At 39.4% G+C, this 57,671-nt stretch carries 57 protein-coding genes and 1 pseudogene (2 of these 58 only partly in view); 41 read left to right on the top strand and 17 right to left on the bottom strand.

Features of this window, described 5'->3' with window-relative positions:
- Nucleotides 1–350, bottom strand: the 5' end (the start) of a protein-coding gene (locus tag MED121_RS16390; RefSeq protein ID WP_009834850.1) for a methyl-accepting chemotaxis protein. It extends 892 nt beyond the left edge of the window; 350 of the gene's 1,242 nt are visible here — the first part of the coding sequence; the start codon lies at nt 348–350; the stop codon falls past the left edge of the window.
- 214 nt (nt 351–564) lie between these two features.
- On the bottom strand, nt 565–1,530 hold the full coding sequence (locus MED121_RS16385; protein ID WP_036180949.1) for a 2-dehydropantoate 2-reductase: 966 nt from the start codon (nt 1,528–1,530) through the stop codon (nt 565–567).
- A 91-nt stretch (nt 1,531–1,621) separates the two neighbouring features.
- Here MED121_RS16385 and MED121_RS16380 point away from each other — a divergent pair, with 91 nt between their 5' ends.
- Nucleotides 1,622–2,104 carry a YajQ family cyclic di-GMP-binding protein gene (locus MED121_RS16380; RefSeq protein WP_009834848.1) on the top strand — a complete coding sequence of 161 codons (483 nt, stop codon included), beginning with the start codon at nt 1,622–1,624 and terminating at the stop codon, nt 2,102–2,104.
- A 141-nt stretch (nt 2,105–2,245) separates the two neighbouring features.
- Here the strand turns inward: MED121_RS16380 and MED121_RS16375 are convergent, their stop codons facing one another.
- Complete coding sequence (locus tag MED121_RS16375; RefSeq protein WP_009834847.1) at nt 2,246–2,548, bottom strand: MGMT family protein; 303 nt, start codon at nt 2,546–2,548, stop codon at nt 2,246–2,248.
- A gap of 46 nt (nt 2,549–2,594) precedes the next feature.
- Between MED121_RS16375 and MED121_RS16370 the strand changes: the two genes are divergently transcribed.
- The 3 genes from MED121_RS16370 (at nt 2,595) to groL (ending at nt 5,182) form a co-directional block, all read left to right on the top strand.
- Nucleotides 2,595–3,062: an FxsA family protein gene (locus tag MED121_RS16370; protein ID WP_009834846.1), complete on the top strand. Its 468-nt coding sequence runs from the start codon at nt 2,595–2,597 to the stop codon at nt 3,060–3,062.
- Between the two features lie 132 nt (nt 3,063–3,194).
- Nucleotides 3,195–3,482: a co-chaperone GroES gene (locus MED121_RS16365; RefSeq protein WP_009834845.1), complete on the top strand. Its 288-nt coding sequence runs from the start codon at nt 3,195–3,197 to the stop codon at nt 3,480–3,482.
- Nucleotides 3,483–3,535: 53 nt separating this feature from the next.
- On the top strand, nt 3,536–5,182 hold the full coding sequence (gene groL / locus MED121_RS16360) for a chaperonin GroEL (protein ID WP_009834844.1): 1,647 nt from the start codon (nt 3,536–3,538) through the stop codon (nt 5,180–5,182).
- Nucleotides 5,183–6,419: 1,237 nt separating this feature from the next.
- Here groL and MED121_RS16350 read toward each other — a convergent pair.
- The 3 genes from MED121_RS16350 to MED121_RS24535 all read right to left on the bottom strand — a co-directional run bounded on the left by MED121_RS16350 (nt 6,420) and on the right by MED121_RS24535 (nt 7,864).
- A complete protein-coding gene (locus MED121_RS16350; RefSeq protein ID WP_009834842.1) occupies nt 6,420–6,791 on the bottom strand; it encodes a DUF6463 family protein in 372 nt (123 codons plus the stop codon).
- Between the two features lie 160 nt (nt 6,792–6,951).
- Nucleotides 6,952–7,446: a helix-turn-helix domain-containing protein gene (locus tag MED121_RS16345; RefSeq protein ID WP_009834841.1), complete on the bottom strand. Its 495-nt coding sequence runs from the start codon at nt 7,444–7,446 to the stop codon at nt 6,952–6,954.
- A gap of 271 nt (nt 7,447–7,717) precedes the next feature.
- Nucleotides 7,718–7,864: a hypothetical protein gene (locus MED121_RS24535; RefSeq protein ID WP_009834839.1), complete on the bottom strand. Its 147-nt coding sequence runs from the start codon at nt 7,862–7,864 to the stop codon at nt 7,718–7,720.
- A gap of 393 nt (nt 7,865–8,257) precedes the next feature.
- Here MED121_RS24535 and MED121_RS24755 point away from each other — a divergent pair, with 393 nt between their 5' ends.
- The 8 genes and pseudogenes from MED121_RS24755 to MED121_RS16320 all read left to right on the top strand — a co-directional run bounded on the left by MED121_RS24755 (nt 8,258) and on the right by MED121_RS16320 (nt 14,617).
- Nucleotides 8,258–8,380 carry a hypothetical protein gene (locus MED121_RS24755; RefSeq protein ID WP_278043831.1) on the top strand — a complete coding sequence of 41 codons (123 nt, stop codon included), beginning with the start codon at nt 8,258–8,260 and terminating at the stop codon, nt 8,378–8,380.
- A 199-nt stretch (nt 8,381–8,579) separates the two neighbouring features.
- Nucleotides 8,580–9,578: an MBL fold metallo-hydrolase gene (locus MED121_RS16340; protein WP_009834838.1), complete on the top strand. Its 999-nt coding sequence runs from the start codon at nt 8,580–8,582 to the stop codon at nt 9,576–9,578.
- A 267-nt stretch (nt 9,579–9,845) separates the two neighbouring features.
- Nucleotides 9,846–10,778, top strand: a pseudogene (locus MED121_RS24100) (IS30 family transposase).
- Nucleotides 10,779–11,583: 805 nt separating this feature from the next.
- The gene (locus MED121_RS24450; protein WP_009834834.1) at nt 11,584–11,736 is read left to right on the top strand and encodes a hypothetical protein; all 153 of its coding nucleotides are present in this window, start codon (nt 11,584–11,586) and stop codon (nt 11,734–11,736) included.
- A gap of 205 nt (nt 11,737–11,941) precedes the next feature.
- A complete protein-coding gene (locus tag MED121_RS16335; RefSeq protein WP_009834832.1) occupies nt 11,942–12,484 on the top strand; it encodes an acyl-CoA thioesterase in 543 nt (180 codons plus the stop codon).
- A 103-nt stretch (nt 12,485–12,587) separates the two neighbouring features.
- Complete coding sequence (locus MED121_RS16330; protein ID WP_009834831.1) at nt 12,588–12,926, top strand: DUF4442 domain-containing protein; 339 nt, start codon at nt 12,588–12,590, stop codon at nt 12,924–12,926.
- A gap of 394 nt (nt 12,927–13,320) precedes the next feature.
- Complete coding sequence (locus MED121_RS23805; protein ID WP_083789407.1) at nt 13,321–13,806, top strand: NAD(P)H-dependent oxidoreductase; 486 nt, start codon at nt 13,321–13,323, stop codon at nt 13,804–13,806.
- A 370-nt stretch (nt 13,807–14,176) separates the two neighbouring features.
- Nucleotides 14,177–14,617 (top strand): helix-turn-helix domain-containing protein, encoded by a 441-nt coding sequence (locus MED121_RS16320; RefSeq protein ID WP_009834828.1) that lies wholly within the window; start codon nt 14,177–14,179, stop codon nt 14,615–14,617.
- Nucleotides 14,618–14,744: 127 nt separating this feature from the next.
- Here the strand turns inward: MED121_RS16320 and MED121_RS16315 are convergent, their stop codons facing one another.
- The 4 genes from MED121_RS16315 to MED121_RS16300 all read right to left on the bottom strand — a co-directional run bounded on the left by MED121_RS16315 (nt 14,745) and on the right by MED121_RS16300 (nt 19,908).
- A complete protein-coding gene (locus tag MED121_RS16315) occupies nt 14,745–16,034 on the bottom strand; it encodes an alkylhydroperoxidase-related (seleno)protein (protein WP_009834827.1) in 1,290 nt (429 codons plus the stop codon).
- Nucleotides 16,035–16,705: 671 nt separating this feature from the next.
- Nucleotides 16,706–17,590 carry a LysR family transcriptional regulator gene (locus MED121_RS16310; RefSeq protein ID WP_036180945.1) on the bottom strand — a complete coding sequence of 295 codons (885 nt, stop codon included), beginning with the start codon at nt 17,588–17,590 and terminating at the stop codon, nt 16,706–16,708.
- 259 nt (nt 17,591–17,849) lie between these two features.
- The gene (locus tag MED121_RS16305) at nt 17,850–18,896 is read right to left on the bottom strand and encodes a methionine synthase (RefSeq protein WP_009834825.1); all 1,047 of its coding nucleotides are present in this window, start codon (nt 18,894–18,896) and stop codon (nt 17,850–17,852) included.
- 28 nt (nt 18,897–18,924) lie between these two features.
- Nucleotides 18,925–19,908 (bottom strand): DUF1852 domain-containing protein, encoded by a 984-nt coding sequence (locus MED121_RS16300; RefSeq protein ID WP_009834824.1) that lies wholly within the window; start codon nt 19,906–19,908, stop codon nt 18,925–18,927.
- A gap of 403 nt (nt 19,909–20,311) precedes the next feature.
- Here MED121_RS16300 and MED121_RS16295 point away from each other — a divergent pair, with 403 nt between their 5' ends.
- From MED121_RS16295 to MED121_RS16240, 12 genes are all read left to right on the top strand, one after another.
- The gene (locus MED121_RS16295) at nt 20,312–21,037 is read left to right on the top strand and encodes an EAL domain-containing protein (protein ID WP_009834823.1); all 726 of its coding nucleotides are present in this window, start codon (nt 20,312–20,314) and stop codon (nt 21,035–21,037) included.
- Between the two features lie 165 nt (nt 21,038–21,202).
- Nucleotides 21,203–23,485: a FimV/HubP family polar landmark protein gene (locus MED121_RS16290; protein WP_009834822.1), complete on the top strand. Its 2,283-nt coding sequence runs from the start codon at nt 21,203–21,205 to the stop codon at nt 23,483–23,485.
- Nucleotides 23,478–24,305, top strand: a complete 828-nt coding sequence (gene truA, locus MED121_RS16285; RefSeq protein ID WP_009834821.1) for a tRNA pseudouridine(38-40) synthase TruA — start codon at nt 23,478–23,480, stop codon at nt 24,303–24,305. The genes MED121_RS16290 and truA overlap by 8 nt, the downstream gene beginning before the upstream one ends.
- Entirely contained in the window at nt 24,289–24,909 is a 621-nt protein-coding gene (locus MED121_RS16280) for a phosphoribosylanthranilate isomerase (RefSeq protein ID WP_009834820.1), read from the top strand. The genes truA and MED121_RS16280 overlap by 17 nt, the downstream gene beginning before the upstream one ends.
- The gene (gene trpB / locus MED121_RS16275; protein ID WP_009834819.1) at nt 24,899–26,107 is read left to right on the top strand and encodes a tryptophan synthase subunit beta; all 1,209 of its coding nucleotides are present in this window, start codon (nt 24,899–24,901) and stop codon (nt 26,105–26,107) included. The genes MED121_RS16280 and trpB overlap by 11 nt, the downstream gene beginning before the upstream one ends.
- 1 nt (nt 26,108) lies before the next feature.
- Nucleotides 26,109–26,918, top strand: coding sequence for a tryptophan synthase subunit alpha (trpA, locus tag MED121_RS16270; protein ID WP_009834818.1), 810 nt, complete (start codon nt 26,109–26,111; stop codon nt 26,916–26,918).
- 31 nt (nt 26,919–26,949) lie between these two features.
- Complete coding sequence (accD, locus tag MED121_RS16265; RefSeq protein WP_009834817.1) at nt 26,950–27,810, top strand: acetyl-CoA carboxylase, carboxyltransferase subunit beta; 861 nt, start codon at nt 26,950–26,952, stop codon at nt 27,808–27,810.
- Between the two features lie 4 nt (nt 27,811–27,814).
- Nucleotides 27,815–29,047, top strand: a complete 1,233-nt coding sequence (folC, locus tag MED121_RS16260) for a bifunctional tetrahydrofolate synthase/dihydrofolate synthase (RefSeq protein WP_009834816.1) — start codon at nt 27,815–27,817, stop codon at nt 29,045–29,047.
- Nucleotides 29,048–29,081: 34 nt separating this feature from the next.
- Nucleotides 29,082–29,672, top strand: a complete 591-nt coding sequence (locus MED121_RS16255; RefSeq protein WP_009834815.1) for an SPOR domain-containing protein — start codon at nt 29,082–29,084, stop codon at nt 29,670–29,672.
- 74 nt (nt 29,673–29,746) lie between these two features.
- The gene (locus tag MED121_RS16250) at nt 29,747–30,280 is read left to right on the top strand and encodes a CvpA family protein (protein ID WP_009834814.1); all 534 of its coding nucleotides are present in this window, start codon (nt 29,747–29,749) and stop codon (nt 30,278–30,280) included.
- A gap of 120 nt (nt 30,281–30,400) precedes the next feature.
- A complete protein-coding gene (purF, locus tag MED121_RS16245) occupies nt 30,401–31,909 on the top strand; it encodes an amidophosphoribosyltransferase (protein WP_009834813.1) in 1,509 nt (502 codons plus the stop codon).
- 102 nt (nt 31,910–32,011) lie between these two features.
- Entirely contained in the window at nt 32,012–33,184 is a 1,173-nt protein-coding gene (locus MED121_RS16240) for an O-succinylhomoserine sulfhydrylase (protein WP_009834812.1), read from the top strand.
- Nucleotides 33,185–33,262: 78 nt separating this feature from the next.
- Here MED121_RS16240 and MED121_RS16235 read toward each other — a convergent pair whose 3' ends face one another.
- The 5 genes from MED121_RS16235 to MED121_RS16215 all read right to left on the bottom strand — a co-directional run bounded on the left by MED121_RS16235 (nt 33,263) and on the right by MED121_RS16215 (nt 37,112).
- Entirely contained in the window at nt 33,263–33,691 is a 429-nt protein-coding gene (locus MED121_RS16235) for a PilZ domain-containing protein (RefSeq protein WP_009834811.1), read from the bottom strand.
- A 12-nt stretch (nt 33,692–33,703) separates the two neighbouring features.
- Nucleotides 33,704–34,480: an OmpA family protein gene (locus tag MED121_RS16230; RefSeq protein ID WP_009834810.1), complete on the bottom strand. Its 777-nt coding sequence runs from the start codon at nt 34,478–34,480 to the stop codon at nt 33,704–33,706.
- Entirely contained in the window at nt 34,480–35,277 is a 798-nt protein-coding gene (locus MED121_RS16225; RefSeq protein ID WP_009834809.1) for a MotA/TolQ/ExbB proton channel family protein, read from the bottom strand. Before MED121_RS16225 ends, MED121_RS16230 begins: the two co-directional genes overlap by 1 nt.
- 198 nt (nt 35,278–35,475) lie before the next feature.
- The gene (paaX, locus tag MED121_RS16220) at nt 35,476–36,405 is read right to left on the bottom strand and encodes a phenylacetic acid degradation operon negative regulatory protein PaaX (RefSeq protein ID WP_009834808.1); all 930 of its coding nucleotides are present in this window, start codon (nt 36,403–36,405) and stop codon (nt 35,476–35,478) included.
- A 101-nt stretch (nt 36,406–36,506) separates the two neighbouring features.
- On the bottom strand, nt 36,507–37,112 hold the full coding sequence (locus MED121_RS16215; protein ID WP_009834807.1) for a phenylacetic acid degradation protein PaaY: 606 nt from the start codon (nt 37,110–37,112) through the stop codon (nt 36,507–36,509).
- A 158-nt stretch (nt 37,113–37,270) separates the two neighbouring features.
- Between MED121_RS16215 and MED121_RS16210 the strand changes: the two genes are divergently transcribed.
- From MED121_RS16210 to pcaF, 4 genes are all read left to right on the top strand, one after another.
- Nucleotides 37,271–38,059 carry an enoyl-CoA hydratase-related protein gene (locus MED121_RS16210; protein ID WP_009834806.1) on the top strand — a complete coding sequence of 263 codons (789 nt, stop codon included), beginning with the start codon at nt 37,271–37,273 and terminating at the stop codon, nt 38,057–38,059.
- Between the two features lie 50 nt (nt 38,060–38,109).
- Nucleotides 38,110–38,916 carry a 2-(1,2-epoxy-1,2-dihydrophenyl)acetyl-CoA isomerase PaaG gene (paaG, locus tag MED121_RS16205; protein ID WP_009834805.1) on the top strand — a complete coding sequence of 269 codons (807 nt, stop codon included), beginning with the start codon at nt 38,110–38,112 and terminating at the stop codon, nt 38,914–38,916.
- Between the two features lie 11 nt (nt 38,917–38,927).
- Nucleotides 38,928–40,565: a 3-hydroxyacyl-CoA dehydrogenase gene (locus MED121_RS16200; RefSeq protein ID WP_009834804.1), complete on the top strand. Its 1,638-nt coding sequence runs from the start codon at nt 38,928–38,930 to the stop codon at nt 40,563–40,565.
- Between the two features lie 91 nt (nt 40,566–40,656).
- A complete protein-coding gene (gene pcaF, locus MED121_RS16195; protein ID WP_009834803.1) occupies nt 40,657–41,883 on the top strand; it encodes a 3-oxoadipyl-CoA thiolase in 1,227 nt (408 codons plus the stop codon).
- Between the two features lie 375 nt (nt 41,884–42,258).
- Here the strand turns inward: pcaF and MED121_RS16190 are convergent, their stop codons facing one another.
- A complete protein-coding gene (locus MED121_RS16190) occupies nt 42,259–42,738 on the bottom strand; it encodes a carboxymuconolactone decarboxylase family protein (RefSeq protein WP_009834802.1) in 480 nt (159 codons plus the stop codon).
- A gap of 80 nt (nt 42,739–42,818) precedes the next feature.
- Here MED121_RS16190 and MED121_RS16185 point away from each other — a divergent pair, with 80 nt between their 5' ends.
- The 13 genes from MED121_RS16185 to modC all read left to right on the top strand — a co-directional run bounded on the left by MED121_RS16185 (nt 42,819) and on the right by modC (nt 56,091).
- Nucleotides 42,819–43,649, top strand: a complete 831-nt coding sequence (locus MED121_RS16185; protein ID WP_009834801.1) for a helix-turn-helix domain-containing protein — start codon at nt 42,819–42,821, stop codon at nt 43,647–43,649.
- Nucleotides 43,650–43,716: 67 nt separating this feature from the next.
- Complete coding sequence (locus tag MED121_RS16180; protein ID WP_009834800.1) at nt 43,717–44,898, top strand: AAA family ATPase; 1,182 nt, start codon at nt 43,717–43,719, stop codon at nt 44,896–44,898.
- 643 nt (nt 44,899–45,541) lie between these two features.
- The gene (paaA, locus tag MED121_RS16175; protein ID WP_009834799.1) at nt 45,542–46,528 is read left to right on the top strand and encodes a 1,2-phenylacetyl-CoA epoxidase subunit PaaA; all 987 of its coding nucleotides are present in this window, start codon (nt 45,542–45,544) and stop codon (nt 46,526–46,528) included.
- Between the two features lie 12 nt (nt 46,529–46,540).
- Nucleotides 46,541–46,822 (top strand): 1,2-phenylacetyl-CoA epoxidase subunit PaaB, encoded by a 282-nt coding sequence (gene paaB, locus MED121_RS16170; protein WP_009834798.1) that lies wholly within the window; start codon nt 46,541–46,543, stop codon nt 46,820–46,822.
- Nucleotides 46,823–46,832: 10 nt separating this feature from the next.
- Nucleotides 46,833–47,609, top strand: a complete 777-nt coding sequence (gene paaC, locus MED121_RS16165; RefSeq protein ID WP_009834797.1) for a 1,2-phenylacetyl-CoA epoxidase subunit PaaC — start codon at nt 46,833–46,835, stop codon at nt 47,607–47,609.
- Nucleotides 47,593–48,186: a 1,2-phenylacetyl-CoA epoxidase subunit PaaD gene (gene paaD, locus MED121_RS16160; protein ID WP_009834796.1), complete on the top strand. Its 594-nt coding sequence runs from the start codon at nt 47,593–47,595 to the stop codon at nt 48,184–48,186. Before paaC ends, paaD begins: the two co-directional genes overlap by 17 nt.
- A gap of 22 nt (nt 48,187–48,208) precedes the next feature.
- Entirely contained in the window at nt 48,209–49,306 is a 1,098-nt protein-coding gene (paaE, locus tag MED121_RS16155) for a 1,2-phenylacetyl-CoA epoxidase subunit PaaE (protein ID WP_009834795.1), read from the top strand.
- Between the two features lie 101 nt (nt 49,307–49,407).
- The gene (gene paaZ, locus MED121_RS16150) at nt 49,408–51,456 is read left to right on the top strand and encodes a phenylacetic acid degradation bifunctional protein PaaZ (RefSeq protein WP_036180939.1); all 2,049 of its coding nucleotides are present in this window, start codon (nt 49,408–49,410) and stop codon (nt 51,454–51,456) included.
- Between the two features lie 484 nt (nt 51,457–51,940).
- Entirely contained in the window at nt 51,941–52,528 is a 588-nt protein-coding gene (locus tag MED121_RS16145) for a phospholipid scramblase-related protein (RefSeq protein WP_009834793.1), read from the top strand.
- Between the two features lie 173 nt (nt 52,529–52,701).
- A complete protein-coding gene (locus MED121_RS16140; RefSeq protein ID WP_009834792.1) occupies nt 52,702–53,241 on the top strand; it encodes a GNAT family N-acetyltransferase in 540 nt (179 codons plus the stop codon).
- 146 nt (nt 53,242–53,387) lie between these two features.
- Nucleotides 53,388–54,191 (top strand): molybdate ABC transporter substrate-binding protein, encoded by an 804-nt coding sequence (gene modA, locus MED121_RS16135; RefSeq protein ID WP_036180937.1) that lies wholly within the window; start codon nt 53,388–53,390, stop codon nt 54,189–54,191.
- A 21-nt stretch (nt 54,192–54,212) separates the two neighbouring features.
- Nucleotides 54,213–54,929, top strand: coding sequence for a molybdate ABC transporter permease subunit (gene modB / locus MED121_RS16130; RefSeq protein WP_009834790.1), 717 nt, complete (start codon nt 54,213–54,215; stop codon nt 54,927–54,929).
- Between the two features lie 4 nt (nt 54,930–54,933).
- A complete protein-coding gene (gene modC / locus MED121_RS16125) occupies nt 54,934–56,091 on the top strand; it encodes a molybdenum ABC transporter ATP-binding protein (RefSeq protein WP_036180935.1) in 1,158 nt (385 codons plus the stop codon).
- A gap of 103 nt (nt 56,092–56,194) precedes the next feature.
- Here the strand turns inward: modC and MED121_RS16120 are convergent, their stop codons facing one another.
- Nucleotides 56,195–57,671, bottom strand: the end of a protein-coding gene (locus MED121_RS16120; RefSeq protein WP_009834788.1) for an efflux RND transporter permease subunit. Its footprint extends 1,688 nt past the window's final position; only the last 1,477 of its 3,165 coding nucleotides appear in the window; its start codon lies beyond the right edge, outside the window; its stop codon occupies nt 56,195–56,197.

Raw genomic sequence — 57,671 nt, 5'->3', positions numbered from 1 at the left:
AGGCCAAACGCATCACTACCTGAAAAACCAATGCGTTGTTTAAGGTCACCGGCCTCAATTAATTGCATCACACGAATAATGTGTTTGAGCAATGGCATAATATTTTGAGCAATCGAGATAGCCAATAAAAAGATAAAGACTAGGCTTGCTCCAGAGATCAGTACCAGGCTGATGCTAGAAAGCCCATCATACGAAATTTGGTTTTCTTCAAGCACGGTATATAAAGCATGGTGTTGATAGAGTTGGAACAAGGTTAATAGCAGAGCACATACTGTTGGAAGTAAGAATTTAGTTTCTAAACTAATGTTCATTAAAATGCGATCACGCCACCCAATTTTTACGTCAGCCATAGTATTTTCAACCTGTTTTTATTCATTATGTTGGGTAATTTATGGCTTAAAGCGCTGTTAAAAGGCTTAAAAAACCATTCGATTACTCTAAATTTACCTGTGCGATATATCAATGAAATAAGCGCAACTTTCGGTCTAATTGTTTCATTATATGAATATTAAAACAAATGATTCATATCGTGATCTATTAAATTATCGCCAACACAAAAAGTATCTAATTGTTCTGGTTAAGGTTAGTGAGCAAATTTAACAGTGCTGTTTGGCTGGTACTGGCATCGGCATTTTTAATGATCAGATCCATTAAAAGTGTTTGGATTGGCAGCTTGATTGCTTTTTTTGCAGCATCTCTAATAAGGTAACCAGAAATATAATCAATTTCGGTTTGTTTATTCCCCGTCACATCTTGCAGCATTGAAGAGCGATTGTTGGCGGTATTTTTTGCGACAAGATCTATGTTCAACGCTAAGGCTTTTTCATCAAAGTCATACGTTGCAAAATAGTGAGTGACTTCATCGCGACATGCCTGATAGAGGTTTGCTAAATCATGGTTAAGTAGTGTGCCATTAGTGACTTTTAAACAGGCCGTTAAAGGATTAATTACCGCGTTAATGGCAAGTTTTGTTAATAGCTTCTCTGCTATCGTTTTATCAAAGAAGTGGTCTAGTGGGGCAGGTGGTAGACGTGATGAGTCAAAACTACCGATATAGATTTGTCCTGGGCCTGTCTTTTTAATTTTATTATCAGTCAGCTTTAATGCGCCTTCACTGGTTGTGCCAACAAACAAGGATTGGCTTGCGTGTTTTATGCGATTAAGGCTTTGTTGCGCTCCCATGCCATTGCATAGGGTAATGAGGTTAGCCGTGTCACTAAACCTGTGTTTATGGGTTTGATAAGCATTGATTAAATCAAAGGATTTTGTGCAAAACACAATGTGATCAAATTGCTTTTTAACATTGTTATTGCTATCAGCCTCTTGATATTGAGCAAGCTCACAAAGCGGGTAACCTTTTGCTGCCTGATTATCTTCTTCAACAGTGAGATGTTTTAAAGGCGTTGGGCGTCTGTGTAAAAGGCACACATTGAGCTTAAGATCAGTCAATTTAGCATACCAAAGTAAACCTATGGCACCAGCACCGATAATAAGCCAGCTCTCTTTGTTATTTGTTGGGCTAGTCGTCAATCCTAATAATCCTATATAAATCACTGTATTTTAAATACTTTACTGGTATTATCGCCGCAATTAATAAGATTTAAAATGACAGGAGTGAAAAATGCCTTCTTTTGATGTAGTAAATGAGTTGGATTGGCACGAAGTGTCAAATGCCGTTGACCAAGCTAACCGTGAACTTGGCACACGTTATGACTTTAAAGGGGTTGATGCGAAATTTGTTGTCAAAGACAAATCCATTGTAATGGAAGCGCAATTTGAACCACAGCTTCAACAAATGTTTGAGATGCTTTTCCAAAAAATGGTTAAGCGTGGCATTGACCTTAAAACCCTTGAAAGAGGTGATGCGACATTAGGCAATATGCGTGTCTCTCAGCCAATTACGGTTAAAGAGGGCATAGATGCCCCTGCAGCCAAAAAAATGGTTAAAATGATCAAAGACGCAAAGATTAAAGTTCAAGCTCAAATCCAAGGTGAGCAATTGCGTGTAACAGGTAAAAAACGTGATGATCTGCAACAGGTTATGGCCTTACTAAAAGGGGCCGATTTAGAAGTGCCTGTGCAGTTTACTAACTTTAGGGACTAGATATTTCTAAAGGTATAAAAAAACGCCCCAACTGGGGCGTTTTTTTATACCTAGATTTTTAATTTTTATGCCAGGGTTTTTATATTAGGACTTAATTAGGGCGCTATCGATCAGGGTTTATCAGAAAATAGCTTGGTTAGGTTAGGCTTTTTTAATTTTTTGACCTTTTATCAACCAACCTTCTGCTTCAAGTAAGGTTTTTTGGCGGATATAGGCGTCAGAATCTTGCTCAAATGCAATTTCATAATTAGATTTAACCACTCTAAACCAAGGAAGCTCGGTATCTTTGGGTAGCATCTTTAAGATTCTTCCCACTTGTCTTGCATAATTAGCTTGCCCAGATCGTTTTGCTAGACCACCATAGGTAATTAGTTCTCCTTTTGGTATATGGTGCAATTGGGTGAAAAGAACCAATTTAAACTGCTCCATAGCTTGATTACTCATGGTTAGACCCTACATAGAACTAAAGATTATTTAAAAGAAGGTATATATGCGAATTGCTCTGATTGTTTTTATCTTGTTTCCCATCATTGAGATGATGTTGCTGATTGAGGTGGGAAGTCAAATTGGTACCCTAACCACAATTGCTTTGGTTTTCTTGACCGCAATTCTTGGGGTTAACCTTATCAGAAAACAAGGTGCTCAAACCATGCTTAGAGCACAAAATAAAATCAGACAAGGTGCCTTGCCTGCAAATGAAATGTTGGAAGGTTTGATGCTAGGTTTTGCTGGCGTTTGTTTATTAGTACCAGGTTTTGTCTCAGATGCGATCGGTGGCTTGCTTTTATTACCCATGTTCAGGAAAAGTATTGCAGCCATATTTTTGGTTAAATTTATTAGTAGTCGTGTCAATATGCATGCAGCATGGAACCGTAACGGTTCGGCTTTTAATCAAGAGGGTGAAACCTTCGAGGGTGAATTTACTAGTGAAGACAAAGACCTATTAGATAAAAAATAATTTAAAAAAAGGGGTTGAAAAGTATATCGCCAGCCTCATTAACACAATAGTGAAAAATTCCTGTCTCTAGGCAGGTTAAACAAGCCAAGGTTACTTGGTATTGATTTGATTTAATATTGGAGATAAAGATCAATGAATATTCGTCCGTTACACGATCGTGTTGTTGTCCGCCGTAAAGAAGAAGAAACAACAACAGCGTCAGGTATCGTATTACCAGGTTCTGCAACTGAAAAACCAACACAAGGTGAAATTGTTGCAGTGGGTACTGGCCGTATTCAGGCAAATGGTGAAGTTGCTGCATTGGCTGTTAGCGTTGGTGAAACAGTTGTATTTGGTCAGTACTCAGGTCAAACCATCAAGCTAGATGGTGAAGAGCTTTTGATCATGAAAGAAGAAGAAATCTACGGCATTATCGGCTAATTTTTTAAGCCCTTTACGTCAATAAAAAAATAAACGAATTTTAGGAAATTAAAATGTCTGCTAAAGAAGTTAAGTTTAGTGATAGCGCTCGCCAACAAATGCTTAAAGGCGTCAATGTATTGGCTGATGCGGTAAAAGTTACCCTTGGACCAAAAGGTCGTAACGTCGTAATTGAAAAATCTTTCGGTGCGCCTCTAGTAACTAAAGACGGTGTATCTGTCGCGAAAGAAATCGAATTAGAAAACCGCTTTGAGAACATGGGTGCTCAAATGGTTAAAGAAGTGGCTTCACAAGCTAACGATGTTGCAGGTGACGGAACAACAACAGCAACTGTGCTAGCTCAAGCGCTAGTAACTGAAGGTCTTAAGTCTGTTGCTGCGGGTCGTAACCCAATGGATCTTAAGCGTGGTATCGATAAAGCAACTCAAGCTGTTGTAGCGCAAATCGCGTCACAATCTCAACCATGTGCTGATACTACAGCAGTAGAGCAGGTTGGTACTATCTCTGCTAACTCTGATTCAAGTGTGGGTAAAATCATTGCAGAAGCAATGGAGCGCGTTGGTAAAGAAGGCGTTATCACTGTAGAAGAAGGCTCTGGCTTTGATGATGAGCTAGATGTTGTAGAAGGTATGCAGTTCGACCGTGGTTACCTGTCTCCTTACTTCATTAACAACCAAGAAACTATGAGTGCTGATTTGGAAAACCCATTCATCCTTATGGTTGATAAGAAAATCACAAACATTCGTGATCTATTGCCTATCTTAGAAGGCGTTGCTAAAGCATCTCGTCCTCTATTGATCGTTGCAGAAGATGTTGAAGGCGAAGCGCTAGCAACACTTGTTGTAAACAGCATGCGCGGTATCGTTAAAGTGGCTGCAGTTAAAGCACCTGGCTTTGGTGATCGTCGTAAAGCAATGCTACAAGACATCGCTATCCTAACCGGTGGTGAAGTGATTTCTGAAGAAGTAGGCATGAGCTTAGAAACTGCGACTCTAGAGCAACTAGGTACCGCTAAGCGTGTTACTTTGACTAAAGAAAGCACAACAATCGTTGATGGTGCTGGTGATGAAGCGACGATTCAAGGTCGTGTTGCTCAGATCCGTGCTGAAATTGAAGGTTCTTCTTCTGAATATGATAAAGAGAAACTTCAAGAGCGTGTTGCTAAACTTGCTGGTGGCGTTGCTGTTATCAAGATTGGTGCTGCGACTGAAATTGCAATGAAAGAGAAAAAAGCACGTGTTGATGATGCGCTTCACGCAACACGCGCTGCGGTTGAAGAAGGTGTTGTTGCCGGTGGTGGTGTTGCCCTAGTTCGCGCACTTTCAACAGTGGCTGCTATCGAAACTGACAACGAAGACCAAGACGTGGGTGTTCAACTTGCACTTCGCGCAATGGAAGCACCTATGCGTCAAATCGCAACAAACGCAGGTGATGAAGCCTCTGTTGTTGTTGATAAAGTTAAACAAGGTGAAGGTAACTATGGTTACAACGCTGCAACAGGTAGCTACGGCGATATGCTTGAAATGGGTATTCTAGATCCAGCGAAAGTAACCCGTTCAGCACTTCAAGCTGCATCTTCTGTTGCGGGTCTTATGATCACGACTGAAGCTATGATTGCTGATATCCCGAAAGAAGAAGCTGCTGCTATGCCTGATATGGGCGGCATGGGCGGCATGGGTGGTATGGGCGGCATGATGTAATTCATCCTCCCAGTTAGCTATCTGAGAAAGGCCTCGCAATTAGTTGCGGGGCCTTTTTTTGTGATAAGTGCTTGTTCCGTCAGTTATGTGTGGGAGTAGGTGATGCTTATAGGTTATCCAAGCGACAGCATGGCCCTTACCCATGCTGCAATCAGCTTATGACGAAGAAAAAAGAGTTGAATATCAATCATGTTGTAAAGCGTTACAAAGGCGCAAGGGACAAAATGGATAACTGTGTTCTTGCTCCCAAATTGTCATAGAATATTAATAGTAATTGGCTATTAGGTCTGTAGGGGGGGATTTAAAACTATAATCGTGTTTTTATAGTAAAAAACTATTGTTTTTAAAGTTTATAGTGGGTAGCTCATGTTTGATTCGAAAAGATTGCATGAGATATTAATCTATTTTAATGATAAGAATCTTAAGAAATTAGTTAATGGCTCAAATATTGATATGTTTGCTTTCGAGTTCGCTTTTGAGAATGATTTAGTGCATTCTAACTCTTATTCTCCAGTCGCTACTGGATTGAAAACCTATCAATTTCCAGTTTTAACTACTAAGTGAAATGAAGAGATTATGTCTTTCCAACACAGTCAGAAAGTCCATATCAAATTTCAGAAGTTTATTATGAAGTTTTGGGGATTTATGGCTATTTGTTGTGTAATTTTGTTGTTTATTTTCGAGTATATAACTGGAGTTGTTGCCAATATAGTTTCGATTATTAACTAGTTTTATTGTGATATTATAAATTAGTACGACTTATTAGTTACCGGCCAAATATATTGGCTAATAAAGGCTTGAGCTATATGCAGGGAAACTCGCATGTACAGTTCTTAGGGGAGGGGGGCAACAATAACATAGATTTTAAAACTATAACTCTACCCATTTAAACGAAAGCCTGAATAGTGATATTCAGATTATTTATTGGCTGTTTATCAATATCTAATAGTACTTTCGTTATGTTTTAATTGTGGACAAGTAAAGCTACTTTTCTGCTAAGCTAATACCTTCTATGATACAATAGCAGACATTAGTCTTAGTGCATCTAGCGACAAGTGATCAGGCAAACTGGATGTAATGATAATAATTTTTCTAGCAGTTTATAGTTCTAATATTAGATAAAGCTAATTTTACCTTAGTATATAAATTGACTTCAAGGTGTATCTTTATAAGAGTTTTCTTGAAAGATTAGATAGCCATATAATCATGGATATTCAGTAACCCTATAACAGTTCTACTATGTTTTGATTGTATCAAGGCCGGTTTGTTTTTTTAATGTAACAGCAATTGCCGGAGGAAATACTAACCAAAAACCTGAAGCAGGCATTAAAAGCACACCTAAAGTTGTTAACAATAACAAGGCAATTCCAAATGATTTAGGTATTACTAATGAATCATTTTTTTCAATTACGGCTATTAGGATAGCGAGAGTGAATAAAAGAAAACCAAAAAATAAAAACCAAACAGCTAAGCCTGATTTTTCAGCGCTGACAGCATTAAACATCCCGCTTTGAATTATCACTCTGTATGTTTCACTATAAAGCATCATTGCAACAGCAGTATGACCAACTGCTACAAAAATAATCCACTTACTAATCCAATTCTTCATATTAATTCCATCGTTTATAACAGCTTAATAAATACGCAGCACTTATATTAGTCGGGGGTAGTTTTCAGCAAATAATTTTAAGTACATATAAGCAAATGGCTCTACTTTTAATGCTTTTGAGTTTAAGTTTGACGTCTCATTATTTGATTTGATTAAATAATCACCAAAACTTACTAATTTCGTCTGCTGTTTTCTGAGTGTTTTCACTAGCTCCTTCACCAGCTACAAAAGTGATATCTCGCAACGAAAGCTTTCGCCCATCACTTGCCTTAACAGAAACCTGCTCAAGTGGTTGTTTACTTTCCATATCCACAACGATTAACGGCTCTTTTCCTTCACCAAAAATCCATTTATCACCCCATTGCCCAAGTGCAATAATTGCTGGAAATAAAGCAAAGCCTTTTTCAGTCAAGCAGTATTCAAAACGACTAGAGCCAAGGCCAACTGGTCGCTTTTCGATAATTTCATGTTTTTGTAGGTGTTCAAGTCGCTGAGTTAAAATATTCTTAGCAATACCAATACTTTTAACGAAGGCTGAAAAAGTTTTCACACCATAAAAAGCATCTCGAATGATCATTATTGACCACTTATCTCCTACAGCTTCAGCAGCTTGTGCCCAACTACAATTAAAATGTTCTAAAGATTTTCTTTTCATTGGGTGAGTTTATAGCATCCTAATTTAGATGCCTAGACAAATATTTAATCAGAATTACTTCAAGTGGTTTACAAGGCAGTTTAGTGTTAATTTACTACTTTTTTCATAGTCACCAAAGTAGATTCTGTAATGATCAATCTCTGGTATTACATGGTACACCGTCAATATCCCTCTTTGTTTTAATATGTTATGAGCTGCAAAACTATTTTCTTGTTTATTAAGCATATGTCCATTTTCAGCAGCTATAAACAAGCTTGGTACTTTTATTCTTTTAAGCTGAGTCATTGGTTTGTATTGTAAAAAAATCAGCTGATTTCATGCTGCCGTTTAAATTGGGAAGCTTATCTAAACCTTTATGGATAGAGTCAATTTTGCCTAATGCTATTACGGATGTTCGAATATTGGCTAATGCAGCCATTTTTCCTTTAGCAGCGGGAAATGCTGCTACTTGAGTTACTATCGTTTTTATTCGACTGTCATTTGTCGCGTTACTGACAACAACACCAGCGCCAAAACCAATATTATTAACATCAGCGTTAGGTTCTCCTACTAGGCAGTCAACTGTCGAACGAACGTTTTGAACCCAATCAACAGGGTCTAATCAGGGATTTACCTTTTTGAGGTGCGTCTTACCATCAGTAGTTTGTTTAACAATATTTCCCCAACTACTATGTGAGAACGTAATTACAATAAGCTATTTTCAGCAAACTTTGCAGCATAGCTTGCAGCGGAGATTTAGTCATCACCCTAACCATGGCTGGTGAAAATTGCTGGTCGTAAGTATTCTTTGGTTAACCCCTTAGGTAGATAAATGTCACCATCTAATGCTCTGCCATCACTCCAAATAGTTATTTTTTGCTGTCTAGCATCAACCGGTAGAACTAACTCAGAATACGCTGCTGTGCCTGAGCAAAACTTTGCTGCAAGCTACTAATAATTATAGTAAAGGCCAAAATAAATAGTTCTATGTACGAATTTATTGATTTGAACATATCTTCTCCGGTTGATTTTTTGTACTAAATTTAACTATTTAGGTTGCATAATAAAACCATAAGTTGTCTAATGGTTTTAAATTAACACATCCGCTTATGGATTTTTTTAGCAAATAGCGGTATCAACTGAGCCTAGATAGAATGAAATTTTTAAGCCATTTAATTGCAGTCACCACTTTATTCGCGCTGCCTGTGCAAGCGTTAGAAGTCGATATTTTTGTTTCTGAACCAGCGGAAATCAATACGACTTCAGCGATTATCAAAGGAAAAGCGGAAATGATGGTTGTATCAGCTCAGCCAAATATTTCTGCGGCAAATCGTTTGGCCGACACCATTGAAGAAACGGGATTAACATTGAAATACATCTTTGTGACACATGCTCATTTAGATCACTTTCAAGGAGCTGTCATATTACTCAAACGCTTTCCAAATGCTGAATTTATTGCTACACCCAAAGTGGCTAATATGATTGAAGCTAGAATTGAGTTAAGTGATGACTTGGCTCGTTCACGATATGGCGATAATGCCGCAGTGCCTTCGATTCCCGCCACACCTTACAGCAAAAATATAATACTTATTGATGGTGAAACCGTTGAAATAAAGCATGGCTTTATTGGGGATGCGGCTTTAGGTGAGGCAGATGAAGAGCATACTGTGCTGTATGTACCTTCTGCTCATACACTTATTCCAAGTGATATTGTTTATTTTGATGCTCATATGATGATGGGCGGGTCAACCGTTGAATCTAGAAAGGTATGGATTAACCAATTACATAAGTGGATAAAAGACGATTATAGCCTTGTTGTTCCAGGCCATATGCCTAAAACATCTGTCCCCAATCTAACTGCACATGGTGCACTTAGCCATAGTATTAATTACATCACCGCTTACGACCAAGTGATAGCACAAAGCAATAGTGCAGAACAAGTGATAGAAAAAATGAAAGAACAATTTCCAGTAAAGCATGAATCAGCCTTACTGATTGGTACTTTCATGAATTTTAAGGTCATGCATAGATTGTTGTTTAACCCGACCGTAGAATTCATTTTTTCAGTTCTACCTGACTCGCTCGCTTCATGGATTGACGAAAAAATTTATGAAAGTAAAAGCGAAGAGTGGAACCAAGAATTAGCCCATTAAATACTAGAATTTGAGCGTCGCAAGTATCAGGGGGGGGGGCTAATAGCGACGTAAAAAATATAATTTTAATAATAGGGAGTTTACGATGTCATTTACTTACTTCAATAACAAATTAACCCGAGAAAACGCCAACGAATACATTAATGACGCCTAAATTCAGATAATAAGTGCGACACTGCAAATCAGGTGTAGAAGAAGCCAACTGCTGACGTTGGTACACTTCTTCTTACCACAGAACAAAGCAGTACTAACATGAATTATTAGCAGTTGACCGAAGGCAAAAGATATCAGATTTCAGTGCTTTTAGAACGAAAAATATCCGTCTCTGAAATAGCTGACATCATTAAATGCCACAGAGCCACGATTTATCGTGAATTAAAACGAAACACAAAGGCAAAATGGTATTGCCCTGACAAAGCGCATAAAGCATGTTTGATAAGAAGAAAATACTCAACTAAGTATCGAATTACATCAAAGGTGATTGAGTATATTCCTATTTTAATTAAGCTCGACTGGAGCCCTGAGCAAGTGTCGAATGTTTTAAAAAGGTGTGGTGTCTCAGTCAGTCATGAGTGGATTTATCAATATAATCATGAAAATAAAATAAACAAAGGGATGCTCTTCCGTCATTTAAGGCAAGGTAGAAAACGTTATCGTAAAGGGAAACGAAGAAAAGCGTAAGCGATCAAAAATGCAGTCACCATAGATGAACGCCCAGCAATTGTAGAGACAAAGAAGCGTTTTGGGGGTTGGGAGATAGACACGGTTTTAGGCAAACACGGTACGGGCTCTATTGTTACCTTACTAGAGAGAAATACACGTTTTTACCTGATAAAGAAAGTGGACTCAAAGTCAGCCAAAGATGTGACTCAAGCCACAATAGAATTATTGGAACCTTATAAAGATCACGTCCATACCATCACTGAAGATAATGGTTGAGAGTTTGCGTATCATGCAGAGATAGCCAAAGCATTAGATGCGAAGGTGTATTTTGCTCATCTATACAGTTCTTGGGAACGTGGAGCTAATGAAAATAGTAACGGCCTTCTAAGGCAATATGTTCCTAAAGGCATTGACTTAAGATGTGTGACGGAAGAAAGAATTAACTTCGCTATGGATCGAATAAACTATCGACCGAGAAAGTGTTTAGGGTTCAAGCAGCCCGCTGTGGTTTTTAAAGAACTATGTTTGGCTGCTTGAAATAAAAAGTGTCGCACTTCGGACTTGAATTCGGGAGTAAGTTAATTATTAAAGTTTTTTGAACAAATTTTTCCAATGTTATGGTGAAAAAATAGCTTATACACAAGATTCGTAATTACTCACTTTTATTTAGGTGAATACACTATCTAAAAACTTAGCGGCTTATTCACAGTAAGCCTTATAAGGTTAAAACGAATTGCAGAGTGGTCCTTATGTGGCCTAATTTACTGAACTTTCCCGTTGCCATGTGAATACTTGAGGTCATTGTTACCTCTATGTACATAGCTACTGAGTTGTGTCATCAACTAAATGACGCACAAGTAGACACAATTATAGTTTTCGAAAGCGTATTACCGACACTGGATACTTTCAGCGTAAATACGGTACCACAATTATTGGTGGCTCTGGCGATCTTAAGCTATTTGAGTCGGGGAAAAATGATCAGTTATGCCCGACAAACTTGATGGCAAAAAATGCGTCACAGCTAGGGTCAAAATGTTACATACCCAGCCTTAACTCCAGATATCCTAGTTAATAAAAAGCAGTCGTTAAAAGCATTTATTGGTATTGAAGATGATATCACTCAAATCGCAACTCACACGATAGCTCATTAGTAGTTGTTATAGGTCAATAGGCTTTCATCGGTGATTTATTAAGGGGGAGTATTTTTAATAATGGTAACGCAGCAATACATTTATGCCATCTCATATGCATAAAATCAAACGAATCTCATTAACCGAATTTAACAATTATTAATCACTTATAAACAACAAAAATATACTGGCAAGTAAAGAAGGAAAATATAATGGAACATGCTCAAAACAAACCAGCTTTAGACGAGAAAATATTTAACCAAATTATTGTACTGGCTATAAATGCTGCGTTATTCGCCGAAGTAATGTTCCTGCTCGTACAAGGTGTAATACTATTTTCAGGCGCACCTATATATTTTCATTAGTCATTTTTATATTGGTAGATAGCATTGTCGACCAACGGTTGCATTCAGGCATGTGCCTTTCAATGTCAAATAAACCGCTCATTTTTAATTTTTCAAATAGTTTGTTAACCGCTATATGTGCTTCACTTTTACTCGCCATTACAAGCACAAATTTGATAAATACTGAGCCGAACAAGCTAGCTCACAATACGGAGAAAGAGAAGTAATGTATCCAGTCCTACGTTTATTTAAAACCCTATTCCAAGCAAAACATAGAAGCAAACTTAGTTTTTTAGAAAAAAGCACGATTAAATTTCGCTGTCACCCTTGGGACATAGATATGTTTGGTGAAATGAATAACGGACGTGCCCTCACATTATTCGATTTGGGCCGCATGGATTTAGCGATAAGAGTCAACTTAATGCCCACTGTTCGAAAAGAAAAGTGGGGGCTTGCTGTAGCAGGCAGTTCAGTGAGATACCGCAAACGAATCAAGTTATTTGACAAAATCGTCATGCGTTCACAGTTAGTGGCTTATGACGATAAGTGGTTCTATTTCGAACAGTCTATGTGGGTTGGAGAGACTGCTTGCTCTTCAGTACTTATTAGAGGAGGAATAACCAGTAAAGACGGGCTTCAATCACCTAAAAATGTACTAAAAACGACCGGTCTACAACACGAAGCGCCAACAACACCATTATGGGTACAAGACTGGATAGACTCAGAAGTACATCGCCCTTGGCCACCATCAACAAACAATAATCAATAAAATGAAAGTTTGAATGAATTGTAAACCATCAAGAAATCCATTATTAAAGTTATAGAAAGCTGCAGAAAATTCAAATATTAGTCGTTAGTTAATCAGTAAAGCCGTGTTAAATCATATCAGCACCGTTCATGCTATTGCGATGTGCAATGCCGCAGAGCTTGCAGGTGGAACTTGCTTAGATGTTTCGTTAATCGCAGGTTTTCACTGGATCCCTGTTGGAATGGCAGTGCAATACTTAAAAATGGCAAGAACAGACTTAACAGCCATTGGTAAAATAGAACACTTTGATTGGAAAGAAACTCAGGGCGTAATCATGCCAGTTGGTGTATATGATACTAACGGAGTAGAGGCATTTCATGTCGACATTACTATGAGAGTCTCGCCAAGAAAAAAAGCTGATGTCGATTTACCGAAAATTGCAGCTATTGGCTATTGGCTATAGGGTCGCTAAAAAACAATCTTATTTAAGTAAGGTTTTATTGTACTGTGTGGGAAAGAACTATAAAAAAGGGACTTAATTTCAAATACTCTTATGAATAGCTTTAAAAATAACTATTTCCCACATTATTGAAGAGGTTTTCTATGAATATCTTTATTGTTTTAGCTCATCCAGAGCCTAATCACTCTTTCAACGCAGCTATGATACGACGCTCCATTGAGGCGTTGGAATCAGAATGATACGAAGTCAAAGTATCTGATCTATATCAGATGAACTTTAATCCAGTGGCTTCTGGAGAGGGTTTTACTGAACGTCGTTTCCCTGAGCGTATACAGTATGACCGCGAGCAAAAGTTCGCGGTGCAAAAAGATCAAGTGGCCCCAGATATTGCGAAGAATTGGAAAAGCTGGCATGGCGTGACGTCCTTATTTTTCAGTTTCCACTATATTTGTTTTCGATACCGACCATCATGAAAGGATGGGTAGACCGTGCCTTTGTGAGCTCCGTTATCTATGGTGCCGGTAAGCGTTATGAAAAAGGTGGTCTAAAAGGCAAAAAGGCCATGGTCGTAACTAGCTGCGGAGGCTACGAAAGTATGTTTAAGGCAGATGGATTATTGGGGGATTTGAATGTCGCCCTTTGGCATATCCACAACGGTATATTTCATTATACAGGGTGCGAAGTGTTGCCCCCTTATGTCGCTTACTCTCCAACCTATTATAGTCAGGAACAATGTGTTCAATACCTTGATTACTACTCTGATAGGTTGAAGAGCCTAGAAAGTGAGAAACCTTTGGATTTCCACTACACCCATGAATTTGATGAGAACTTTAAGCTCAAAAAAGAGATAGAGCCACGTAGTACAGGTCATCGGCGTGATTGAGAGTAATATATAGCAATTCTCGCAAGTGCTTTTGACAAATCAATGTGTGTTAACACTCATTGATTTGTCATGAGTGATTAATTACTTCTATTGAGTGAATCTGGCTTTTTGAATCCCTGTTATTTCCTAGGAATGGTCGGTTGTTCGGCTAATATCACTTTTTGTACCCAGTCCTAAAGACGTTTTTGCATCTTCCTTTTAGATATTCAACCAACTTAATCAACATGTTAAAAGGTTACTGGCCACTTCCGCTAATCTGAAAAACTTCTTAATGTTTTTTGCCTGAGCGTAAAAGAAATATCTCTAAACGTAATGTCTGCTTCATTTAAATTTGAGTTGCAATATGAAACCATACAGGTAACATTTAGCCATGACTAGGATTAATTTTTCAGAAAAACCATGCTCTTTCGCCCAATGTCTTTCTGCTGTTGGAGATATATGGTCTTTCCTAATAGTCAGAGATGCAATGTCTGGATTATCACGCTATTCAGAGTTTGAGAAAAGTCTAGGGGTTGCTAAAAATATCCTAAGAAACAGACTTAATAAGCTAGTAAGCTCCGGCATATTCGAAAAAATGCAGGTGGGTATCCATGGTAGTCGGTTTGAATACAAATTAACGTCAAGTGGTAAAGATCTATTTCCAATGATGGTTGCTATCTACCAATGGTCAGAGAAATGGGTACCAGAAGAACATCGAAGTCAATTTAAGATTTATGATTCATTCTCTATGCAACCAATATCAGTCGTTGAAGTCTTTGATAAGAGCTGGAAGCCTCTTCAATACGACGATATTTTGAGCTTACCTAAGTAAAGCAATTTAATTAGGTAAAACTATCAATGTCTCTTATTTTTTGTGTACCTATACAGCCAAAAAGTTAAGTGAAATTTTATAGGCCACAATAGCAAAGTGGCCCATTCAAAACGCTAACTTTAATAAGCTAGGTTCTTTGTTTCTTGCCTATCAAACTAATCAAACTGTCTACGATAAATCGCCTGATTGTGACGGGTATAAACTTTTTAAAACCCGAAAGACGTTTAACTCTATCTGCTCCAATAAAATCACTAATAGCCATCTCATCCCAATAGGGTTCCATCATTGTTACCATTTTTGCATCGGCAGGAACACCACTAGCGTCTGCTGTTCTATTTAGCTGTTCAAAATTTGCAATAGTGCCTGTAGCATCAACAAACCCCTCAGGACCGACTGCGTCAATCAATTCACGTCTAGCAAACTTTAAAGCCTCATCATCTTTGCCTTTTAACGCATCGGTGTAGGCAAGTAATTCAGCACCAGCGGGGACTTTGCTGTCTTGAGCTTCAACACCGCTTTTGAGACTCGTGATATTGACATTACCTAGGCTGGTAGCCTGTGCACTTAGCTTTAACAACATGGTGTGCGCATTGGTACAATAAAAGCACTCATTTAAAATACCAACTCTTGCGGCCACATATTCTAGTTGAACACGAGTTAAGGTACGACCTTCTTTGAAGTTCATTAAGCTTTTCAAAGGGATAAAATGTGCGGCAGTTAATATTCGACTTTCACGCAACATTTCCGGTACGTAGCTTAATGCACGAGACACATTGCCTGGTTGAGCGTCCCACAAGTCATCGTTAGGTGATGCAGGCTGATCTTTGTTTATCATAGGAACAAAGGCTTCACTTAAAGTCACATCTACAGGTACCAACTTTGTTGGTTTGCCATCTTCTGGTTCTATATCTAATGAATGCTTAGGTATGCCAAACCCGCGATTGGCAGTATCCATGCTCTTGATACATACGGCAATTCCGAAAGCCTCCACAAAATGGCCGATATCCAAACCAGCTTGCTCTACTTTATCTATATCAGTCTGAGTTATACGGCCCACATCACGAATGATTCTGTGGACAAGGTCAAGTATGACCGGATGTAAATTAACTTCTTGTGCTTGTTCTATTCCTAGATGTGAGCCAGTCACAGAGTGGATACTCAACGCAGTGGCCCTCTTGCTGCAAAATTCACACGATTCTGCATTCCTCGCAGCTTGAGCAATCACAATTCTCTGCTTTGCATTCCACCAGGTTCCAGGCATCTTCAACTTCGTTAAAAAGTAAGCATGAGCGTCAATAATATCTGACCGAATATTGACAACAGCATTGTTCATATTCTTTCGGACATTGCTCAAAATGACCGTGTCAGTGATATTATTTGCTGCGCTAGGGGGAGATTTTTTTTTATTAACACTCATAGTTACTTCCAATTTGGTTTCATTATGAAACTATATTGGAATTGGTTTCATAATGCAACCATCCAAAGACTTTGATGATCTATAGGGAATTATATTAAGAAGTGCCTTATTGAGCGGTTTTAAATTTAGTTTATTTAGTAAAGAAGAAATTATGTTTCATGACTTATTTTAATTGAGTGACTTCTGGAGCTTCTCAATAATATCCTACTCACAATTTCCGTCGCTGGTGAACGTTAGCTTCAATATTTTCGATTCAAAATATGAAGAGGTTAATGTCCGTTATAGGCCCTAAGTAACTCAAAAGTTAATATCAACAATTGGCTAAAAGCCGTCCTTCGAGATAGCTTTTTGTATCTAATGTATGTCTATATTGGTATCTATGCAGGCAATGAATCTGTAATAGTGGTGAACTACGATTTTTTTCAACTACCTAATTAAGCTCATTGTTCGATCGTGGTATAATGTAGTTTATCTACTTTGTATGTTTTGTTTTTTAACTAATCATTATAGATGTGGGCGGCATGATGTAAGAGCTAATACTCTTACTTTGTCACTCTAAGCCTTAATAAAGGTTATTAAATCATGTTGCGTTGATGAGGTGGTTTGAGATGGCGTGGTAATTTATTAAGGCCTAGTGAATCTTTCATCTTAAAAAATAGCCCTATAAAGCACTATCTTGTCTTACTGGCCTGCGCAATAAAATCTTGTAAGTAGCTAATCTGTTGCTCATCTTTTCGAATGCCGACAAATATCTGTTTCTTGATCCCATCTTGCCCAAAGCGAATGCTCTTGATAGGCATGGATTTAGCGTATTCATCCACTAACCAGCCTGGAAGGGCGCAAACACCACGGCCTGCTGCCACCATTTGTAACATTATTTCAGTTGTCTCAATGTACTTGTGTTTTTTCACTGTGCACTTTGCAGGGCTAAGAAACTGACTGAAAACATCGAGCCTTTCTGGTTCAACCGGATAGCTAAACAAGACTTCTTGGGCGAGTTGGTTAGGGGTGACAAATGCTTGAGTGGAAAGTGTGTGAGACTCACACACGACAAGCCTGTGCTCATAGTCAAAGACGGGGATGTATTCTATTGTGGGTTTATAAAGTGGGTCTGGTGTAATAAGTACATCGATTTCGTAACTTAATAATGCACCTAACGCACCAAATTGAAATGCTTGTTTCACATCCATGTCTATGTCTGGCCACTCTTCTAGATAGGGCTGTATTACTCTTAATAGCCATTGATAACAAGGGTGGCACTCCATGCCAATGCGAAGGGCGCCAGCTTCTCCCTTGGCAATTTGATTGAGTAGTAACTCTGTATGCGAAAATTGAGGTAAGACTCTATTGGCTAGGGTTTGGACTCTTTCACCAGCGGTTGTTAGGCGAAGGTTGCGGCCATCTTTTTTCCAAATGGAGGTGCCTATTTGGCCTTCTAGCTTTTTAATACTGTGGCTCAATGCTGATTGGGATAAATGTAATGAATCCGCTGCTTTTGTGAGCGTGCCATGCTCTTTTATTGCGGTTAGTATTTCTAGGTGGATTCTTTCCAGCACTTGTAGGCTCCAATTTATCATTTATATGAGTAAAACTCATTGATTCTAAAATACTATCATTTCTATTCATCTATTAGTGCTTTTACTTCTTTGAGTCGAGAGTGTAATAGGAGGCACAAATGTGAAGCGTTCTTTGAAGTGGAATATTTTGAGATGGCCTCTATTAAGAGTTGACTGTCAGTGTGTTCTTTCAAGATAAATCGACTCTATGAAAAGGACGGCTTAATTTTTTAAAGCCGAGCCCTTAAGAGTATCTTTATTAGTCTCTAGATAGAATCTCTTTTCTAATTATGTCTGTACCTGCTCTTAGTGCATTTAATTTATCTCTAGCAACTTGTCGGGATAAAGGTGCCATGCCGCAATTTGTAGAAGGGTAGAGCTTGTCAGCATCAACATAGTTAAGTGCTGTTCTAAGTGTGTTGGCGACTTCTTCAGGTGTTTCTATAACATTGGTTGCTACATCAATGACGCCGACCATGACTTTTTTACCGCGGATCAGTTCAAGTAGTTCAAGCGGGACACGTGAGTTGTGACATTCTAATGAAATGATATCAATTGCAGATCGCTGAAGTTTAGGAAATACTGCTTCATATTGTCGCCACTCTGTTCCCAGTGTTTTTTTCCAATCCGTGTTGGCTTTGATGCCGTAGCCATAGCAAATATGTACAGCGGTCTCACATTTAAGTCCTTCAATTGCTTTCTCTAAACAAGCAATTCCCCAATCATTAACCTCATCAAAAAAGACATTAAATGCAGGCTCATCAAATTGAATGATATCCACGCCAGCCGCTTCTAACTCTTTCGCTTCTTGATTGAGGATCTTTGCAAACTCCCAAGCAAGTTTTTCACGGCTATGATAATGATCATCATACAGGGTATCTATCATTGTCATGGGCCCAGGTAACGCCCATTTAATAGGTTTTTGGGTTTGCTTGCGTAAAAGCTTTGCATCTTCAACGAAAACGGAAGTTGGCCTTGAAACAGCGCCAATGACAGATGGAACACTGGCGTCATAGCGGTCACGGATTTTAACTGTTTTGCGTTGGTTAAAATCAACCCCTGATAAATGCTCGATAAAGGTGGTGACAAAATGTTGGCGAGTTTGTTCGCCATCACTAACAATATCCATGCCTGCTTGGTGCTGTTCGCCTAATGAAATACTTAGTGCATCTTGTTTGCCTTCAATCAACCTTGTGCCTTCTAGTAGCCAAGGTGACCAAAGGGTCTCTGGCTGTGTTAGCCAGGCGGGTTTAGGTAAACTACCTGCTGTTGAGGTGGGGAGAAGTGGTGTTGTGTTTGTTTTCATAATTAATGCTGCTGTATTTTAAAATCGGTTATAAGGAATAATTGTTAGACCAGTTTTCAAGCTTTGATTGAAACGGTTTAATCAAATTTTCTTCTGCAAACTTACCTTGTATCAAGGCCAACTCGCCTCGCTCTTCTCTGTCATAGCGAATTTGGGTGTAAGAATGATCTTGAGTGTTTAAGTTTGGTTGATAGCAATGTCCTGCCACGGCGTTGGCATTATAAATTTCAGGGCGATAAATTTTCTGAAATGTCTCCATAGTGCTGATGGTGCTGATCAGTTCAAGGTTGGAGTAGTCGTTTAGCAAATCTCCAATAAAATAGAATGCCAGAGGAGCAACACTATGGGGCGGCATAAAGTAGCGAACTCCTAATCCCATTTTTTTAAAATACTGTTCGGTTAGAGAGGTTTGGTTGGGATGATATTCATAGCCTAGTAGCGGGTGTTGGTTTTCTGATCTGTGGTAGGTTTTATTTTCTGAGACACTTAAGCAAATGACAGGTGGTTTTTTAAAGTGCTCTTTATACGTGTTTGAGCGTAAAAAATGCTGAAAAAGTTTGCCGTGTAAATCACCAAAACCCTTTGGCACGCTAAAGTTTTGTCGCGCTTTATTATGCTCAAGTAAGAGGACACTAAAGTCATAATCTCTAACATAGGAAGAAAAATTGTTGCCAACAATGCCTTCTATACGTGCCTTAGTTTGGTGGTCAAGAATGTTTGTTTTTAAGAACTCAATGGTTGGAAAAACCTTGTCACCGCCATCGATATTCATATCAACGGAAATGATTTCAAGTTCGATGGCGTAGCGGTTGCCCTTTGGGTTGTCCCAATAGGCCAAGGCATTAAACCGATTGTTGATCATGCGTAAGGCGCTACGTAAATTTTGTTGTCGATTTTCTCCTCTGGCTAAATTGGCAAAGTTAGTTGAAAGGCGGGTGTTGTCACCAGGGTGATAATTTTCATCTAAACAAATTGTTTTTATATCAAAGGTGAAGTCGCTGTTGGTGTTCATCTGGTATCTAACTCTCAATTGCTAAAGGCTGAATGACATTTATAAATCCTTTAAATAATGAAAAATATCGATTTTATTTCATAGATTGATGATTTTTGCTCATATATTGTTTTTCAAAGGACATGTTCATATTTGTTTTAGGTTTTTCAAAATTTGAGTTAAATCTTTCTTTTTAGTGTCTGATGTCTTAAATCAAATTGTCCAAATGATGGGAAGATTGGCTGTTTAGTGGCATAAGTCGGAGGCAGTATTTAGTCGACGCTTTTGATGTAAGTTAAGTTTGATTTAATAGGGTTAAAATAATGTGAGATGAATAGCAGGCTTTTGTTGTAAATGAGTGTCATTAAATTAATGGTTTGCTATGATTGAAACTGTATATTATTGATTTATTTGGATTAGTTTAATGGAGTCACTAAGTAATCAGCTAGTAATTGATCTGCTAGAAAATAAACGTTACGGGGTTGAGTATCAGCCAATAGTTTGTGTCTCAAGTGGCGATGTATTTGCTTATGAGGCCCTTTCTCGATTTTATACTGCCAGTGGCGAATCAATTCGACCAGACCTTGTATATGCTTCATTACATCACAATTTGTTAAGTTTGTATCAAGTCGAATATGAACAGAAAAAAATCCAACTAGAGAATGCGCCAGATAACATAAAGATCTTTGTCAATTTGGACCAAGATGCATTTTTTGCCAGTGGTGTCACAGGGATTGAAAACCCTTTTGTTCAGCTTATCCGATCTCATAAAAAGAATGAAATCATGGTGGAACTGATTGAAAACTCCGAACTCAATGATGCATTAATGAGTTTATCCATGATTGAAACCTTGGCTGCTTATAATATAGGTACTGCAATCGATGACTTGTGTAATCCTAAATCCATGATTTCTGTTTCTGTGATGCAACTAGTGGATGTGATTAAGCTTGATAAGCATGTGGTTAAAAAAGCCAGTGATGATCACTTTATGCGCTTTACCAGAAAGATGATTGAGTTTGGTAAAGAGACAGGTAAGAAAATCGTGTTGGAAGGGGTGGAAAGTGAGCAAGACCTTGTTTTTGCAAAAGAGCTTGGGGTCGACTATGTTCAAGGCTATTTATACAAATCTGAATTTATTCAGCGCCCCTGACTAAAAAACGATCAAAAACGCAAAAATATAATGTGAATGAGGCTTGCTTTTGCTTAAACGCAAAGATTAGCCAAACCATTGATTCTAAAGCTATTGATAAATCCCTATCCCTGTAAGATACTTGGGGTACTTTTGATTAGTAGTTTGGTGAAATAAGGGAAGCTTATGCTCAAAAAGACGCTCGTTAGTATCGCTGTTGCAAGCACACTATCCATTACGTCCGCACATGCTCTTGAACTTGGTGAATTAACCGCCATTTCTAAGGCAAATGAGCCTTTTAAAGCTGAGATTCAATTATTAGATGTAGATAACCTGACGCCAGGTGATGTCAGAATTCGCTTAGGCAGTGAAAGTGAATTTCGCCAAGCTGAAATCGTACCTAATCGCATATTATCCCGCCTTAGATTTCAAGTTAGACAACCCAGTAATGGCAAGCTAATTGTTGATGTTGTTAGTCAAAGTAAATTAGAAGTTGATAATTTAGACTTTGTGCTATCTGCAAGATGGCCAAGTGGCAAAGTGGTTCGCGGTTATAAAGTGCCACTGAAAGAATCTGTTTTAGTTGAAAGCGCAGGCAATGAGGTTGTTCAATCAAGTAAGGTGGCAAATGCGGCCAATAATACTGTCAATAGAACGACCTTTGTTGATGCTAGAAGCTTACTTGAATCCATGCCAACTAGCGGCACTTATCGTACCTCTCAAGGTAATACTCTTTGGTCTTTAGCTGATAAAACAAACCAAAGCGCCCAATTAACGGTTTATCAAACCATGATGGCGATCCAAGCATTGAACGAAGATGCTTTTTACGCAAATAACATCAACTTAATGAAAGAAGGTGCCATTCTAAGGTTGCCAACCAAAGAACAAATCGCTTTATTTAATAAAGCCATGTCTAAGCAGGAATTTGATAAACAAAATCAAGCTTGGATGGACTTAAAGCGCAATGGTCGTATTGCTAAAGAGATTGAGTCTGCTCAATTAAATACGCAAGCCGATTCTAAACCTGCCAGTAAAGTGCGTGCAATCTCTGAAGATACACTATCCTTGATTACCGGTGCGAGCGTATTACCAGAAAACGCATCAAGCTCAAATGAGGGTAACTCTCAAAAAGTGGCTCAATTAGAGCAAGAGCTGTCTGCCACTAAAGAAAATTTAGACAAAGAAACCCGTGAGAAAGCAGAGTTAGGTCAAAAATTAGATGACTTAAATTCTCAGCTGGCAACCCTTGAAGAGTTGATTAGCCTTAAAGACGCTCAATTAGCCGAGTTGCAGCAACAATTTATGTCTGCTCAAAATGCATTACAAGAACAGAAAAATACGGTTGATCAATTGTTAGAAGCGGATCAACTACGTCGTGAAAAAGAGATGATTGAAGAGCAGTCTTTTATTAATCAATTCTTTGGTAATCCCATTTTTGTCTCAATTGCCTCAGTCTTCTTACTCCTAATTGGTGTCTTGGTTGGCTTCTTGATTAAGCGATCTAGCAAAAAGAAGGATGAAGGCGACGAGTTAAGTGAATTTGATTTAGCCAGTGAATCTATTGCACCCGTCGCCGCTGTAGCTGTTGCTGCAGATGCTAAAGCCGAAAGTGAGCTTACTCAGGAAAAAGAAGAGGATGACGATGATCCCTTCTCTTTTGATTTTGATGGGGCGGTTGGTGAAGACACAGTTGAAGATGAGATAGATACTGATCTTGATACCGATATTTCAGATGACCCATTTGCTGATGACCTTGATGATAATGACATTGAAGATCAAGCCTTTGGTGATGATATTGAAGAGACAAACCTTGAAGATCAAGCCTTTGGTGATGATGCCTTTGCTGATGATTTAGAGTTAGATCTTGATGATGCAGAAGAAGGTGTGACAGAAGAAGACTTTGGTTTTGACCTAGATGATGCTGATGATCTTGAAGTGGTTGATGAAGATGAAATTCCTACGATCGAACCTGAGCCAGAGATTGAGGATGAATTTGAAGAGTCACTTGATGAGCCTGTCTCTGATGCTGCGGATGATATTCTAGATGAATTAGATGATGAGGACTCTGAAGAAGCCGACTTTGTTAATAATTTATTAAACGATACTGAAGATCAAGATGATGTTGATGAGACTGCGATTTTTGATGAAGATCCAAATGAAAGTTTGGCAAATAGTATCGAAGAGTCGTTAACAGAAGCACAAGCAGAAGAGGATGATTTAGAGGTTCCTTCATTCACTGAAGAAGATGCCATTGAAGATGATGAAGCCAGTGACGAAGAAGAAGAGTTCGACTTCTTTGATGCCAGTGGTGATGAAATGGCAACGAAATTAGATTTAGCCAGAGCTTATATGGATATGGGTGACGAAGAAGGTGCAAGAGTTATCCTTGAAGACGTATTAACGTCAGGAAACGAAACTCAGGTTTCAGAAGCACAGAGTATGATTGATCGGATGTCACCAAGTGAGTAAAAAGAAAGTCGCGTTAGTTGTTGAATATAAAGGATCAGAATACAAGGGATGGCAAGCACAGAAATATGATGTCCCAACTGTACAAAAGTGTTTAGAAGAGGCGTTATCAAAAATCGCTGCACATACCATAAAAGTGGTATGTGCAGGTAGAACCGACGCCAGTGTTCATGCCAGTGCTCAGGTGGTTCATTTCGAGACGGATGTTGAGCGTAGCGAAAGAGCTTGGACGCTGGGGGTAAACTCAAACCTACCTAAAGACATTGCCGTTGTTGCAGCGGCGAATATGCATCCCAGTTTTCATGCCCGTTTTAGTGCCGTTAGTCGACGTTATCGTTATGTGATTTATTCTCATCCTTTGCGTCCTGCTATTATGTCCAAAGAAGTGACTTGGACACATAAAAAGCTCGATATTCTAAAAATGCAGCAAGCAGCGAAAGTCTTTGTTGGTAAGCACGATTTTAGTTCATTTAGAGCGGTTGGCTGTCAAGCTCACACACCTGTAAGAACCATTTTGAACTTTGAAATTTACCAGTCTGGTCAATATATCGTGCTAGATATCAGAGCCAATGCTTTCTTACATCATATGATACGTAACTTTGCCGGTGTTTTAATGACTATTGGTGCAGGGGAAGAAGAGGTATCATGGGCCAGTAAAGTTTTGGCGGCTAAGGATAGAACTAAAGGTGGAATAACAGGTCCTCCAGAAGGGCTTTATTTTGTTGATGCAGAATATCCGCCAGAGTTTAAAGTGCCAAAAGTGGCGTTAGGACCACATTTTTTACCTCATTTTGAAGAGCCAAGCTATGAATTGCCGCGTTAAAATCTGTGGAATTACAAATTTAGAAGATGCCTTGCATGCATGTGAGCAAGGTGCTGATGCCTTGGGTTTTGTCTTTTATGATAAATCTCCCCGTTATATCTCACCTGAAAAAGCAAATGAGATAGTGAACTGCTTGCCACCATTTGTTACCCCTGTTGCTTTATTCGTCAATGCTGATCAGAGCCTTGTATCCTCTGTGATTAATCATAGTCCGCGTTGGCTTATTCAGTTTCATGGGGATGAAAGCAATGAAACTTGTCGACAATATCAGCGTAGTTTCCTTAAGGCGCTAAGGGTTAAGCCTGATGCCAATATTGAACAAGAGATAACAAAATTTCCTGATGCTAGTGCCATCTTACTTGATGCTTATAAAGCTGGCGTGCCTGGTGGTACGGGAGAGCGTTTTAACTGGGATTTGGTGCCAACTAAGGCAAGCAAGCCCATTATTTTAGCTGGCGGATTAACGGTGAGTAATATCCGTGAAGCAGTAGAACAAGTACAACCTTATGCTGTCGACGTCAGTGGGGGCGTTGAGTTATCAAAAGGCATTAAGGATCATAATAAAGTACAACAATTTATAAGTGGAGCTAAACGTGGACAATAAAATACCGGATAACCTACCAGATCAAAATGGCCGTTTTGGCCAGTATGGTGGTGTTTTTGTATCTGAAACTCTCATGGCGGCATTAGAAGACTTAACTGCGCTTTATGAGACCATGTCTAAAGATGCTGATTTTCAAGCCGCATTTGATAAAGATTTAGCGCATTATGTGGGTCGTCCATCGCCACTGTATTTTGCACAAAGGCTGACTGAAAAAGCAGGCGGTGCAAAAATTTATTTAAAGCGAGAAGACCTAAACCATACAGGTGCCCATAAAATTAATAACACCATAGGTCAGGCGTTATTGGCAAAACATATGGGTAAGCCAAATATCATTGCTGAAACAGGTGCCGGTCAACATGGTGTGGCCTCAGCAACTGTTGCTGCGCGATTGGGCTTAAATTGCAAAGTATTCATGGGCGCAGAAGATATCAAGCGACAATCTTTGAATGTTTATCGTATGAAGCTACTCGGTGCTGAAGTGGTTCCTGTTGATTCAGGTACACAAACATTAAAAGATGCCTTAAACGAAGCTATGCGTCATTGGGTTAGTCATGTTGATGATACCTTCTACATTATTGGTACTGCCGCAGGTCCGCACCCATACCCTAAATTGGTGAGGGATTTTCAAGCCGTGATTGGACGTGAAACGAAAGAGCAATGTATGGCACAAGAAGGTCGATTGCCTGATGCTGTTGTTGCTTGTGTTGGTGGTGGGTCAAACGCAATTGGTATGTTCCATCCCTTTATTCAAGATAAATCAGTAGCTATGTATGGTGTTGAGGCAGGCGGTAATGGTGTTGAAACAGGGGAGCATGCTGCACCATTGACAGCAGGGCGTCCTGGTGTGCTTCACGGTAACCGTACTTATATAATGGCAGATGAAGATGGCCAAATAAGTGGCACTCATTCTATTTCAGCGGGCTTGGATTATCCTGGTGTTGGGCCTGAGCATGCTTGGTTAAAAGACATAGGTCGTGCAAATTATGTGGCGATCAATGATGACGAAGCGATGGATGGTTTCCGTGATCTAACGCGTCTAGAAGGAATTATGCCAGCATTAGAATCAAGTCATGCAGTGGCATATGGAATGAAATTAGCGGCAACAATGGATAAAGATCAAATTGTTGTGGTGAATTTATCAGGTCGTGGTGATAAAGATATTTTAACTGTTGCTGAGCTTGATGGGGTTGAGGTGTAAAATGAGTCGTATTAAAACATGTTTTGCCGAACTTAAAGCGGCCAATAAAAAAGCCTTAATTCCATTCGTTGAAGCGGGTGACCCAAGCCCAAACCATACGGTTGATATTATGCATGGTTTGGTTGAGTCAGGCGCTAGCATCATAGAGTTAGGAATGGCTTTTTCTGACCCCATGGCTGACGGTCCCGTTATTCAATTAGCCTGTGAGCGAGCACTTGCTGCAGGCATTAGCGTGCCTAAAGTATTAGACATAGTGGCCGAATTTAGAAGCAAAGATAATTCAACACCTGTTGTTTTAATGGGCTATTTAAACCCGATTGAGTTCTTTGGCTACGAAAAATTTGCAAAAGCAGCACAAGAAGCAGGTGTTGACGGCATTTTATTGGTCGATCTGACTCCAGAAGAGGCGACAGATGTAGTAGAATGCTTCTCGCAGAATAATATTGATTTAATTTATTTATTGGCACCGACAACAACAAAAAGCAGAGCTAAAAAAATCTGCGAACAAGCGTCGGGCTATGTGTATTACGTGTCAGTGAAGGGGGTTACTGGTTCTGCAGCGCTAGATGTAGACAGTGTTCGCTCACATGTTGATAGTTTAAGAGAAATTACTGACTTACCTATTGGTGTCGGTTTTGGTATTCGTGATGCCCAAACAGCAAAAGCCGTTAGCCAATGTGCTGACGGTGTTATCGTAGGGAGTGTCTTGGTGAATGCAATTGCAGATAATCAAACACAAACTAACGAAGTTGTGGTAAAGGCACTTGCTGATATCTTAGCGCCTATGCGTCAAAGCATGGACAAAATATAAGTCAGTATCAAAAGACAGAATTGGAGTTTAAATGAGTAGTTGGCTAGATAAATTTGTTCCTTCAAACTTTAGAAGTGAAGCAAAATCTCGTAGTTCAGTGCCTGAAGGTCTTTGGAAAAAATGTCCAAAATGTGAAAATGTTTTGTACCGTCCAGAGCTTGAAAAGAATTTAGATGTTTGCCCTAAGTGTGATCATCATATGCGAGTCAGTGCTCGTCGTCGTCTCGACCTGTTTTTAGATCAAGAGGGCCGCTTTGAAATTGCTGCTCAACTAGAGCCAGAAGATAAGCTTAAGTTTAAGGACTCAAAGCGTTATAAAGATCGTTTGGTTGCTGCTCAAAAAAATACGGGTGAAAAAGATTCGCTTGTTGCAATGGAAGGTACCTTAAATGGTATGCCTGTTGTGGCGGTTGCCTTTGAATTTAGCTTCCTTGGTGGTTCAATGGGGTCAATTGTAGGAGAGCGTTTTATTCAAGCGGTTAATGTTTGTCTTGAAAAGCGTATCCCTTTAATTTGCTTTTCTGCCAGTGGTGGCGCCCGTATGCAAGAAGCGCTAATTTCGCTTATGCAAATGGCAAAAACAAGTGCTGGCCTTGAGCGCATGAAGCAACAAGGTATTCCTTATATTTCTGCTATGACTGATCCTGTATTTGGTGGTGTTTCTGCTTCTCTTGCCATGTTGGGTGATTTAAATGTGGCAGAGCCAAATGCTTTGATTGGTTTTGCTGGCCCTCGTGTTATCGAACAAACAGTACGTGAAAAACTGCCTGAAGGTTTTCAGCGTAGTGAGTTTTTGTTAGATAAAGGTGCGTTGGATATGATTATCAAACGTCATGATTTACGCGATCGTTTGTATAACATCTTGTCTATTCTCACGAATAAGGCTGCTTAATTTAATGCCCGCTAAAACCCTTCCTGATTGGCTTTCTTATATAGAAAGCCAACACCCAAACAATATTGAACTTGGTTTAGATCGTTGCTCTGCTGTTTTGGCAAAGCTCGATTATCAACGCCCAAGTGAAAAAATCTTCACGATTTCTGGCACTAATGGCAAAGGTTCAACCTGTGCTTTTTTGACGCATTTTTTGGGCCAGAAAAAGTACTCAGTAGGTACCTTTACTTCGCCGCATTTTGTTCGTTTTAACGAGCGTATAGCGATTAACGGTGAACCCGTTTCTGATGAGATTATTTGTCAAGCATTTGAGCATATTGAAGCGATTCGTGGCGATATTGAGCTGACTTACTTTGAGTTCAATACCTTGGCTGCGATTCATATCTTCTCCAATGCAGAGTTACACTATTGGGTATTAGAAGTGGGTCTTGGTGGGCGTTTAGATTCTGTCAATATGATTGATGCCGATGTAGCTGCTGTAACATCAATCTCACTTGATCATGTTGATTGGCTTGGCGACTCCCTTGACATCATTGCACAGGAAAAAGCAGGTATCGCCCGATCTGGGAAACTTCTCATTAGTGGAGTCAATAATCCACCTGCAAGCCTTAGAGCTACCTCATCTCGTATCGGCGCTCTGCTGAAGCAAAAGGGAGAAGATTTTAGTTTTACGCAAGTGGATGATACTTGGTCTTGGCAAGGCAATGGTCAATCGCTTTCAGGTTTAAGCGTGCCAAGTTTGCCGATAGAAAATGCGGCTACTGTCTTGGCGTTGTTAAGCTATAGTGGTTTCGAATTAGACTTTAATACCATTAATTTGCTTATGCAAAATGCAAGTTTGACAGGGCGCTATCAAACATTGATGACTTCACCTAAGGTGGTACTAGATGTGGCTCATAACCCTGAAGCTGCGTTGGAACTAAAACGCAAATTAGCAGAGTCAGGTCAAAGCGCTATTGCTGTTTGTGGTATGTTGCATGATAAAGACATTGAAAGCGTTTTAACCATTCTTAAAAATGAGTTTCAAGGCTGGTATCTTGCTGACCTACCTGGTCCACGCGGTGCAAGCGCTTTATCGTTATCGGCACACCTAGACGAGGTTAACTTGTTTGAAAATGTCACAAGTGCCTTTGATGCTGCTGTTAGCAGGGCTAAAGATGAGGGCGCTTTGGTTATTGTATTTGGCTCTTTTGTGACCGTTGCTGATTGTATTAGTCATCATCAACAAAATTACTGAGTTTATTCGCATAATGATAATGCAGGTTTTTTAAATGCTTGATAAGACTTCAACACACAGACTCATTGGTGCTGGCATTATGCTAGTGGTAGCTGCAGCACTATTACCTGTTATTTTGGATGGTGAAAGACCGCCAGAGTTAGATGTGGATATTAAGGTGTCTAAAGCACCGGTTATACCTGAAGTCGTGATTAAATCTGTTGAGCCTTTACCCATTGTTGAAAAACAAGTGGAATATAACAAGCAAAATGAAACTAATATAACCGCTGCCCAAGATGCAAAAGTGGTTGCACCAGCTAAGGCTGAGTCTAAACCAGTTGTCAAAAAAATAGCTGTTGTAAAAGACGAAGTCAAAAAGCCTGTCGTTGTTAAAAAGCTAGAAAAAACGAGTTCAAAAACACGTTGGACACTGCAAATAGCCAGCTTTAAAAGCCGTGAAAATGCCAATAATCTGGTTAAAAAATTGCAAGCGGCTAACTATCCCGCTTATACCGTCACGACCAAAAGCTTATTTAAGGTTTTTGTAGGGCCTGAAATAAAGCGTGCAAGATCTGAGTCTTTGAAACAAGAGATTAAGAAGAAGTTTTCTCTTGAAGGTTTTGTTGTAAAATATTCGGCAAATTAGTTTCATTTATCGCTTTTTACCTTGGCATTTAAACGGCTTCTGGTAAACTTCACTGCGAATTAGATGAGGCAAATATGGATCAAATTAGTTCTATCGCAACCTTAGATTGGGTTGTTTTCGCAGTCATTACTCTATCTACCTTATTAAGCTTAAAACGCGGATTTATTAAAGAAGTTCTGTCTTTAATTACTTGGGTATTAGCCTTTGTTATTGCCGTTAAATTCTCTTCCCCTATGCAAAGCCTTATTGTTGATCAGGTCCAAAATGATCAAATACGCTATATCGTGGCTTTTGCTTCTCTTTTTGTTGCCAGTTTGTGTATTGGCGCCTTAGTCAATTTTTTACTTGGCTCTTTAATAAAAATAACTGGCCTATCCAGTACGGACAGAGTGCTAGGTATGTTATTTGGTTTTGCAAGAGGTACACTTATTCTAGTGGCCTTTGTTTCTTTGTTAAGTTTAAGCCCAGTTGTAACAGAAACGGGCTTTTGGAAAGAATCTAAGTTAGTACCTAAGTTGGTCGTACTTAAAGATTGGGCGCGTGATGTGTTAGGCAAGAGTTCGGATTTAATTGATCCTTCTCTCATAGATCGCGCTCTAGGCAGTTAGAGAAACTTGTTCAATAGATGACAGACTGATTGTGATTTATTGAATCCAATCAGATTAGCATTAAAAACAGTTTCTTGAGTTTTTGGTGATTATCACCACCCCAAACACGAGGAAATAAGCATGTGCGGTATAGTTGGTATCGTGGGCACTTCACTGGTTAACCAGGCAATTTATGATGCGTTAACCTTACTACAGCATCGTGGTCAAGATGCTGCGGGCATGGTAACAAGCCACAATGGTAAACTTTGCTTACGCAAAGATAATGGTTCTGTTAGCGAAGTTTTTAGAACTCGCCACATGAAAAAGCTATTAGGTAATATTGGTATCGGGCACGCACGTTATCCTACTGCGGGTACTTCAAGTTCAGCTGAAGCTCAGCCTTTCTATGTAAACTCTCCTTATGGTATTTCAGTTGCTCATAATGGCAATTTGACTAACACCAAGCAATTGGGACAAGAAGTATTTGAATCAGACCTTCGTCATATCAATACGTCATCAGATTCTGAAGTGCTATTGAATGTTTTGGCCCATGAGCTTCATCAAGAAGGTCAATTAATACCGAATCCTGATGATATCTTTAATGCGGTTGAACGTGTTTACAGCCGTATTGAAGGTGGTTATGCCGTTGTTGCCTTAATTACAGGGTATGGCATATTAGCTTTTCGTGATCCGGATGGTATTCGCCCATTGATTTATGGTTCGCGTATTACAGAAGCTGGTGATACTGAGTACATGATTGCATCCGAAAGTGTTGCTTTAGATGCGGCAGGCTTTAAAATCGAGCGCGATATTAAGCCTGGCGAAGCCATCTTCATGGACCTTAAGCAGCAAGTGCATTTTAGGCAGTGCACCCCTGAAAAAGTTTCGCGACCATGTTTGTTTGAATATGTGTATTTTGCTCGTCCAGATACCGTGATAGACAATATTTCTGTCTATAAAGCGCGTATTAATATGGGTGAAAAACTGGCGAAAAAGATTGCAGTTGAATGGGCAGATTTAGATATTGATGTGGTTATTCCCATCCCTGATACCAGTCGTACTGCCGCACTTCAAATAGCACAAGAAATTGGGGTTCCTTTTCGAGAAGGGTTAGTTAAAAATCGCTATATTGGTCGAACTTTCATCATGCCAGGCCAAGAAGTGAGACGAAAATCTGTTCGTCAAAAACTTAACCCAGTGCCATTTGAGTTTAAAGATAAAGCAGTATTATTGGTGGATGACTCTATTGTACGAGGCACGACCAGTAAAGAAATTATTGAAATGGCCCGTGACGCTGGTGCAAAGAAGGTTTATATCGCGTCTGCAGCGCCAGAGGTTCGTTATCCAAATGTTTATGGTATTGATATGCCTGCGGCTGAAGAGTTAATTGCCCATAACCGTGATGTTGCTGAAATTTGTAAATTGATTGGCGCTGACGGTCTTATCTTTCAAGATTTAAGCGACCTTATCGATGCTTGTATTGATGAAAAGCACTCTGATGTGCGTGAATTTGATACCTCAGTATTTGATGGTAATTATATTACTGGCAATATAGATGAGAGCTATTTAAACGGGCTTGAAGCCTCAAGAAAAGATACGCAAAAGCAAGATTCTCAGCCACAATCAAATGACATGATGCGCCCATTCTAGTAACCTCTAATGATAAGAGGGCTGTTCGTTAACCCTCTTATTTACCTCGTTTTTTATGATTGTATAGAGATGAAAGTCTCTGATTCGTGTTAGGAAAATATTATGTCGGAATATAAAGACGCTACCCAAGCAATTCATGCAGGTATCCAACAAACTAATGAGCAGGAAAATAGCGAAGCCATTTTTATGACGTCGAGTTTTGCTTATTCAAGTGCTGAAGAAGCGGCGGCAATGTTTGGTGGTGAAATGGATGGCAATGTATATTCCCGATTTACTAACCCGACAGTGGCATTGTTTGAAAAAAGGTTAGCGGCGCTTGAGAAAGGCGAGGCAGCGATTGCCACTAGTTCAGGAATGGCTGCGTTAATGACGCTTGCTTACACCTTATTAAAATCAGGTGATAGAGTCGTTTGCTCACGTAACATCTTTGGTTCGTCTATTAAGTTTTTTGATACCTATACCACAAAATTTGGTATTGACGTTGTCTATGTAGATGCCACAGATTATGCGGGATGGGAGTCTTTAGTCGATGATAAAACTCGCCTTTGTTATTTTGAAACGCCCTCTAATCCTTTGTATGAGGTTGTTGATGTGCAAAGGGTAGCAGATATTTGTCATGCTAAGAGTGCACTACTTTGTGTTGATACCGTTGTTGCAACACCTGCTTTACAAAACCCACTGACACAAGGTGCTGATATTGTGATGCAATCAGCAACTAAATTTATTGATGGGCAGGGGCGCTGTTTAGGCGGTGCCTTGATTGCTAATCAAGCGCTCATTGACGAGTTTACAGGCTTTATGAGAAGTGCAGGACCTGCAATGAGTCCATTTAATGCTTGGAATCTTGTGAACTCTTTAGAAACGCTTGCTTTGCGCATGCAGGCTCATTCAGCTAATGCGATGAAATTAGCTCAGTGGTTAGAGTCACATCCTAAGGTGGCTAAAGTGAATTATGGTGGTTTAAAAAGTCATAAATATCATGAGCTAGCTAAACGTCAGCAGAAAGATTTTGGAGGCTTACTCTCTTTTGTTGTTGAAGGGGGGAGGGAAGCTGCATGGAAAGTGATTAATGGTACTAAATTGATGTCCATCACAGGTAATCTAGGTGATACAAAAACCTTGGTAACTCATCCTGCTACGACGACTCATGGTAGGTTATCGGCTGAGCAAAAGGAAAAGGCCGGTATTGCTGAGGGCTTAGTAAGGGTTTCTGTTGGTCTTGAAGATATTGAAGATATTATCAATGATTTGAAAACAGGTCTTGATACGTTATAACTTGGTATTGAGGTATAAAAAAACGACCATTGGGTCGTTTTTTTATGTCTTATATATCGCCTATGACTTTAAATTAGACTATTTCGGTTCAAGATCATCGTCATCTTGAGCGAGAAACTCGGCTTCTTTTTCTGCTCGCCTTTTTTCGGCTTCTTTTTTAAGTTCTATTTTTTGAACTTGAAGCACAAATTTCTCAATAAATTCCTGCACTTTTTCTTGGGTTTTGGTGAATTGCCAGCTGGTTGATTCTGGTCTTGCATAAACCATTTTACCTATCAAGGCGCCAACTTTTTTGCCCTTGTAAGTGACGACAAATTTTACCAAGGTATCCAGCTCATATTGAGGTGTATCCGCGAGAGAGCAGCCTGTAAAGCTTAGATCGGTACAATTAAACCGTGTTTCACTGTCTATGTGGAACACAAGTGGGTATCCGTGAGTGTCGACCCTAACGGCATTACGCTTATTTGAGGACTCGTAAGTAAATCCAATTTCTTCAACATTTTCCATTGGTTTAGTCGCTTAATTTTTCTCTAGTACAAATTCAACGCGTCTATTTAACGCTCGATTATTTTCGTTATTATTAGGTGCAATAGGCACACTGTCAGCATAGCCTGTTGCTGTCATTCGTTGTGCACCTATCCCTTCTTCTAAAAAGTATCTTAGTACAGTGGTTGCACGAATCGCTGATAACTCCCAGTTACTTGGGAACTTAACCGTTCGAATGGGAATATTATCCGTATGACCTTTTATGTTGATGGAGAACTCAAAATAAAACTTAAACATTTTTATCAGTTCTTCAAAAATATAATCAGACTGCCAAGACAATTCCGATTCACCCGATTCAAATAAGGTTTGCCCATCTACTGTAATGATAAGCTGATCACCGTTTTGTAGTACTGTTACAACGTTGCTTAATTGCGTTATTTCTATTTGTTCACTAACAACCTCAGCCATGGCTTTTATTTCTTCGAGCTTCTCCGCTTCAAGCGCTTCAGCCGCACTGGCAGTATCAGTTGTTGGTACTAATAAATCTTTATCAATACCCACTTCTTGTCTTTCAGGCATGATGACTTTTTCACCACCATCTGAATATTTATCTGGCTGTTGTGAGACGTTGGCGCCTTTACTGCTCATGGCAATTTGAATGGATGAAAGGGCGGATTCTAAAGTGGATTTTGAAACTTTAGACATGCTAAAAAGCAGAATAAAAAAGACCAACAAAAGTGACATAAGATCGGCATAGGTGAATATCCAATCGACAGGTTCATCGTTTTCAAATAACGGATCATCATTCATCAGCGTCTACCTGCTGGCTTTTCGTCACCCTTATCACTTGCTGTTGGAAGTTTTCTTTGTTTAGCTGGAATATAAGAGGATAACCTCTCATACACGGCTAAATAGTTATTACTCCCCATCAGGCTCACGGTACCATCACGAATAATTTCAAGGGTCTGAATTTCAAGTATAGTCCTTGCTTTGAGTTTACCTGCAATAGGTAAAAAGATAACGGTCGCCATTAAGGAACCATAAAAGGTCGTTAATAGAGCAACCGCCATGGCAGGGCCAATGGCTTCAGGGTCATCAAGCTTGGATAGCATTTGAATCAAACCTACTAAGGTACCCAGCATACCAAAGGCAGGGGCATAGGATCCCATTTTTTTAAATACATCTTGTACCACATAGTGACGCATTTTCAGTGAATCAATATCCGCTTGTAATGTTTTACGAATGTAATCTTCATCATTGGCATCCGCTGCCATATTGAGCGCACGCTTTAGAAAGGGAGAGTCGGCTTCAACGCGACTAAGGGCGATTAAACCTTCTCGGCGAGCCAGTTTAGTGATTTGAAGCATGGTGGCTATCATCACCTGTGGGTTTTGTTTATCTTGCGCAAAAATAATAAACCCGGCTTTAAAGGCGGCTAATGTGTCTCGAATTTGAAAGGTCACTAAGGTGGCGGCTAATGTGCCACCTATTACAATCATGATTCCGGGCACATTGAGGAATATTGTAAAGTCACTACTTCCAAGCATAATTGCATATATGATTAAGCCAAAGCCGGAAATAATGCCAATAAGTGAAGTGAAATCCATCTGCCGCGTTACCTTAATAAAATCAAAACGTTAATAATTTAACCTATGTTTTTTAAAAATACACCAAGCGTTAATAAAAGAGTACGAAACTCGTGATTTTTCGCTAAATTCTTATTTCCTATGGGAATAAAAAAGGTCTCATTAACACAATGTAGCAAAATGTAATTTTAAGTCAGTGTAACAGGGTTATTGTTAAGATCAAAATTGGGCTAAGCCCCCAAATCTTGAATAAAATGAGTCACCTATTGGAGGGAGTTTGCCATTTTCATTTTCTAGATGCTGGTTCAGCCAAAGATCTGCATTTGAGAATAAGGCTTGATACAAACTACGGCACAAATGCTTTGCTTGATATCCTTCCCATTCTTCAGGTAGTAACGGGTCTGGTAACTGTGGGTCCTTTAAAACAATTTTGCGATATTCATGAATCAATAGAGTACGCGCTAAATGGCATTCTTCATCGGATAAATCCATCAAATGCTTGCTTGCTAAATATAGGGGTTCAAATGCTTGGATGAAATCATGGTATTTAGCACCAAGTTGATCTAGGTTCCAGCTTTCTTTAACCTGTTGGTAAAGGGCTTGTGGGCTTTTTTCAGATAATGATTCTGTTTGTAAAACAATGATGTCTTGATGACAGTGCCAATCTTTGAGTAAAGGTAAAAGGTCTAAGCGTTTAATTCTAGGGTGAAGCATGACATCGTTACCAAGAGAGCCAAAACTTAGCCAATGTAGCTCCTCTTTAACCTGTTTTTTCTTTTCAGCATCAAGTTGATTTAAAAAAACCAGACACCAGCTACCTTGCCAATAGGGTGTCGTCATTTGGTAAACATGCTCAAAAGCAGCATGAAAACGCTTAGCACCTGACTGTGTTAAGCCGTAATAGCTTCGTCTGCCTTGTTTATCTGCTTGAAGCCAATTCTCATTAACAAGACGATAGACTGAGGTACGTACTAACCTTTCATTAATCCCAAAGGGTTCTACTAATTTAAATAAACTGCCTAGCCAAACATTGTCTGCCCTATGAGTAATTGCATCTCCAAATAGACTGATGATTAAGGAGCCCGCCCTTAAAGGTCGCTGTTCCTTAAAGTTTTCTATTAGAATATTTAACTCACTCTTTGCTGACATAGTCGACAGTTCCAGGCTATTTAATTGGGTATTTTAATGTTAGTTGATTATATCGCTTAGTCATTCATTTTAGCTAATTAAAACATATGCTTAGCCTGCAATTAAGTATCGTTTTTGGGGCTTAATGTTTTGTTCGAAATAAAATCATCCATACGCTTTCGATTGGGTTCTGCCTCTCTTAATGGTGAACATTCTTCTAGACTGGCATGACAGCGACGACTGAGGTTTTGATATTCTTGGGTACCATCATACTTCCATAATATTTCTTTTTTTGAAAGTTTACGTATCACTTTTGCAGGTGAACCGAGAATAAGAGTTTCTTGTTCGCATTCAAAGTTAGCCTTCACAATTGCGCCTGCACCCACTAAGCAGCGAGGGGCAATCATGGCATTATCTAAAATGACGGCATTCATACCTATCAAGCTATCCTTACCGACGATACAACCATGCAAAATCGCGCCATGTCCAACGTGACCGTTTTCTTCAATTAAGGTGTCTGATTTTGGAAATCCGTGCACAACGCAATTGTCTTGTACGTTTGAGCCTTGCTCCATGATGATTCTGCCAAAATCCCCACGTAAGGAGGCATTTGGTCCGACATAACAGTCTTGTTTTATTTGTACATCACCAATGAGTACTGCGGTTGGGTGTACAAAGGCTGTTGGATGAACAATGGGACAAATTCCATCTAACTTATAACAGGGCATATAAGATCCTTACAATCTTGATTAATTGATGAGCTGTTTAATAAGGTTAATATGACACATAAATAGAAATAAATACAAATTGACCTGTATCATAAATTAATTATAATCCAGTTAAGTCTTATTTATGAATGTTTAAAAAATGATGCAGTGAATTGCTTATGTCCTCAATAAAGTCAGAACCTGTTTTACTTATTAATAAGCTTAGCAATGGCGTATGTGTGTTAACGCTCAACCGACCAGATCATTTAAATGCTCTGAACAATGCGTTGCTTAGTGCAATTTCAAATCATGTGTCTTTAGCGAATGAGGATGAAGATGTTGCCGTCATTTTAATAACGGGTAATGAAAAAACGTTTGCTGCCGGTGCTGATATCAATGAAATGTCAGCACTCGATATGCAAGGAGTTTTGTTGGATAAAAGGGTTTCTTACTGGCAGCAAATTGCTGCCAGTAAGAAGCCGATTATTGCTGTGGTAAATGGTTATGCTTTTGGTGGTGGATGTGAGCTAGCCATGCATGCAGACATAATAATTGCGGGTGATAATGCAAAATTTGCACAGCCAGAAATAAAGCTAGGCGTTATGCCAGGAGCTGGTGGCACCCAAAGATTATTACATGCGGTTGGTAAATCTATGGCCATGCAAATGGCATTAACAGGGGAGGCGATAGATGCAAAACAGGCATTGAAATCAGGCCTTATAAGCGAAATCTGCTTACCTGAATTAAGCTTGGAAAGAGGTTTAACCTTAGCGAATACAATTGCACAACAAGCCCAACTAGCGGTTGCCATGATTAAAAAAAGCATACAAACAGCACAAGATACCGACTTAAACACAGGTTTGGCTTTTGAGCGCCAATCCTTTTGCTTGCTGGCGGCAACAGAAGACAGAAAAGAAGGTTTAACGGCTTTTAAAGAAAAGCGTCAACCGGAGTTTAAAGGTAGATAAATTGATTTTTGAAATACGACCATTTAAAGAGAAGCATAAAGGAAGTCGGCATGAGTCATGATACTAAAGGGTTTGAGACTATATTGTTTAGCATAAACAAGGGAATTGCTCTGATTACACTAAATCGTCCTGATCAATTAAACAGTTTTAATAGTCAAATGCATGATGAGATGCGAAGTGCTTTGAAGCAGGTCGAAAAAGATATGAGCGTGCGTGTGCTCGTTATTACTGGTGCTGGACGTGGTTTTTGTGCAGGTCAAGATCTTTCAGACCGTAATGTTGCACCTGGGGCTCATACTCCCGATTTAGGTGATTCATTAGAAAAACGTTATAACCCCATGGTTCGTAAAATTAAAGCCCTACCTATGCCTGTTATTTGTGCAGTAAATGGCGTTGCTGCTGGAGCAGGGGCAAATATTGCTTTGGCCTGTGACATTGTTTTAGCCGCAAAATCTGCCAGTTTTATTCAAGCTTTTTGTAAGCTTGGCCTTATTCCTGATTCAGGTGGGACCTGGAGTTTGCCTAAGACTTTAGGCATGGCAAGAGCTAAAGGGTTAGCTTTATTAGGCGATAAGGTGTCAGCTGAGCAGGCGGAAGCTTGGGGCATGATTTGGCGTGCTATTGATAATGAAAGTTTTATGGATGAGGTAATGCAAATGGCTCATCACTTCTCAACTCAACCGACTAAAGGGCTCGCTTTAATTAAACGCGCGCTGCACGCAAGTGAAGAGACAAGTTTTGACGAACAACTTGATTTGGAACGCGACTTACAGCGACTAGCGGGTAGATCCTCAGATTACCAAGAAGGGGTTGCTGCATTTATTGAAAAGCGTCCAGCAAATTTTACGGGTAAATAATAGGTTGTGAAATGAAACATCAAGTTGAAAATAGGGCAAGTTTAAAGCCTGACGCGCACATAGGTGTTGTGGGGGCTGGAGCAATGGGGGCAGGAATTGCACAAGTGGCTTCTCAAGCTGGACACAAAGTTTTTTTATATGACCAAAATGAGGAAGCCAGTTTTAGGGCTAAGGAATCAATTTCATTATTACTGAATAAAAAAGTAGCAAAAGGCACGATAACGCGCGAACACTATGATACTTGTATTGCCAATATTATTCCGCTGCATTCCCTAGACGAACTCAAGTCTGCTGATCTTATTATTGAAGCCATTGTAGAAACGCTAGAAATTAAACAATCCTTATTTAGAGCCTTAGAATTAATCTGTAAACCTGAATGTATATTAGCCTCAAATACCTCTTCAATTTCTATAACGGCAATTGCCTCCTGCCTTAAATATCCAGAGCGTTTTTTAGGCTTACATTTTTTTAACCCTGCTCCTGTTATGCCGCTTGTAGAAGTGATTAGTGGTTTGGCAAGTGATCAACTTATTGCAAAACAACTGTATGACACCTGCCTTTTGTGGGGAAAAACGCCTGTTAAGACTAAAAGCACACCAGGGTTTATAGTGAATCGTGTTGCGCGACCTTTTTATGCTGAAGCGTTAAGAATATATGAAGAGCAAGGGGCTGGTATCCAACAAATTGATCGTCTTATGAAAACGGCGGGGCAATTTAGAATGGGCCCGTTTGAGCTAATGGACCTTATTGGTCACGATGTTAACTACGCGGTGACCCTGTCTGTTTTTAATGCCTATTATCAAGATCCTAAGTTTAAGCCTTCATTAACGCAAAAGTCGTTAGTCGAAGCTGGCTTTCTAGGTAAAAAAGCAGCAAGAGGCTTTTATACTTATGATGACAGTGGTCAAAAATTAAATACCGCTTCAAATTTTAGTGAGCTTGGAAACGAAAAGTTATGTGTTCTAAATGCTTCTGACTCTTATAAGACATCATCACAGGTTGAATTATTGCCTGTTTCAAATCGAGGGGGGCATTCGCAACCTAATGTTAAAAATCAGCCAGCTCATCCCTTAAAGCGACTAATAACGCGTTTTAACAAAATTGGTTTGATCAGTGAGAGTCAATTGCAAAACGAGATACCTTTTACCTATCTAAAATACGGTGAAGCGGTTGTGGCCTTAACGGATGGTCGAACAGCCACAGAGCGAAGTGCCTTAGAGGCAATAGATAATCTGATTTTAATCGATATGGCATTTGATTTTGAACAGGTAACAAGTTTGGGAATGAGTGTTTCAGCCTTTAGTTCAAATCAAGCCATACAAGATGCTATGACACTGTTTAAATTAATAGAGATTGATTTAATCGCGCTTGAAGATATCCCAGGTCTTATTGTTATGAGGACCTTGGCCATGCTAACTAATGAGGCAGCACAAACCTGTATGCAGGGTATTGCCAGTGCGAAGGATATAGATATTGCTATGTGTTATGGAGTGAATTACCCGCAAGGCCCTTTGGCTTGGGGGCAAAGGGTAGGTGTTGACTATGTTTTTCAAGTGCTTAGTCACTTACAGGCTCATTATGGCGAAGAAAGATATCGAGCCTCATCTCTTATTAAACGTCTTAGTTTAACGGGTGAAACATTCTATTAGTTTTATTTAATGTTTTGATTTCTAGAACGGAATAAAACAATCACACTATCAAATATATTGAGCTTGCTCACTAAAGCAATGGAGCATAAACATGAAGCAATTAACAAACGCTTATATTATCGATGCAATCAGAACGCCAATTGGTCGCTATGCTGGTGGTTTATCAAGTATTAGGCCAGATGATCTTGGTGCACTTGTTTTAAACGCACTTGAAAACAGAAACCCAAAATTAGATTTTAGCTTGCTCGATGATGTAATTTTAGGTTGTGCCAATCAAGCGGGAGAAGATAACCGCGATATCGCTAGAATGAGTACATTGCTAGCGGGCTTTTCAACAAAAGTGCCTGGTACAACGATCAATAGATTATGTGGATCGGGGATGGATGCTATTGGGTATGCTGCAAGAGCCCTAAAATCTAAAGAAACAGGTTTGATGATAGCTGGTGGTGTTGAGTCTATGTCCAGAGCGCCTATGGTAATGGCAAAAGCAGAACAGGCTTTTAGTCGTCAGGCACAGATATATGACACTACAATAGGTTGGCGCTTTATTAATGCGGCATTAGCAGAAGAGTACGGCACTGATTCAATGCCCGAAACCGCCGAAAATCTTGCCAGTAAGCATCAAATTAGCCGTTTAGATCAAGACAAGTTTGCCTTTAACAGTCAGCAAAAAACGGCTAATGCTCAAAAAAATGGTCGGTTTAATAGAGAAATAGTAGGGGTGGCAATAAAGCATAGAAAAAAAGAAGATACGATTTTTTCTATTGATGAGCACCCGAGATTGAGTAGCTTAGAGCAATTATCTCAACTAAAAACCCCGTTTAAAAAAGAAGGCTCAGTGACCGCGGGTAATGCATCTGGCGTTAATGATGGATCTTGCGCACTGTTATTAGCCAGTGATGAAGCACTTGTTGCCCATCAATTAAAACCAAGAGGTAAGATTCTTGGCATGGCAACCGCTGGTGTTGAGCCAAAATACATGGGCATAGGCCCAGTACCCGCAACCCAAAAAGTCTTGACTCAGTTGGGGCTAAGTTTGGATGACATGGACGTGATTGAGCTTAATGAAGCGTTCGCCTCTCAAGCTCTAGCTGTGATTCGCTCACTAGACTTATCTGATGATGACAAACGCATTAATCCCAATGGTGGCGCGATTGCCTTAGGGCATCCGCTAGGTATGAGCGGGGCTAGATTAATTACCACAGCCCTTAATGAGCTTGAGTTGAAAGCAGAGCGAGGTGAAAGGTCTCAATATGCACTTTGCACCATGTGTATTGGTGTGGGTCAAGGTATCGCCATGGTGATTGAGCGAGTGTAAGTGACTTTTCTGCTGATAAACCTTAGGTGATTAAAATAATGCCTTTAATGATACGTTCTGACCTTTAAAGGCATTCATATAAGAAGCAAAATATTATGCTTCTTATATGAATTTCTTCACTCAACCTTAATAGTCTCTTTTTCATTATTATTTCTGTCGACAACTTATTCATTAAGGTATTTCTTAAATAGTTGCTAAGCGTCCCCGAATTCAAGTCCGAAGTGCGACACTTTCCCTACCAAAAGCATTTATTGACAGTTTGGTCATCTATTCTCAAGATAGATAATAGATGACCCATTTTGTACTTACGTATTTGTTCTACGTAAATTGCTATTATTTTAAAAAACAATCAATTTAATAAACAATCTAGGGTGGTCAAAGGTCAAAGTCGCCAACTTGATAGCTGCCCACTTCAGGTTTGAAACTTATCGCAATACGGTTCCAGCTATTTATCGTGGTAATAACCAAGGTCAAGTCTACAAGTTGTTCTTCTGTGAAATGCTCTATCGTTGACTTGTATAGGTGGTCATCAATTTCATTTTGATGAATTAATGTATTTGCTTCGGCCCAAGCTAACGCTGCACGCTCTTTTTCACTAAAAAAGTTTGTTTCTCTCCATGCTATTAAGCTATGCAACCTTTGCTCTGTTTCTCCTAATGCTCTTGCATCTTTAGAGTGCATATCAAGACAGTAAGCGCAGCCATTAATCTGTGATACACGTATTTTCACTAATTCTGATAGGGTTTTATCCAAGGTATTTTTGATCTTGTAACAGCTAGAAATATACTTTTCAGCGTCAATTAAAGTGTTGATTGCGCCAGGGGATGCTTGAAAATGGTTAAGTCTTTGTGACATGGTATTGCTCCTTAATGGATTAATTGTATGAAGCAAGATTAGACTTAACGCTTTATTAAAAATTGGATAAAAACGACTTAATGCCAACACTTGATGATATTAATTATCTTAAAATTTCTCCTGAGCCACCTTTGGGTGATTATGTACAAGCCATATGGTTGGCACAACATGATAAGAACAAAGAGGTATTAGCCTTTAGCTTGTTAAGCGATTGTGGTTCTTGCATTTTGTTTAACTATGGCGATGAGATTAGATTATCAAGAAATAATCAATCGCACAGGGTTTCAAAGCAGGCCGTGGTAGTAGGGCCAAGTAAAGCGCTTTTTGAGATTGGTTTTAATAATCAAATTTGCACACTCGGTATTAATTTTCACCCTGGTACGGGTTCTGCTTTCTTAGAGAATGGAATAGAGCAGTTAATTGATAGAATAGAGATTTCTAATGAGGCGCATTTTGTAACTGCTCATCATATGTACATCAAGTTTGAAAATGAAATTCAAACAGGAAATGGAGAAAGTTTACTGAGAAAAGTAGAAGAGAGTTTAATCAATAACTTGTCTCATTATCATTTACAAGTTCAGGATAAATTAGAATCTCTCATTACGCTTTTTAAGCGCGAACAGGATATGCCATTAGTGTTATTGGCGGATATGTCTGGCATCTCGGCTAGAGAAATTCAAAGAAAATTTAAACAGTACGTTGGTATCAGTCCAAAAGTTTATCAAAGACTCATGAAGCTAAATAAGGTTAAAGACAGGTTATCAAGTGGGGATTATGAAAGCTTAACTCAGTTAGCAATCGATAATGGCTATTATGATCAAGCTCACTTTATAAGAGAGTTTAAGTTCTTTATGAATTTAACGCCTAAACAGTATAAAAAGTTAAAGAAACAGATTGAGCGCGCTCAGTAAGAAGATAAACTATTTAACAACATTTAAAACTAGAGATTAAAGACTAATTAATAAAGGAATATTTCACATGATAAATTGTCTCTCAGTTTCCAATTATCGCTCTTTATTGAAGCTTGTTATCCCCCTAGGAAAACTTAACTTGATTACCGGTGCTAATGCCAGCGGTAAATCAAACTTGTATAAGGCTTTAAGGTTACTTGCTGAAACAGCACAAGGTGGGGTGGTAAACGCCCTTGCTAAAGAAGGCGGATTAGAATCTACCTTCTGGGCTGGGCCAGAGACATTATCCAATAGTATGAAACGTGCAGAAGTGCCAATACAAGGCGGGCCTAGGCAAAAAGTGAAAAGGTTAAGGCTAGGCTTTAGTAGTGATAATTTTTCCTACTCTATCTCCTTAGGTTTACCTAAACCAAGCGATTCAGCTTTCTCATTAGACCCTGAAATTAAAAGAGAGTGTATTTGGGGCTCTTATGGTGATTCTAATGCTTATCGTCCAGCAGCAAGCTTAATAGATCGTGATTCAAGTTTAGTTAAAGTGAGAGAAGGGCGTGAATGGCAAGTCATGAGTCAAGGCATTGCAAGCTTTGATAGTATTTTTAGTCAAATATCAGATCCAGATAGAACCCCTGAGGTTGTTGCCTTAAGAGACAATATTAGAAATTGGCGTTTTTATGATCACTTTCGAAGTGATGTCGACGCGCCAGCACGACAAGCTCAATTAGGCACAAGAACGCCAGTACTGCATCATGACGGGAGGGATCTTGCTGCAGCATTACAAACCATCATCGAAATTGGGGATTCGAATGCTCTTGCTGATGCCATTAGTGATGCTTTTCCAGGAGCACAATTAGGCGTTGCCATTAGAGAGGATGGGCGTTTTGCGATTGAATTTTATCAGCATGGATTGTTAAGGCCACTTTCAGGACAGGAGCTATCTGATGGTACTTTACGCTATCTTTTATGGGTTGCTGCACTGTTAACGCCAAGACCCCCTCCTTTAATGGTACTAAATGAGCCAGAAACGAGCTTACACCCTGATTTATTGCCCGCTTTATCAAGGCTTATTATCAACGCCTCAGAACGAACACAGGTCTGGGTGGTGTCTCACGCCTCACGACTGATTTCAGCACTTGAAAGACATGATGAGTGCAATAGTGTTTGCCTTGAAAAACGTTTAGGTGAAACATGTGTGCTTGGTCAAGGGATGCTTGATGAGCCTCATTGGATTTGGCCAGATGCTGGCAAATAGTATTTTTCTTTATTAAACCAATCTTCTTTCTATGTTAGGGCGGAAAAGCTAATTATCCTTTAGCGCCCTTATCCCTTAATGACCTTAGAGCAATTCAAAGTCGCTATTTCTAGTCGTTTGAACAAGTCGCTATTTCTCAAATCTTGTTTGACTCTACTTTTGTAAATTATTCCTGACTTGATGTCAGCTAGTTAGCACCTAGTATCTCCTGCCTTTAATCAAAATCTCTGGCCACTATTGACGGTTCAAATCGTTTAATTTTGGCCATGTAAAAATATATCAGTACACATAAAAGCGATAAGTGACACATAAAGATAAAATAATTTAATTTTTATGTGTTCTAAATAATTTTAATTAAAACAATGATTAAGCAATAAAAAATCTTGCTTTCATATGAAGTGAAGGTTTTATGATACGTTATTGTGTTGTTTTATGTGTATGTTGTGTCATATTATCTTTGTATTAACTAAATTTAAATCAGTTGCTTCATCTTAGGTGACTTTTTAGAAGGCATAGAAGACAGCTTTTTAGTAGACAAGTTTTTGTCGGTAACTTTTTAGTCGTTAACTTTTTAGTAGCTAACTAATAGGTACTTCTAACTAGGTACTTGGAAAAGTTTTGATAATTGTATACAGGAGTAGTTATGTACGCTCAGCTTGTTGAGACCGGTGTGAAAAAGGTCAAAAGTATCGATGAAATGAATAAGGACGAGAGTGAGTTTCAGGCCAAAATAGATGCTGAGATTAAAATTGAAGCTAAGAACTGGATGCCAGATGCTTATAGAAAAACCCTAATTCGACAAATTTCTCAACACGCTCATTCTGAAATTGTCGGTATGTTACCCGAAGGGAATTGGCTAACACGTGCGCCAACTTTAAAGCGTAAATTGCAGCTATTAGCAAAAATACAAGATGAGGCTGGCCACGGTCTTTATTTGTACAGTGCGATGGAAACATTGGGCGCGGATCGAGATACTGAAATAGAAAAGCTTCATTCAGGTAAAGCTAAATACTCCAGTATTTTTAATTATCCCACTCTAAATTGGACTGATATGGGGGCCATTGGCTGGTTAGTTGATGGGGCCGCAATTGTTAATCAGGTGGTATTACAGCGAACTTCATATGGGCCATACTCCCGCGCTATGGTACGTATTTGCAAGGAAGAAAGCTTTCACCAGCGCCAAGGCTACGAGATTTTATTAACCATAATGCGCCATGGTACCAAAGCGCAAAAAGCCATGGTGCAGGATTCAATTAATCGATTGTGGTGGCCTTCTCTTATGATGTTTGGCCCAACAGATGATGATTCCCCCAACTCAAAGCAATCCTTGGCCTGGAAGATCAAACGCAAATCAAATGATGAACTACGTCAAATGTTCATTGATCAGACTATCCCACAACTAGAGTTCCTTGGCTGTACAGTCCCTGATCCAGATCTAAAGTGGAATGAAGAAACGGGTCATTATGATTTTGGCAATATTGACTGGGACGAGTTTTATGCCGTGTTGAAGGGAAATGGGCCCTGTAATCAAGAGCGATTAGCGAAACGAAAGAATGCCATTGATCAAGGTGCTTGGGTGCGAGAAGCCGCCGTTGCCTATGCCAATAAACACAAAATTGAAGCGATTTAACAGGAGCTTAAGATGTCAGAATATCCATTATATGAAGTCTTTGTTCGAAGTAAGCATGGTCTTAATCATAAACATGTGGGCAGTGTTCACGCCATTGATGATGCTATGGCAATGGAAAATGCTAGGGAGCTTTATACCAGACGTTGTGAGGGTGTCAGCATTTGGGTCGTGCCGTCTAAAATGATTACGGCATCTGCTTTGGATGATAAAGAGGCTTTATTTGATCCTTCTCAAGATAAAATATATCGCCACGCTTCTTTTTATGAGCTACCCGACGAAGTCGGTCATATGTAGAGGATGCATAATGAATTCTAACACCACTCAAACCACCGCTCTGTTTCATTATTTACTGAGACTTGCTGATTCTAATTTGATTTTATCTCAACGCTTATGTGAGCTATGTGGCGATGCCCCTTCATTAGAAGAAGAGTTAGCAATAAGTAATGTGGCACTTGACCTAATAGGGCAAGCAAGAAATTGGTATGAATATGCCAGTGAGTTAGACCCTTTAAAACGTAATCCTGATCATTTAGCGTTTCGCCGAGATGCACATGAATTTTATAACTTTCTCTTGGTTGAACAAAAAAATGGCAACTTTGCAGACACCATTACTAGGCAATTTTTCTTTGATGCTTGGCATTTGGCGACATTGGAATCTTTACAGGATTCAAATGATGAGCGAATCAGGTCGATTGCGGATAAAGCGGTCAAGGAAGTTTCTTATCACTTAAGGCGTTCCAGCCAATGGGTCATTCGTTTAGGTGATGGGACAGACGTTAGCCATGAAAAAATGCAAACAGCCATAAATAACGCATGGCGTTTTACCGGTGAGCTGCTATCCAAGGATGAGGTTGATGACATGCTTGAAACGGACGGATTAATACCTGATGCCAGTAAAACTAGCCAACTTTGGAAGCATTCTATTGAGACAATCTTGACTCAAGCCACCCTAGATAGACCTGACTATGCAGCTTGGATGTATATGGGTGGCAAGCAAGGAGAGCACACTGAGTGTTTGGGTTTTATTTTGACTGAAATGCAATATTTACAGAGGGCTTATCCGGATGCGAAAGTTTGGTAAACCTAGTCCTAAACCTTTGGCGCCAAGTCGCTTTAATCAAGAGGACTTGACGGGCCAACTTTTGGTGACAGATTTGCAGGGTGATCTTAAGTATCAAGCAAGCTATGAGAAAGAGGCAATCTGGCAGGTGTTAAGTCAGGTTCAAGACCCTGAAATACCAAGTGTCAGTATTCTTGATTTAGGCATAGTACGTCATATCAGCGTACACATGAGGCAAATAACCTTAGCTGTTTCACCAACCTATTCTGGTTGTCCCGCCACCGATCTTATCAATGATTTGATCATGGAGGCCATGGAGGGCGCGGGTTATCAAAATGTGAACATCAAACAGGCGCTTTCACCTGCATGGAGTAGTGACTTTATCACCCAAGAGGGTCGTGAAAAATTAAAAGCAGTGGGTATAGCGCCACCTAAAGGCATGGTAAGTAAAGCGAGTCTCATTGATCGCGATATCCCTTGTCCTCACTGTGAGAGTCAAGATACGAGACTATTAAGTGAATTTGGCTCAACAGCCTGTAAAGCCCTGTACCAATGTAATGATTGTCGTGAAGCCTTTGATTATTTTAAGTGTATTTAACACTGGATGAGTATTGAATCTTATGAACAAATTTTACCCGCTAACCATCAACAAGATACAAAGAGAGACACGGGAGGCTGTGTCCATCACTTTTTCTGTGCCAAACGAATTAGAGCATAAATTTAAGTACCAACAAGGACAGTATTTGGTTTTTAAAAAAGAGATTCATGGTCAAGATGTTAGGCGCTCCTATTCTATTTGCTCAAGTGTGAATGATGAACAATTAAGAATCGGTATAAAACAGGTTCCTGAAGGCCTGTTTTCTAGTTATGCAAACCATGGGTTAAAAGTGGGTGATAGTTTGGAGGTAATGCCGCCGCAAGGGCGATTTGGTTTAGGTCTGGATTTAGCACTAGAGCAAGAGAGAGCCAAGACCAAACATTTTCTTGCAGTGGCTGCAGGGAGTGGAATTACACCTATCTTGTCGATTATTAAAACCGCTTTAGAAAAAGATGAAAACTCACACATCACCCTTATGTACGGTAATCGCTCGACTGCCAGCGCTATGTTTCGTAATGAGCTAGAAGACTTAAAGAATGCTTATATGGATAGGTTTAATCTGGTTTTCATTTTTAGCCGTGAAACACAAGATATCAACCTCTATAACGGACGTATTGATGCGGATAAATGCCAAGTGCTTTTACAGCGACTCATGAAAGTAGATGAACTTGCTGGTGCTTTTATTTGTGGGCCTCAATCCATGACTGAGCAAGTTGCCGAAAGTCTTGAAGAGCTAGGTCTTGATAATCAAAAGATACATTTTGAATTGTTTCACACCGAGTCAGAAGCAAAAGATATGCGACAAGCTAACAGGGCGAATCAATCTGCTTTAGCCACTGAAATGAGTGAAATCACGGTTATCCATGATGGCAGGCAGATGGACTTTGAATTGGCTCATAACGATAAGACGATATTAGACGCGGGGAATGATATAGGTGCTGACTTACCTTATTCCTGTACGGCGGGCGTCTGCTCTACCTGTAAGGCTAAGGTCTTAGAGGGGGAAGTGGAAATGGATGTGAATTTTGCTCTTGAAGATTACGAAGTTGAAGCTGGGTATGTACTCTCATGTCAATGTTATCCAATTAGCAGCAAAGTGGTACTTAGTTACGATCATTAGCACATCTTAATCTCACCATGAGTAACGAGATAAATCTTGTTTTAGTTATACGCAAAAAACAATTAAAGAATAAACAGAAGAATAATGACACAGAGGTTTTCATGAAGATAATCCAAAGTTTTTTAACGGGCCAATGGATAGGCGAAACACAAAACACATTGTTAAAAAGTGCTATCAATGGTGACTTGATCGGAGCGACACATGCGGAAGTGCCAGACTTTAATAAAGCAGCACAGTATGCAAGAAAGCAGGGACAACAAGCTTTAATGCAAATGGATTTCCAACAAAGGGCAACTTGTCTTAGAAATCTCGCCAAATACTTGCTTGAACATAAAGAGTCACTATATAGCCTTTCCCGTGAAACAGGCGCGACCAGAAATGATAGCTGGATAGATATAGAAGGGGGCTTTGGAACTTTATTTGCCTATGCCAGTATGGGGCGAAATCAACTGCCGTCGGGGAATTTAATTCACGCAGACAGTGCGATGCCTTTAGGCAAAAATAATGACTTTGCTGGTACCCATATACTGGTGCCTAAAGGAGGGGTAGCAGTCCATATTAATGCCTTTAATTTCCCTATATGGGGCATGTTAGAAAAATTTGCACCTTGTTTCTTAGCGGGCATGCCATGCATGGTTAAACCGGCTAGCGCGACAAGTTATCTTACCGAAGCAACGGTGAGATTAATGCATGAATCAGGTTTGTTGCCAGAAGGTAGCTTACAACTGATTATCGGTAGTACAGGGGACTTGCTTGATCATCTTATTGAGCAGGACGTTGTGACCTTTACAGGCTCAGCACACACTGCGCGTTTATTGAAAAACCATGAAAACCTGGTTAATCGATCGATTCCCTTTAATGCAGAAGCGGATTCTCTTAATGCGGCTATTTTAGCGCCTGATGTCAGTTTAGATGATGCTGAAATTGATCTTTTTGTACGTGAAGTATTTAAAGAAATGACCACTAAAGTTGGCCAAAAGTGTACGGCAATCAGGCGTATCATAGTGCCTAGAGATATCATGCCACAGCTTATAGATAAGTTGAGTCAAAAGCTTGCCAAGGTAACCTATGGCGATCCAGATGCAAAAGAGGTCAGAATGGGGGCGCTAGCATCTATCGACCAGCTTGAAGACGTCAAAGCAAAAATTGCTGAATTAAGTCAAAACTGTGAGCTTGTTTACTCTCAAGCGACAAACGCGAAAGGGATTGGTTGTGAAAAAGGGGCCTTTATTGCCCCTCATTTATTTGTTAATCATCAACCTCTTACTCATTGTGCTGCCCATGATGTTGAAGCATTTGGCCCAGTTGCCACCATGATGCCTTATGATTCTATTGAAGAAGCATTGGCCATTGCCGCTTTAGGTAAAGGCAGTTTAGTTACCACCTTGTGCACTAAAGACCCCATGATTGCGGCAAAAATGATTCCAAGCTTGGCCGCTTTACACGGTAGGCTGCATATTTTGGATGCACAAGCGGCACTTGAGTCTACAGGCCATGGTTCGCCTTTACCCTTTTTAAAGCATGGTGGCCCTGGTCGTGCTGGTGGAGGAGAAGAACTTGCTGGTATCAGCGCTGTTCACCATTATATGCAAAAGGCTGCTATTCAAGGCTCTCCAACCATGCTATCCGCCGTGACAGGGGAGTATGTAAGAGGAGCAAAAGTGATTGAAACAGATATTCACCCTTTCAAACGTAGTTTTGAATCGGTACGAATTGGTGAATCCCTGTTGACCCATAGGCGAACGGTTACAGAAGCTGATATTGTTAATTTTGGTTCTTTGTCGGGGGATCATTTTTATATGCACTTTGATGATATTGCGGCAAAAGAATCTCAGTTTGGTGAGCGTATTGCCCATGGATATTTTGTTTTGTCAGCGGCTGCAGGCTTATTTGTTGATCCAGGTGTTGGTCCTGTTTTAGCTAACTATGGTTTAGATAATTTACGCTTTATTGAACCTGTTCCTATTGGTACCACAATACGAGCAAGACTTACTTGTAAGCGTAAAATAGACCAAGGTAAGGAATCTAAAGATGGTAAACCACAAGGGGTGGTTGTTTGGGATGTTCAAGTAACCGATCAAGAAGATGTGCTGGTGGCTAGCTATGACATATTAACCCTAGTGGCTAAGGATATGGTGTCTACTCACTAAGGAAATTGCGACTCTCGCCTTAATTCTCTGGCGTGTTAGCCAGACGCTGGGGCGGGAGGGCTTATTCATAGTTTGTCTAAACTTAGGCTTCAAGCTTGTTGCTCCGTTGGCAAGGTGACTTTTTAGGGCAAGGTGGCTTTTTAGAGCGGGGTGACTTTTTTAATAATGCTGTATAAACATACAGTATTATTTTGATCTCCGTAAAAACTTAACCAAAACCTATTTAAATCAAAGGTTTTGCTCAAAAATCATACTGATTGGTATCTTTTCCTCGCTTTAATTCAATTTTGAGTCATAGATGAAAATCACAATATACTGTGTTTATATACAGCATTATGGTTTGCGTAGTTTTCTTAAGTTTGGATCGAGTGTTTATCTTAAAAAAAGCGCCTGTTAGTAAGATAAAAAACTTAGAAATAGATTCCAGATCAATCTCTTAATGAATATGATAAATTAGTGTTTTATATCTTAATAGGATGACATTGTGAGTCAGGTAATCAACAAAAACCTCTTTTTAGTAAAGGAACATATTGGCTTATTTAAAGCGGCAAATAACTTTGATATTTATGATCCTGAAAATGGCGAATTAATCTTAGAGTGCCGTGAGCCAAATTTAGGTTGGATTACCAAGCTATTGCGATTTACCGATTACAAAAGAATGACGCCTTTTGATATACAAATTAAAACGCCTGATGGACAAAGAATAGTGCGTATCTCACGTGGCATATCATTCTTTTTATCAAAGGTTGAGGTGCGTGATGAAAACAATGACTTGATTGGAGGTTTCAAACAGAAATTTTTATCAATCGGGGGCAGGTTTGATGTACTTGATAAAAATGATGAGTCAATTTGTACCTTATCCGGAAAATGGACTGGCTGGGACTTTTATTTTAAGCGGGGTGATCAAGAGTTTGCCCATGTTTCTAAAAAATGGGCGGGGATAGGGCAAGAACTTTTCTCAAGTGCTGATAACTACATACTTGAAATTGCAGAAGAAATTGAAGCGGATCACGATGTTAGAAAACTGATTCTGGCTGCGGTTATGTGTATTGATATGGTACTCAAGGAATAACGAGAAGCAACTTTATAACTAAAGAAGAAGCCTTTAAATCTTAATAATTTAGAGGTTTTTTATAGATAGTGATTCTTTTTGCAAAATTCATTAAAACGCTGCCAAATTCTATTTTTAGGTCTATATTAATTTTCTGGTTCTGATTAAAAAGCGATATCGTCAAGGAGAATGAAATGGAATTTATATCCCCCACTGGTCTATTTGAGACTTCATTTTTACGCTTTTATAAGGATTTTGAGTTAACAGACCCAAAATTATCTGCAATATATGCTCCTTCACGTGAAGGGTTCAAATCCTACGTTAAACAACTTCGGGATGATGCCAGTGCCTTAGGTCGTCACTCTGGCGATATTTGCTGTCATCACTATTGGCTGATTAATGAATTTGATGAAGTGACAGCCGTATTGAGAATTCGACATCATATTGACAAGCCTCAATTAACACTTGAGAGAGGGAATATTGAACTTGATGTGTCACCTAGATTTAGAAAGCAAGGCATTACCAAGCAAGCTCTGATTCAGGCTAAAGAGAAGCTAAAGCAACTTAACATTGAGAGTATTAGTATCAAGGTCGATAAATCAAACACGGTGGCCAGAAAAGCAATTGAATCAAATGGTGGCGTAGCAGACATTGAATTTGGCATGAACTCACTTCACAAATCTTTTACTAAATACAATTTAAGTACTGAAAGTTTCAACTCCCAGCTCCAGTAAAACTAATCAAGAGTGTCATTAAGGAAGCTAATTTTTAATGACACTTTCGATTATCCACACAATCTGCTTTTATCTTTTCTATTTCCAATGATCTGAATTTGCTATGATGCGTACTATTTTATTGTTTCTAATCATTGGGGGAACGCTTGTTTAATACTTTCAAACTAGCCTATGGCTTACTTTTATGGGGAATGATAAATTTTGCTCAGGCTGAAAACTTGTCTATTTCTGTTGCCGCATCTCTCGCGCCAAGCTTTGAAAGGATTTCTCAAAAATTTCGTACCCTCAATCCACAAGATACACTTCAGGTCAATTATGGGGCTTCATCAGTGTTAGCCCGCCAGATTCAATATGGTGCTCCGGCCGATTTGTTTATTTCTGCCAATAAAAAATGGATTGAGTATTTAGACGCAGCAAACAAATTATCAGACGATGGTTTTAATCACCTTGTTTCCAATCAGTTGGTGTTAGTCAAAAGCCGAGACACTGGTGCTAATCATTTGTCTCAATCCTGTTATGACCAAAGTACAACACAAAACTACCTAAGCTTTTTAGCCGGAATCGATGATTTAGTAGTTGTTGCTGAAATGAGTCATGTGCCTTTGGGTATTTACACCAAACAAACACTGATCAAAAGTGGTTTCTATGACAAGATGTTAACTAAGCTAATACCCAGTGCGAATGCGCGTTCTACCTTGGCTTTTATTGAACAAAAGCAGGTCGATTATGGTTTCTTGTACTATTCAGATGCGATTAATTCAAAGAGCATTGATATCATCTGCATAATTCCTAGCGATTTTCATGATCCAATAAACTATTATTTTGCCAAGGTGCAAAATACACAAAATATCAGCCAATCTAAAACAGAATTAATCGCCCGCTTTAGTCGTTACTTAACCAGTGATGAGGTGAAGGCCATATTTGTAAGTCATGGATTTTTAGAAAATTAGAGATAAGGATTAAACCCGTAAATGTTAGAGTTTATACAAGGTTTTCAGCTATCAGAGTTTGAAATAACCGCGCTGATATTAAGCTTAAAGGTTTCTGGTGTGGCCAGCTTATGTGTGCTCCCATTGGCCATTTTTATTGGCTATTTATTATCCAGAACATCATTTTGGGGAAAGTCGTTATTTGAAGCTATAGTCTATTTACCTTTAGTCCTACCCCCCGTTGTTATTGGTTATCTTTTACTGATGAGCTTTTCAACTCAGTCAATTTTAGGTCGATTCTTATTAGATAATTTCGGTTTTCAATTCGCGTTTAAATGGCAAGGAGCTGCGCTAGCGGTTGCTGTTGTAGCATTACCCTTAATGGTAAGAAGTATTCGTTTAGCATTTGACTTAATTGATCTTAAAATCGAGCAGGCTGCATTAACATTAGGCGCATCACCTTTAAGGGTATTTTTGACGATTAGTTTGCCACTTGCGCTGCCTGGTATTATTTCTGGTGCTATCTTAGGGCTTGCAAGGGGGTTAGGTGAGTTTGGTGCAACCATTACCTTTGCGGCTAATATTCCTGGTCAAACCCAAACCTTACCTCTTGCTATGTATCGTTTTATTCAAACACCTGGAGCTGAGCTAATGGCGGCAAGGCTATGCATTATTGCCATTATCATCGCGATTATTGCTTTGGTCTTATCTGAGTTGCTAACCCGAAAAATGAAAAACAAATTGGCAGGGGTGAAGTAATCAGATGTCCTATTTAAATATTAAAATACGAAAACGCATGGGTAACCACTCATTAGCATTTAATTTAGAGTTGCCTAAATCGGGCGTCACCATGATTTATGGCCCTTCAGGTGCGGGTAAAACCAGCCTCATCAATATGATATCTGGCTTAATGACCCCTGATATGGGGAAAATTAAGTTTGCTGATACTGTGCTTTTTGATAGTCATAAAGGCATAAATGTTAAGACGTATAAACGAGAAATTGGCTATGTTTTTCAAGATGCGAGGTTATTTCCGCATTTAAATGTCAAACAGAATCTTTTTTATGCTTCAAAGGCCACAGCTAATGATGAATCTAATCGACTGATAAAGCTTTTAGGCCTTGCTACCTTGTTAAAGCGTATGCCAAATACACTGTCAGGAGGAGAAAGACAAAGAGTGGCAATAGGGCGAGCGCTACTCTCAAAACCTAAACTTTTATTGTTAGATGAGCCGTTAGCATCCTTAGATACTGAAAAGAAAAAAGAGCTTTTAGGCTATTTTAAACAGGTTGTAAAACAATTAAATATTCCCATCCTTATGGTAAGTCATGATGAAAGTGAAGCCATGACCTTGGCCGATAATTTGGTTTTATTAGAGGCGGGGAAAGTGTTGGATTATGGGCCGCTTGAATCAGTCTGGAATAAAAGAAGCCAAGGTGGAAACATTGATAATCAAATTCATAGTATGGCCTATAGTGCCGTGCATAAGTTTGACCATCTTGACTATGCTATGTCTCAAGTGGAATTCGTACATGAAAAAAGCGGACGACTTACTGGCTCATTTTTATGGATGAAAGCACAGGGTATGGGGCAGCACCAAACCTCAGGTGATCTGAAAAAAACGGTTCTTAAAAAACAAGTGGACACCTCGAATAAATTTAGATTGTTAATTGATGCACAAGATGTGTCAATTTCATTAGAAAACTCATCCTTATCCAGTATCCGCAACCGTATTGTTTGTCGTATTGTCTCTTGTCAAGAAGTGGGTCGAGAGCAGTCTCTACTGGTTAATATGGCAGATACTAATGGTGTGATTTTTATGGCTAAAATCAGTAATTGGGCATGGCGAGAAATGAAATTAAAAATGGGCATGAAAGTGGTCGCCCAAATAAAATCTACCAGCTTGGTACCCATACAATAAAGCCATATTTAGTTAACTTGGCAGATTAACCTATTTGTAAAAATTTAGTTAACCCCATAAAAAAAGGCATCCTAAGATGCCTTTTTTATTTTAAATCAGCCAGTTACACTTGTGCTGATAGTGTTTCTTGTTCTTGCTTGTTGGTTTCAACTTGCAAGGCTTTAAGCATTTTACGCTCTTTACGTCTATAACCCAGTACTAATAAGCAAGGGGTTAAGAAAAGGGTTAATGGTGTCGCAAACAGTAAACCGCCGGCAATCGCAGTCGAAAGCTGAGTCCACATTTGTGATGATGGGGCACCAATGCTAATGCTCTGGTTCATCAAGTCCACATTTAACTGAAATACCATAGGGATAAGTCCCAATATGGTGGTGACTGTGGTCAATAACACAGGACGTAATCTTTGTGCTCCGGTTCTGACGGCTGCCTCAACAACCAACATCCCTTGAGCCCTTAGACTATTAAAGGTGTCTATTAGGACAATATTGTTATTGACGACTATCCCCGCAAGCGCAATGACACCAACGCCACTCATTACAATACCAAAAGGTTCGCCCTTAGCCATAAGGCCAACAAGTACACCCATGGTTGAGAAAATAACGGCGCTTAATATTAATAAACATTGGAAGAAATTATTAAACTGAGTCACCAAAATGATAGCCATCATAAAGAAGGCGATACCAAAGGCATTCATTAAGAATGCTTGAGATTTTTGTTGATCTTCAGTATTCCCCCTAAATTGATAGTCAACTTCAGCAGGCATATTTGACGCTTCCATTTCGGCTGCAATGGCTTTGATGACCTGATCAACGACTAAGCCTTCTTTCACATCTGCGCTAATATTAACCACTTTTTTACCCTCAACACGGTTAATCTTACCTTGTTTGGGGGCCGCCTTTCTCACAATGAAATTGCTAACTGGAATAGGGCCAACATTGGAAGGAATCATAATGTTATCAAGTTGTTCTAAGCTACGCTGATTAACGGGGTAGCGTAAAACAATATCAATTTCATCATCCGCGCCTTCTGGTAAAAAATCAGAGAGGGTAATGCCGTTTGTCACTAATTTAATCGCGTTACCTAGTGTTGCAACACTAACGTCGAAGCGTTGTGCTTGGGCGCGATCGATGTCAATTTGCCACTCAATGCCTGGTAAGGATCTATCATCATTAACGGTGACAATCTCGCTGCGCTGGCCTAACTCTTCAACGAGTCGGTCTGCGGTAATATTTAACAGCTCACTGAAATCGGAAGACAGCTCAAGTTCTATATCGGTTCCTGATTGCGGGCCATCTTGCTTCACTTCAGCTTCGACAATAATGCCTGGTATCTTATCCGTTTCTTTACGAATGTTTGATAAGATGACTTCTGCAGGTTGTCGCGCATACCAATCGATAAACTCCAGAGAAAGTGTACCTATACTGTCAGGAGATGATTGATTACCAGGCGAAGCTGTACTGGTTGTAATAACACTTTTAAGATCTGGGTGGCCGATTACAATCTGCTCTACCTGGCGAACAATGTCATCTTTTTCATTGAGTGATAAATCGCCACGCGCTCGTATTTCTAGGTTAGCGATA

Origin of the sequence: Marinomonas sp. MED121 (assembly GCF_000153025.1) — a bacterium.
Lineage (GTDB): Bacteria > Pseudomonadota > Gammaproteobacteria > Pseudomonadales > Marinomonadaceae > Marinomonas.
The sequence above is the reverse complement of the archived record's forward strand: the minus strand, read 5'-3'. Positions and strand labels throughout refer to the sequence as shown.

What these genes read in the sequence shown, in the direction of transcription:
- MED121_RS16290 (WP_009834822.1), top strand. Translation starts at nt 21,203, where the DNA reads ATGCTCAAAAAGACGCTCGTTAGTATCGCTGTTGCAAGCACACTATCC.
- paaX (WP_009834808.1), bottom strand. Translation starts at nt 36,405, where the DNA reads ATGTCAGCAAAGAGTGAGTTAAATATTCTAATAGAAAACTTTAAGGAA.
- MED121_RS16200 (WP_009834804.1), top strand. Translation starts at nt 38,928, where the DNA reads ATGAAACATCAAGTTGAAAATAGGGCAAGTTTAAAGCCTGACGCGCAC.
- MED121_RS16230 (WP_009834810.1), bottom strand. Translation starts at nt 34,480, where the DNA reads ATGAATGATGATCCGTTATTTGAAAACGATGAACCTGTCGATTGGATA.
- MED121_RS16210 (WP_009834806.1), top strand. Translation starts at nt 37,271, where the DNA reads ATGTCCTCAATAAAGTCAGAACCTGTTTTACTTATTAATAAGCTTAGC.
- MED121_RS16240 (WP_009834812.1), top strand. Translation starts at nt 32,012, where the DNA reads ATGTCGGAATATAAAGACGCTACCCAAGCAATTCATGCAGGTATCCAA.
- trpA (WP_009834818.1), top strand. Translation starts at nt 26,109, where the DNA reads ATGAGTCGTATTAAAACATGTTTTGCCGAACTTAAAGCGGCCAATAAA.
- MED121_RS16365 (WP_009834845.1), top strand. Translation starts at nt 3,195, where the DNA reads ATGAATATTCGTCCGTTACACGATCGTGTTGTTGTCCGCCGTAAAGAA.
- MED121_RS16225 (WP_009834809.1), bottom strand. Translation starts at nt 35,277, where the DNA reads ATGGATTTCACTTCACTTATTGGCATTATTTCCGGCTTTGGCTTAATC.
- paaZ (WP_036180939.1), top strand. Translation starts at nt 49,408, where the DNA reads ATGAAGATAATCCAAAGTTTTTTAACGGGCCAATGGATAGGCGAAACA.
- MED121_RS16350 (WP_009834842.1), bottom strand. Translation starts at nt 6,791, where the DNA reads ATGAAGAATTGGATTAGTAAGTGGATTATTTTTGTAGCAGTTGGTCAT.
- modC (WP_036180935.1), top strand. Translation starts at nt 54,934, where the DNA reads ATGTCCTATTTAAATATTAAAATACGAAAACGCATGGGTAACCACTCA.
- accD (WP_009834817.1), top strand. Translation starts at nt 26,950, where the DNA reads ATGAGTAGTTGGCTAGATAAATTTGTTCCTTCAAACTTTAGAAGTGAA.
- MED121_RS16320 (WP_009834828.1), top strand. Translation starts at nt 14,177, where the DNA reads ATGACTAGGATTAATTTTTCAGAAAAACCATGCTCTTTCGCCCAATGT.
- MED121_RS16185 (WP_009834801.1), top strand. Translation starts at nt 42,819, where the DNA reads ATGCCAACACTTGATGATATTAATTATCTTAAAATTTCTCCTGAGCCA.
- modB (WP_009834790.1), top strand. Translation starts at nt 54,213, where the DNA reads ATGTTAGAGTTTATACAAGGTTTTCAGCTATCAGAGTTTGAAATAACC.
- paaA (WP_009834799.1), top strand. Translation starts at nt 45,542, where the DNA reads ATGTACGCTCAGCTTGTTGAGACCGGTGTGAAAAAGGTCAAAAGTATC.
- MED121_RS16375 (WP_009834847.1), bottom strand. Translation starts at nt 2,548, where the DNA reads ATGAGTAATCAAGCTATGGAGCAGTTTAAATTGGTTCTTTTCACCCAA.
- MED121_RS16380 (WP_009834848.1), top strand. Translation starts at nt 1,622, where the DNA reads ATGCCTTCTTTTGATGTAGTAAATGAGTTGGATTGGCACGAAGTGTCA.
- MED121_RS24755 (WP_278043831.1), top strand. Translation starts at nt 8,258, where the DNA reads ATGTCACCATCTAATGCTCTGCCATCACTCCAAATAGTTATTTTTTGC.
- paaE (WP_009834795.1), top strand. Translation starts at nt 48,209, where the DNA reads ATGAACAAATTTTACCCGCTAACCATCAACAAGATACAAAGAGAGACA.
- folC (WP_009834816.1), top strand. Translation starts at nt 27,815, where the DNA reads ATGCCCGCTAAAACCCTTCCTGATTGGCTTTCTTATATAGAAAGCCAA.
- MED121_RS16305 (WP_009834825.1), bottom strand. Translation starts at nt 18,896, where the DNA reads ATGAAAACAAACACAACACCACTTCTCCCCACCTCAACAGCAGGTAGT.
- MED121_RS16345 (WP_009834841.1), bottom strand. Translation starts at nt 7,446, where the DNA reads ATGAAAAGAAAATCTTTAGAACATTTTAATTGTAGTTGGGCACAAGCT.
- MED121_RS24535 (WP_009834839.1), bottom strand. Translation starts at nt 7,864, where the DNA reads ATGGCTGCATTAGCCAATATTCGAACATCCGTAATAGCATTAGGCAAA.
- MED121_RS16215 (WP_009834807.1), bottom strand. Translation starts at nt 37,112, where the DNA reads ATGCCCTGTTATAAGTTAGATGGAATTTGTCCCATTGTTCATCCAACA.
- MED121_RS16255 (WP_009834815.1), top strand. Translation starts at nt 29,082, where the DNA reads ATGCTTGATAAGACTTCAACACACAGACTCATTGGTGCTGGCATTATG.
- MED121_RS16180 (WP_009834800.1), top strand. Translation starts at nt 43,717, where the DNA reads ATGATAAATTGTCTCTCAGTTTCCAATTATCGCTCTTTATTGAAGCTT.
- MED121_RS24450 (WP_009834834.1), top strand. Translation starts at nt 11,584, where the DNA reads ATGGAACATGCTCAAAACAAACCAGCTTTAGACGAGAAAATATTTAAC.
- MED121_RS16190 (WP_009834802.1), bottom strand. Translation starts at nt 42,738, where the DNA reads ATGTCACAAAGACTTAACCATTTTCAAGCATCCCCTGGCGCAATCAAC.
- paaC (WP_009834797.1), top strand. Translation starts at nt 46,833, where the DNA reads ATGAATTCTAACACCACTCAAACCACCGCTCTGTTTCATTATTTACTG.
- MED121_RS16340 (WP_009834838.1), top strand. Translation starts at nt 8,580, where the DNA reads ATGAAATTTTTAAGCCATTTAATTGCAGTCACCACTTTATTCGCGCTG.
- MED121_RS16250 (WP_009834814.1), top strand. Translation starts at nt 29,747, where the DNA reads ATGGATCAAATTAGTTCTATCGCAACCTTAGATTGGGTTGTTTTCGCA.
- paaB (WP_009834798.1), top strand. Translation starts at nt 46,541, where the DNA reads ATGTCAGAATATCCATTATATGAAGTCTTTGTTCGAAGTAAGCATGGT.
- paaG (WP_009834805.1), top strand. Translation starts at nt 38,110, where the DNA reads ATGAGTCATGATACTAAAGGGTTTGAGACTATATTGTTTAGCATAAAC.
- MED121_RS16295 (WP_009834823.1), top strand. Translation starts at nt 20,312, where the DNA reads ATGGAGTCACTAAGTAATCAGCTAGTAATTGATCTGCTAGAAAATAAA.
- MED121_RS16335 (WP_009834832.1), top strand. Translation starts at nt 11,942, where the DNA reads ATGTATCCAGTCCTACGTTTATTTAAAACCCTATTCCAAGCAAAACAT.
- MED121_RS16235 (WP_009834811.1), bottom strand. Translation starts at nt 33,691, where the DNA reads ATGGAAAATGTTGAAGAAATTGGATTTACTTACGAGTCCTCAAATAAG.
- MED121_RS16280 (WP_009834820.1), top strand. Translation starts at nt 24,289, where the DNA reads ATGAATTGCCGCGTTAAAATCTGTGGAATTACAAATTTAGAAGATGCC.
- MED121_RS16300 (WP_009834824.1), bottom strand. Translation starts at nt 19,908, where the DNA reads ATGAACACCAACAGCGACTTCACCTTTGATATAAAAACAATTTGTTTA.
- MED121_RS16370 (WP_009834846.1), top strand. Translation starts at nt 2,595, where the DNA reads ATGCGAATTGCTCTGATTGTTTTTATCTTGTTTCCCATCATTGAGATG.
- groL (WP_009834844.1), top strand. Translation starts at nt 3,536, where the DNA reads ATGTCTGCTAAAGAAGTTAAGTTTAGTGATAGCGCTCGCCAACAAATG.
- MED121_RS16315 (WP_009834827.1), bottom strand. Translation starts at nt 16,034, where the DNA reads ATGAGTGTTAATAAAAAAAAATCTCCCCCTAGCGCAGCAAATAATATC.
- MED121_RS16140 (WP_009834792.1), top strand. Translation starts at nt 52,702, where the DNA reads ATGGAATTTATATCCCCCACTGGTCTATTTGAGACTTCATTTTTACGC.
- pcaF (WP_009834803.1), top strand. Translation starts at nt 40,657, where the DNA reads ATGAAGCAATTAACAAACGCTTATATTATCGATGCAATCAGAACGCCA.
- purF (WP_009834813.1), top strand. Translation starts at nt 30,401, where the DNA reads ATGTGCGGTATAGTTGGTATCGTGGGCACTTCACTGGTTAACCAGGCA.
- paaD (WP_009834796.1), top strand. Translation starts at nt 47,593, where the DNA reads ATGCGAAAGTTTGGTAAACCTAGTCCTAAACCTTTGGCGCCAAGTCGC.